The organism is Nocardia sp. NPDC056952 (assembly GCF_042674185.1).
Classification (GTDB): domain Bacteria; phylum Actinomycetota; class Actinomycetes; order Mycobacteriales; family Mycobacteriaceae; genus Nocardia.
In genome coordinates, this window is sequence record NZ_JBHURA010000001.1 from 519,459 (window position 1) to 577,129 (window position 57,671).

The following is a 57,671-nucleotide window of genomic DNA, read 5'->3' on the forward strand; positions in this document are numbered from 1 at the left end:
CGGCGCGCACGTCGCGCCGATGTTCTTCTGGTTGTGTGGTCGGTATCGGAGTGAACCTCCAGTTCGGCCAGCGCCGCGTCGATGACTCGGTCCACGTCGTTGACGACCAAGCTTGCTTCCACCGGCATCGCGTCGGGGACGTTGGTGGCGAATCGCCACAGTAGCCGCATTGCGGCCGAGGCTGGTTCGGAACCGGCGTCTCGCATCCCGCGAATGGCTTCGGCGATCCGAATCGCACCGGTCAGGAAGTTCACACGTGGCGAGAGCGGACCGACGATGCGTTGTTCGAGTGACCATGTGCTGATCGTGAGCAATGCCCTGGCCGGCGCCAGGTGGTCGTGGTTGAGCGCGGGGCATATGTAGTACGGACGGGCGCCCGGCGCCGAGCGATAAGACCGCTCCTCGTCGCGGCGGAGGCTCGACAGCTTGGCGGCCGTCAAGTCACCCGGGAAGAATGCGTCGTGCACATCGATGATCAACTTCGGCGCGGCGGGCGTCTGGAGCAGGACTAGCGCCCGCTGAACGTGCTCGCGCGCAGGCAGCGTCATCGATGTGGGCTCGGTGGCGGTCGGCAGGCCCGGCGGCACGGCCTCCGGGTCTGGTTCGTCTGTCTCGAGCAGTGCGTCCCAAGCACGTTCCGTCCGACGAAGCTGCGCCCGGAGTTCGCTGACCCGCTCCGAGTCCCCGGCGGCCGAGGCGTCGCGGATCGCACGCCGGAGCTCGGCGATGCTCTTGTCCAACTCGTCCAGGGGATTGCTCATGCCGTCAGACTACCAGAGTTCCAGAGTTATTCCTGAAAACATCCCGTGTGTGGTGTAGTGTCGATCTCGTTCGATTCCACTCGACCGCGGCGGAGCCTCAGGGCCCGCCCGCTACCTTCACCGGAGAACCCCGTGACTGCACGCGTGTTCCATACCTCCGATTGGCATCTGGGGCGTCAGATCGGACGCCATCGGCGTGACGCAGAGTTCGATGCCGTAGTGAATGAGATCGTTGACATCTCAGCTGATTTCGCTCCCGACGTGATCGTGCACAGTGGAGACCTGTTCGACCATCGACCCGGTCTGGACGACTTCACCCGTGCCGCCGTCGCGCTTCGGCGTCTCGGCGAGATCGCGCCGGTCGTGGTCGTCGCTGGCAACCATGACAACCGGAATGTGTTGTCGTTCTTGGATTTCATGATCAGGGACGTGGGTACTCGCCCAATCGCGGAATCCCGAGTGCGATTCGCGACCGACGCCCGCCCTGGGGGGTTGTCGATCACCGAATTCCCGGCACGGGGAGGATTGACGGTTCGTGTGGGCGCGCTGCCGTACCTGCACGCGAACCGGTTCGCCTATGACTTCACCGACCCGGCGATGGCCACGGCCACCTATGCCGAACGGATGCGGGCCGTGCAGGCCGACGTCTATCGAAGCCTCGCCCGTGACCGAGGGCCGCGCGACGTCCTGGTCTACGCCGCGCACCTGTTCGTCGAAGGCGCCACGCCGTCGCATTCCGAGCGGCAGATCTCCATCGAATCGGAATTCGCTTCCAGCGCAATCAGTTTGCCGGAGGTCGACTACGGGGCGCTAGGGCACATCCACAAGCCACAGGCGATCGGCGGTGTCGGCTTCACTGCTCGCTACGCCGGCAGCCCGCTGCAGATGGACTTCGGGGAGACCCGGGACACCAAGAGCGTTGTTCTCGCCGAGATCGAGCCCGGCCGGGAACCTCGAATCCAGGTCGAGCCACTGGAATCCGGGCGCCGCCTGGTGAAGCTCGTCGGTACTCTGGACCAGATCAGGGCGGATGCGAGCCGCGTCGGCAATGCGTGGGTGAAAGTCGCTGTGCATCTGGACAGTCCGGTGTACGGGCTATCGGAGACCCTGGCCGCGATGATGCCCGAGGCGACAATCGTGGACATCGACCACCGGCGGCCGGGGAACGAAAATCAGTCTCTGGACAAGATCGTGAGCGCGGACGAACTTCCGAGTGTCGAGGAGATCCTGCGCGAGTATCTCGACACCGGCAACCGCATGGCGGGCAGCACGCTGGATCACATCATGTCCACTCTCGCCGCCATTCAAGGCGACCCAGATCCTGCCGATGGCACGAGCTGCTGCGAGGCGAACCTGCTGATCGCCGCGATCGATGGCGACACCCCACAGGCCATCGACCGCGCCGGTGTGCTGACCGCCGGGCACACCACCTCTTCGGAGGAACCGCGATGAAGCCGATCACGCTGTCCATCGAAGGATTCCGCAGCTACCCGGAGCGGGTGACCGTCGACTTTCCCGAGAAGGGTTTGATCGGCACGCTCGGTGACACCGGAGCGGGAAAGAGCAGCCTGCTCGAGGGAGTGACCTTCGCGCTGTTCAACAGGAGCTCGTGGGACGGCAGCGAGAAGAAACCCCTCATCGCCGACCAGGCTGTCGTCGGCAGCGTGGATCTGACCTTCGTGCACGGCGGCGTCCGCTGGCATGTGCACCGCACGACTCATGCCACCAACCCCAATGCCGGGCGACACCATCTGAAGAACCTCGACACCGGTGACGAGGTCGACGGCGCTACCGCAGTGACGAGACGGATCGAAAACGTCTTGCAACTGAACTGCGAGACGTTCCTTCGGGTTGGCCTGTTGCCACAAGGCAAGTTCGATCAGCTCCTCACGTCGAAGGCCAGCGACCGCAAGAAACACCTTCGCCAGCTCTTCGGCGCGGAATCGCTGGACAAGATCCACGATGTTGCCCGAGACCGGGCAGCTGAGCTAGCGAACCTTCTCGCGACAGCGATTCAGAAGCGGAAGGACATGTGGCCGGATCCATCAGGGGCCGTAGCGGAATTCGGGTCGAAGGCCTCGTCCGCGGAAGCGGTTGCGACCCGGCTGGACGTTGCTATTGCCACGATCTCCGATCTGCAGGAGAAGGTCTCGACGGCTCGTGGCGCGGCAACGGCGGCGCGTGTGGCCGCCGAGACGCTCGCCGATGGTGTAGTGCCCGAAGCGATCCCGGTACTGGACAAGCTGGAGTTGGTCGCTCATCGCGTTGCGGGACAACGAGCATCGCACGCGAGTCGCCTCGCCGAGCTCGAATCTCGTCAGCACGAACTGGCCGGCGAGATCGACCAGCGCGAGCAGGAAGAACAGGGCCTCGATTCGCTGGGCAGGGCCGAGGGGATCTTGACCCGTCTCGCGGAGCGTGCCGAGGGGCACCGCCGGGAGCGGCGGAGTCTCGGTGACCGCTCGACAGCGCTGGCAGCGGAATCCGCCCGCATTTCGGCCGATGAAGTCGAATTGCGAGAGCGGAGCGATCGCGTGCAGCCGCTCATCGATTCCGCCGCCGCGGCGACCGCGGGCGGAGACGACATCCGCAGCCTGGCGAACACCCTTCGGATGAGCATCGACTCAGCGACGAAGGCAGCCCTTCGGGTCGCCGAGACGGCGACCGCCAAGCGGGAATCGGACAACGATCTTGCGGATGCCAACCGACGGTGTGCCGACGTCACGGGGCGGCTCGTACTCGCCGATCGCGCGGTCGAGGTCGCCGAGGCGCGCCAGAGCGCCCTGGAGGCGCGGGATCGGGCCGCGCTGATCGCGGCGGACGTCCATTCCGGAGAAGATTGTCCGGTCTGTGGTCAGCAGGTGCCGGACTCGTTCGACGCGGGGGGCGGCGTGACCGAGGCTGAGATTCGAACGGTCAAGACCGAACGGCGCACTGCTGGGTCCCGGCAGAAGAAGCTCATCGACGACCTGGCCGAGTCCAAGTCCTCGGTCGCGGTCGCCGAACGAGAGCTCTCGAAGATCGAGAGGAAGCAGCACGAGGCGCAACTCGACGCCCAGCGGTCCGCTGACACAGCGCGCCTATTGTTCGACGAGTTCGCTGTCGCGGCCAGCGCATACGGCGGACAGTTCGACGCTGCCGGGATCTGGGCGGCTTTCAGCCCCAAGTTGACTCTCGCCGGTCTTCCTAACGCGTCCTCGGCGGATGGGGCTCTGACAGAGGCGGTTACCGACGCGATCAGCACGTGCGAGTCGGCAGTCGCGAGCGAGGTAAATCGCCTGCGGGACAACGCCGCACATGCCCGAGCGGGCCTCGATGCGGACCGCAAGGTGCTCGTCGATCGGCAGACGACCCATGCTGCACGGGTTGTCGAAGTCGTCGCCGCGAAGGCTCGTGAGCAAGCGGCAGTTAGTCGAACGACCGCTGACATCGACAGTCTGCCAGGTCGGTTTCGCGCCATGCTGCCGGAGGCCATGCTCGAGATCGATTCCGAGTGCGTCCGTGCCGCGGCTGCGGGGGTAGAAGCATCGAAGGCCGAGATGAAGGGCTTGGCCGAGGCCCTCGAACATGCGCGCGCCGAGGCCGCCGATCTGCTCGAAGAACGACACCGACTGGACCGGGAAGTCAGCCAGACGGTGCACGAACCGCTGTCGGGACTACGCAATGCGCTCAACAACTGGACAAACGCCCTGGGTCGCGCCGTCGACAATCTCGACAGTCGGGACCCTCGCCTTCCGCGGGCTCCCCAGGAGACCGGGATCGACGAGCTGCGGAAGTTCGTGTCGGAACTCGGTGCCACAACGGCGCTGGTCGAGTCGGAGTTGACCGCCGCGCAGGCCAACCACACTCTCGCCAGTGAGAAGGCTGTCGCGGGCATCACGGCCGAGATGGAGAAAGTGGCCGGTCTGCTCGATGTCACAGAGGAGCTCGACTGGACATCGCCGCTAGCGGTGCGCCCGCTCACTGATGCGGCGGCGTACGCGCGAAAGGACGCGGAAAAGTGGCGCGATGAACAGAGCGGTGCGGCCGCACAGATTCAGCAGGCGGCCGATCTCGATTTCGCGATCGCCGCAGGCCTCGCGCGCCAAGCGGCCCTTGAGGTCCTCAAGAAGGAATTGGTCGACGCCAGGTTTCTGGGCCACCTCACGATGTTGAACACCAAGTCACTGCTCGATATCGCCAGTTCGTTGCTCCGAGAGTTGACCGACGACCAGTTCGAATTCGCTCCCAACTGCGACATCGTCAGCCGTGGAAGCGAAGTCGTGCACGGCGCCAACCGCCTGTCCGGAGGGGAGAAATTCCTGGCTTCCTTGGCGTTGGCGTTAGCGCTGGCCGAGCTCCACTCGCTCACCGGACCTCGACTCGGATCGCTGTTCCTCGACGAAGGGTTCGCGACCTTGGACACCAAAGCGCTGCATTCGGCTCTCGAAGTGCTGCGAACCCAGACCGGCGGGGACCGCATCGTGATGGTGATCAGCCATCTGCACGCGGTCGCGGAAGCCGTCGACGACGTGTTGTGGATCGAGCGGCCGACGGGTGGAAGCTCGACGGCGAGGTGGCTCTCCGTCGACGAGCGCGAAGCACTCATCAACGCTGATCTCGCCAGCGGCCTGCAATCGCTGACGTGACAATCGAAAGCCAGGCGGGAGAAACACATGGACAAGCTGAGCTGGTGGCGCAACGTGGTGCCCGGAGATTGGGCGGTGTTCGCCACCACGGAAGACCTCCATCGCGAGCGATACTCGGCGCTGTTGGCAGCGCTCGAGGAATTGAGCACTCGCGGTCCGCGGTCGACCTTCGCTGAAATCACCGAACGGCTCCGGGCGATCGGTTTTCACGATTCGATCACCGACGCCGAGCTAAGGGCGTTGCTCGACCGGCTCTCCCACTGGGGGCTGGCCGAACCCTTCCGTGACTTCGCGGCACCTATTCGCAGCTATCAGGGTGTGCTCAGCAGGCAGGAAGCATGGGCTCTGACCCGCCGAGGTCGCGCGGTGGTCGCCGCGGTGCGATCGGCGGTGACTTCAGCGGACCGGGCGTTGCAGTTGCCGGCTCGGCTCCTCGACAGTGTCGAGCAAACCGTGCGGACCCTGGTGGAGCATGTCCGTGATCCTGCATACCACGGTCTGCTCATCGCTGACTTGGCGGATATCGGAACTCGCATTGCCGAACTGCAGCGGGTCACCGCCGACTTCTACGAAGCGCTCGGCCAACTGGTGCAGGCCGACGTCACCAAGGACGAGGTCTTCGACAGCAGTAGGGACCGGGTCATCGAGGCGCTCAGGCAGTTCGCGCGGGAGTACGACCGTGGACTGGTGCGGGTCGACGCGGCATTGAAGGAGTTGGCGGCCACCGGTCACCAGCACGCCGTGGAGTGCGCTGTGGCGCACGCCGGGCTGCTGGAGCCGCAGGCACAGCAGCGGTGGGTAACCGATCGGGTGTCCCTGCTGTCCGCGCTGGCCGCCTGGTTCAGTTCGGCGGGCAGCGTGCCCAGGCTCATCGAATCGGCCTACGGTGCGGTGAACACCCTCCTCAACGCCGTGGATCGACGCTACAACGCGCGACTGCGTGGGTCGGATCTGTCGCTGGACTTCCGCATCATCGCCCAGTCGCTTCATCTGCAGGCTGACGACCAGAGCGCCCAGCGCGTGTACGCCGCCGCGTTCGGCGACTGGCCGGCCTGGCATATTGTCGCCGGACCTCGACAGGAGGATGCCGATCACGCCACCACCGCGGCGGCGGGCGCGATGCCGTTCGTAGTGGAGCTGACACTGCGCGAGCACGAGCGGCACGGTCCGGTCGGTGGTCGGCCGAGGAAGGTCGCCGACGCCAGCGCGCAACGGCAGCAGGCAGTCTCGCAGGCGCGGGCTGCGGCGCGGCACCGCCGACGCTGTGCCGATGCGCTGGTGACTCTGGGGGAGGTGGGCCTCGACCACTTCGAAGGACTGGACGGGGAGACCGCCGCGGTTCTGTTCGATGCGATTCAGTTGGCGTTGGACATGATCGACCCGGCAACCGGCGTAGGCCATGTCGAAGCGTTCGACGCCGGCGTTCTGGTCAGCGTGCGAATGGTCGAGCGCAACCAACGAATCCGCGTGCGGCTCGACGAAGGTGACCTAGAAGGACCCGAGATCCGGGTCACGGTCGAATTCGCGGGAGGGACGCCGTCGCCGAGCGTGGTTCTGCCCGAGTCGGACACCGTGGGCTCGGGTGTGGCATGAGACAGGATTCGATGCTCGACCCCGACCTCGCCGACGCTGCCCGGCGCCTGATAGCTCAAGCTCGGCTGCTGGCCGAACGGGAACCCGAACTCTATCGAGCCGCGGTCCGTGGCCGGGCGGAGCTGGCACGGTTCTTCGCTGCCGAACTCGGATGGCTGCTGGTCGTGGTCGAACCGGGTGACATGGTTCGGTTGCACAAGCGTCGGCACGACGTGCCCTGCGAACGGGCGCCGCGGGTGCGGCGGTCCGGCCGCGAACAGACCCCCGCACCCCGTCTCGTCCTGGTGATGGCGGCATTGGTCTGCGAACAACTGTGGCGCCGACCACGAATGACACTGAACGATCTGATGCAGGCCGTCGCACACGTGTGCGCGACCGACAGCGAACGTGGTGTGTTGCCGCGGTTCGTCGTGGTGGCAGGTGAGGGTGTGACGAAGCGTGAAGCACAGGCGAACCGGCACAGCCTGGTCGACGCGCTGCGGCTGTTGGAGGCTGAGGGAACGATCACCGTGGACGGGGACCTGGATCAAGCCGCGACCGGTGCTGGCGACGGAATCGTCACCGCCTCCCGGGACCGGCTCGCGGCCAAGTTCTCCTCGCTCTCGCCCTCGCTGCTCAAGCTGTCACAGCTGCCACCCGACAAGCACGCCGAAGCCTTGACCGCGGATCAGCTCGTCGAGGAGTCCGGCCCGGATGAGTCGACGAGCGAGAGCGCTGACGGTACCACGGACCCCGCTCGGCAGTCCGGTACGGATGATCGGCTGACGTCCAGTGCGCGGGGTGTCAGGGCGGACACCACACGCCGACGTCAGCGGGCGATCCGCAGACTGGTGGACGATCCGGGAACGGATCCGCGTTCGGATGAATATCTGCAGACTTCGACCGGACGTAATCGTGCACTCAATGTCTTGCACGCGCTGGGGCTGGTTGCGACCGTTCGGCGCGACTGGTGGCAGGTCACCGACCCGTCCGGTTTCGGCAGCGCACTGGACTTCCCGAACGGTCGGCGCAGTGAACGGCAGGCGGCCCTGGCGCTGCTGGGTCACCTCTGTGGACGTGACCTCGACGACGACGGGCGGGAACGTCCCGTGTCGGCCGAGGAGATCGGGCAGCTCTTCGCTCAGGTCCGTACGCGGCTGCCGCGCTGGGCCGCAGCCTATGACCAGCGACTGCCGGCATTGGCGAGCGCGGCAGCCGACGAACTGGTCGACGCCGGACTCCTGACCGAAATCCCTGCTGGCGATGAGGCTTTCGATGATCGAGCGGTGCGGTGGTGGCTGCCAACCCCGGCGGTGCGGATGTGGCGAATCAAGATCGCGGACCGGGTCCCCGAGGTAGGCGATGACCCACTCGGCAACACGGCCGACGCACCCCCGATGTCTCTGTTCGATGATGCCGAAGGAGCAATTTAGTTGTCCAAGAATACTTTTCACGACTCCGTTCAGCTCGAAGTCCGGGCCGTGGCTGAGGGTAGGGAGTCGCCGATCGACACGCCGGTGTCTCACGGTGTTCCCGGCGGCACCGGTCGCTGGCAGCCAACCCGCGCCGGGGTCGTCAATAGTTGGAAATGGACCGATGAGGAGTTCCGGTTCGCGGACGGCTGGCTCGCATTCGTCGGCCGCAACGGGTCGGGAAAATCCTTGACGGCCTCTCAGTTGATCACTGTCTTGCTCGATGGCGATACATCGCAGACGGCTCTGGGCGTCTCAGGACGTGCGTCGGGAACCCTGCTGGGTCGGCACACCGACAATCGTGACAAGGAGGACAAAACTGGAGTGTGGTGGCTGGAATTCGGTCGGACGGACCCAGTTACCGGCCGGACCGAGTTCGTGAGTGTCGGTCTATGGCTCCGATCTTCGGGTCAGTCCTTGTTGCGTGCGTTCTTCCTGGCCACCGCCAGAGTGGGTGAGGAGCTTGTTCTGCAGACCGACCGCAATCCGGTCGACATCGGCGGTCTGGCCGAACAGCTCTCCTGTTGCGAGGGTGAACTGTTCACCGACTCACCACGTCTCAAGCCGAAGGCCGCTGCCCATCTGAACGCGATCGGCCCTGAATCTGGCTATCGTGCCGCCGTTCGCACCAGGTTGTTCGCCCCGCTTGACGAACTGCAGTACGACGCATTACTCAGCGTCCTGCGGACGTTGCGTAGTGTTCGGACTGCGGAGAAGATCTCCGCCCGTGACATGCTTGAGGTGCTCACGGGCGCGATGCCTGCCCTCGACCAGGCGAAACTGAGCGATATCGCCTCGGCCATGCAGCGGATCGCGACGCTGGAACGCGAACTCGCCGATACCAGGGAACAGTCGAAGAAGCTTGAGGCGACCGACCGGGTGTACGAGTTGTACCGGCGTGCGGTCACCTTGACAACGGCCGCAGAGCTGCGGGCTGCGAATGCCGAGTTGGAGCGCCTCAGCCGCCTGCAGAAGTCAGCGGAGAGCGAACTCGACGAATCGCGGTCGATCACCACGACACAGCGGGAGGCATTGGCGCAGGCCAGAATCGAAGTCTCCCAGCTCGAGGGCAAAGTACTCGGCGCCGAGGCAGCGCTACGCGACCATGCCGGTGCCGAACTACCACTGCATGAAAAGCGCGCCGAGGACCTCAAGGCGACAGCCGAATCGGAGGAGGAGCACGCCGCGGAAGGACTGAGGGACGCGGCGGCTGCACGAACCGCCGCCGAGACCGCGGAATCGGCGGCGATCGAGGCACAACAGAGCCTGGCGAACGCCGTGCGGGAGCTCTCTCGGACCGGCGCGAGCGTCGATGCCGACGGCGTTCTGACGAAGCTGGCCTCCACAGCCGTGGCAGTGACCCGTCAGGATCAGCTGCATCCCGACGCCAGCCCGCTCGATCTCGACATCGATGAGCTCGCCGCCACTCCGCACGCGTGGGTGGAAATGCGCCGGCACAACGTCAGTGACGCGCAGATCGCTCTAGCCGGCATGGATGCCGCGAATCAAGCGGCGATCGGCGCGGCAGCCGAACACCGCGCCGCAGTCGAGGAGGCCGAGCGTCGCGCGGCAGCATTGACTGACAGCGCGTCCGCGCGCAGCTCTGTCGAGCAGCAGCTGGAGGCCGCGATCATCGAGTGGCAGAAGCTGTCGGAGTTCTTCGCACCGGTTCCGGAAGCTGTTCTTGAGGCTGATCAGATCGACGGCAGAGTCGACCCACAACGAATCAGCCGATGGCTCGACCAGGAGGTCGCCGCGATTCGGGATCGTCTCGATGTACCTGGGCTCCGGATACGAAGGGAGTCGGCCGATTCCGCAGCGAACCAGGCCACCGCATTCGCCGCAGAGCAGCGGGAGGCTGCTGTCGATGCGGCGACAGAGGCGGAGCGGGTACAAGGTCGATACGACGAGCAGTGCCAGCGCGACGCGATCAAGGACGCCGAGGACGCGGACATCGAACGCGCAGCCGAAAACGAACACGATCGGCTGGTCGATACCGCACACGAGCAACGAAACCTAGCCCTGTCCGATCAGCTCGACCGCACCGAGGCAGCACTGCGAGCCATCGACCGCTGGACGGATGGCATCCGGCACTGGCGGTCCGGCCTGCACCATCTCGATGGCACCGGAATCGTCGCACCACAGCTGTCCAACGGTGGAGCGCAACAGCTGATTTCCACCTTGTCCGCCGCCCGCGCGGCGGCCGGAGGCGGCCGGTTGGATCGCACCACCCCCGCGGTCACCGTCGCGGATCAGTTGCTCGCAACTCTTGCCGGCTATGACCCCGAGCCCCTACGAAGTGCTCTGGCCACGGAATCTCAGCGTACTCTCGCCCGGCTGGACCGCAACATTGTCGAGGCCGAAAGGACTGCTGCCGAGAGTCGCAAGCGCGTCGAGAAGACAGTCGCCGAACTCGCCGAAGCCAGGCGAGCGCCGCTGCCGCCGCAACAACCGGATTGGCGGACCCGCACGGACGGTAGTCCTCTGTGGTCGCTGGTCGATTTCCGTGAGGATGTGCCCGCAGACACTCGGAATCGCTGTGAGGGTGCCCTTTTGGTCGCCGGGATTCTGGATGCGGTTGTCACAGCGGACGGGCGCGCGCGTGTCGGTGACACTGTACTGACCGGAACGGTAGCGGCTAACGGCCCGAGTGCGGCCGATCTCCTGACCGTCGAGCCGGACAGCCCGATAGGCGCTGCGCGAACACTGGCACTGCTGCGCAGCATCTCCGTTGAGGACTCCCCGAGCGGCACCACCGTTCGGACCGGCGTACTGACCGCCACCGCGCCGGCGGACTACGTCTGCCGCTACATCGGTACGACGGCGCGGGAGCGAGACCGCGCCGAGCGAGTAGCGCTACTGGCAGCCCAGCTCGAACAGGACAATGCCGAGCTGAACGCTGCCGAACTCGACCTAAATCAGCGGACGACGGCGCTGGCCGAGGCGACCGCCGAGGTGGACGCGGTGCCCTCACCCGGACTCTGGCAAGCGGCGCGCGCGGAAGCACACGCTGCGCAGCGTGCTGCGCAGGACGCCGATCGTATGGCAACGCAACGTCAGGCGAACGCGGCTGCCGAGCTGCGGTCGGTCCGCGATCGCCTCGCGGCAGCTCGGCAGGCTCGAGCAACCGCACTGGCGGAGATCGACAGCGAGCTGAACAAGACCAGGGCGTTGGCTCGACAGGCTGAGGCCGCCGCGGCCGCGGCAACGGACAAGGCCGAGGAGGCCGCCAACACAGCGGTTCTCGTTGCGGCCCGCTTGGAGACGGCGATCGCGGCACAATCCCGCGCCGACCACGAGCGGCAGAAATTCCCCTCGCTGGAAGCCCTGTTCGCCGCCATTGCGGAAGAAGACGACGCAACCCAGCTCTCCACGGCCGCCGGTGCGGAGGTCGTGAAGACCGCCGAAGACGTGCGCAAGGCACAGGGCACATCCGAGCGAGCGCTCGATGCTCTGAACCGAGCGGTGAATCTAGGCAACGGACGGACTCTGCCGACGGAGCCTACTGCTCTGCGGAGCTTCTCCGGTTCACTCGATCAGCTTCTCGACCAGGTGCACTCGTGGAAGCGAAGCATGGACCGCGCCGTCGATCTGTGCGCCGGCGCTCGTTCTACTACCGCCATCTCGATCGAACGGCACAAGCGCGCGGAACGCTTGGTGCAGCAAGCGGACGCGGCCCGAGCAGACGCAATCACGGCAGCCGAACACGTCAGGGAGCAGCGTGAACTCTACGGCGTCGAATACGCGAACCTCATGGAGAGAAAGACACAGGCAGCGAACGATCTCGCGGCTGTGAAAGGGAACGCCGAGGACATCCGCAGTCGGATCCAGCAAGCGGAGATCGTAGCGGCAGGCGCTCGTAGCACCCTGGCGAACATCGCGCCGCAACGCGAACAAGCCGAGTCGGGACGTGAGCGGTGTGTTCGGCAGATGAGCCGTCTCGTTGACGAGTCGATCGCAGTTGTCGACAACGGCATCGTGGTGGACGAGGCCGGGCGGCCGGCCAATCTCACTGCGGCGCTGACCTGGAGTGCCCGCATACTCGCGACCGAAGGACGCAGCTACCAGCGTGAGGAGTTGGCCAAGCTACTTGAGACGCGGCGCAGTCGCCTCGAAGCCGAGGCGAAGAAGACCAGCTCCGAGCTCGTCCGATTCGATCGGCAGATCACACTGCAGACCATCCACGGAACCGATTGGCGTCGAGCCGTCGTCGCTGCTCCCGAAGCCCTACTCGGTGAGGATCTGCACGAAACAGTGACCGAACTGCGGCAGACCGCTGAACAGCTTGAACGAGATCTTCGCGATGATGTGAAGGAAACGCTGAAGACCAGCATGTTCACCGCGCTCCGTCGGGAGATCGCCACTCGTCGAGAGGCCGCGCGGGAGCTGGTCCGACAGATTCGCGCGACTCTGGGAGGCGTGCGAACAGGTGTGGCGAGGGTCGGTGTGGAAGTCGACTGGAAGGTCAAGCGTGATCCCGACGCGCAGAAGATGATCGAGCTGGTCAGCGCGTTGCCGTCCGACGAGACCTTCCAACAGATGTACGACGTGCTCCACCAACGGCTCGAAGAAGCGACCGGCGACACCTGGGAGGCCAGGGTCGCGCACACCTTCGACTACCGCGCCTGGCACGAATGGGATATCAAAGTTACCCACGCTTCCTTCGGTGACGGCACCACCGAGGTATTCCGGCCTCTGACAACGCGATCGAACCCACTTGCTTCTTTCAGCACGGGCGAAATGCGTCTGGCGACAATGCTTCCCCTGCTCGCTGCCGCCTGGTCGATGTACGAAACGCCTGGGTATCACGGTCCGCGGCTGTTGTTCGTGGACGAGGTGAATGCCGCCTTCGATCCGCAGAACGTTCGCAAATTGCTTGCGCTGCTGCGTACGTGGCGCTTCGATGTACTGTCCACAGCCCCGGAGATGAGCGCGATGCTCAAGGCCGAAGCGGAGCGGGTGATGATCGTTCAGGTCACCCAATCCGGTGACGTGGGGGTCGCGGTGTCATGGTTGTGGACCGGATCCGGGCAACCTGTGCTTCTCATGGACGGCGCTGGACGAGGGGCGGGTGCAGCGTGACGGAATCCGCTGCCGCCGAGACCATTCGGGCGCTCGCGACGGACACGGACTTGCTGGCAGTGTGGCAAGCTGTTCACGAACGCCTGTGCGCCGGAATAGAACCTGCTCGCCTCGCGACAGTGACCGTGGCCGATCTGCCAGCTGGGGGCATTGCGGTCTTGAGGTCTTGGCTGGATACGAGTACGCGCCGGCGGCGCGGCGGGTCGGCGGTATCGGTCGCCGGTGTACGGACGCGAGTGCCGTTGCGGGAATTGCTGATCCATCACGGCCTGGCGCCGGAGCGGCTTACCGAGATCGCTGAGCTGGCCGTGGGAAAGCCGCTCGAAAATCGGGCCCGAGCCAGGGAAGTGGGTACCGCTGCGCGAGAGAAGCTCTGGGCTGAGGTGGCATCCGAGCTGACTGCCGTTCCGCTTCTGGCACGCCGGATCAGCGCGAACGGCGTCAGCGAGTCCGACATCGGGGCGATCGCGCTGCAAGCCCACCAACTCGGCTCTGCGTTGACAACGATCAAGAGGTGGTGCGAGGAGGGCGGTCCGCCAGTGACGTTGGCGAAGCTCGCGCACGACTGCGCGCGCGATCCGCACGCCTTCGACCTGGATACTCTCACCGGACGCCGCTTGGCGGAGGGGATCGCGGAGCTTCTCGGTGAGCCACTTCCGGCCCGACCCGATCTGGTGCGTGCACTGCTAGCCAGAGCGGGTGTTCTCGCGGATAGGCTCTCCTCCGCTGTGGTGGTGCTCAATGTCGAGGCGTCTGGGAGCGGAGCTGTCGACCAACGGCTGCGGCTGGGCGGCGGGCCGATGCCGTTGACGCTCTATGACCTCACGGTGCATCCGCCGACCCTTCGAGCTTCTTCGCTACTCGTGGTGGAAAATCCTTCGGTGCTTGAGGCGGCAATGGCGGCTGGATTCAGTGGTTCGCTAGCATGTACCAGTGGGCACTTGCGGGCGGTGGATCACGCATTCTTGCAGCGCGCAGTTGACTGTGGGGTCCAGCTGTCGTACGCGGGCGACCTGGACCGGGACGGACTGATCATCGCGCACCAGGTTCGAGATCTCTACGGAGTCCGTATCGTCGGTATGAACAGTGAGGTCGTCCGCCGAAGCGGAATCCGGCCGTCGGCGGTACCGCTGGGTGTGTTGCCGGAGACAACGTCCGCCGATCTGGCAACGGCGTTGTCCGAGGCCGGGGCTGTTGTCTTTCAGGAGAATGACGCGGTCCTGAACGTGTTGTTCAGTTGATGGGCGGCTGCGGCATGATCGACCTGTGACTTCAGCACGCTCTGCGCCTACACGATTCGCGAACTCGGCAAATTCGAGGGCGGCCTGAACCGACCCGGTGAGTCCGGAGACTTGGCTGAGCTATGACTCGCTCGGTGCTGAGTCGCGGGCCTGGCATGCCCGGTCGCAGAGACGCGGTGCCGATCGACGTATCGAAACGTGCTGTGTCCGTGCGGATTGGCTCTGATCCCGCGGTGATGAGCACAATGTGCCGAGCGTGAGTCGACAGCGATGGCGTGAGAAACTCAGGGGGTGATCGAGCCCCTCCCGAAGTGCCTGTACTCCGATCGTGTCTGTGCTCCTGAGATCCCGAGTATCGGGTGTGCGGGCTTGTTCGGCGCTGCCGAGTGCCGACCTGGCCGTGCCGCAGCCTCTGATCGCGCCAATGAGTTTCGAAGCAGGTTCCTGGGCGGCGGTGACAACGGGTTGCTCTCGCTGACGCAGTTGGCTGCTGGAGCCGGGAGGTATCAGGCGGCGAGGATGGCGGAAGACCCGAATGCGGCGTTCTATGTTGCTGGAACCCACATTGATCCTGACGTCGCGGTGGGGCTCAGGGAGGCTGTCGACGGGGCGAACGACGAACGACCGGTTCAGTCGTTCCTGGAAGACCACCCGCAGATTCTGGCGAGGTTGCTCACTGGCGGGCATGGCCGATGGGTCATACCTCAGAAGCGACTGTCGGGGGAGTACATCCCCGACTTTGTCATCGGCGAGCGATCGAGCATCGGATTCGAGTGGCACATGATCGAGCTGGAGAGTCCGGCCGCACCGATCTTCACCAAGTCGTACGGCCAAAGTCAGCAGCTGCGGAAAGGTATTGACCAGGTTCGGGATTGGCGCCGGTGGATCAGTAACAACCAAGACAAAGCACGACGGCCGCGAGCTGAGCACGGCGAAGGACTGACCGACATCAACGGCAACGTGCCTGCTTTCGTCTTCATCGGGCGCGACACTGATCGCACCGACGAAGCCAGCCAACGCCTGCGCCAAATCATGGATGAGCTCAGAGTCCAGATCAGGAGCTACGACTGGCTGATCCGGATGTCGAGTTCGGCCGCTGGCTTGCCGGCGTACCGGCGAAGTGAGCTCGACTGAGCCAATTCCACCAATCTGGATGAGGGAAGGACCATCGGGACGTGGTTGATCCTGTGGAGTTGATGCTGGCCGACCTTGCGGACGCATACGCGAAAGAACCTGCGTCGACTGCCTTTATGCGTCTGTATGCAGATGACGAGCGTTTCGGGCACGTGTTCGCGAGCTTGCACGAGCAGCTGAATGAGCACTTCACGGCGATCAATGACAGAGCGAGGTCCACTCGCCATTACTGGGCCGACAACAGTCGTGCGCTGATCGCGCTCCTCAACGAACTCGGTGAGACGATGGGCACACTGCGCCGAGCCGGGCTCGACGTGCTCTTGCTCGACGACTACACCACAGCGGTAGGACGATGCCAGCCATGGCTCTCGTCGGGCGGGGGCAGCCAAGTGCCCGAGGACTTCGAGCCGATTGAGATCGTCAAGTATGAGCCGGTATTCTTGCGATCCGATACAACGGTGAGACTTCCGAAGCAGAGTGCGGTAGCGAAGCTTCAGTTGATCGGCGAAGGGTCCTACGCCCATGTCTTCTCGTACGTCGATCCCGAATACGGCATTAAAATAGCGGTCAAGCGAGCGAAGAAGGGGCTCGATGAGCGGGAGCTACACCGATTCAGAGAAGAATTCAACGTCTTGAAACGCCTTAGCTACCCGTACGTGGTTCAGGTTTTCCGGTATGGTGAAGATCGCGATGAGTACCGGATGGAATTCTGCGAAGAGACATTGCGGAACTACATCGGCAGGCGAAATAAGAAGCTGAAACTCGCTACCCGGAAGCGGATTGCGCTGCAATTTCTCTACGGGATGAGCTACATTCACAGCCAGAACTTGCTACACCGCGATGTCAGTCTTCAGAACGTTCTTCTGAAGGTTTACGAGAGCAATGCCGTCCAAGTTAAACTCTCGGATTTCGGGCTGGTTAAAGATAGCGCATCGGAATTTACGCGAACGCATACGGAGATGCGTGGAACGATACGCGATCCCTGGCTAACGAGTTTCAAGGAATATAAACTTGAAAATGAAGTGTACTCGATCGGCTGGGTATTGGCATACATCTTCAGCGGCAGGGAGTCGCTCCCGAAACCTGGCGACGCCGTGAGCAAGATCGTGCTGAGGTGCATGTCCAATGATCTCAGTCGGCGGTACCGTGATGTCGGAGCGATCATCGCCGACGTTGAACGGCTCGATCTCCTCCCCGGCGACGCCAAACTTTGATTCCACCGGCTTCGTCTCGCGATCAGGGCGGCACCGACATTCATAGCAAGAACCACCCGCTGTTTTCACGCAGAGTAGGTCGCGAGTCGTACTAGACGGAGGAGGAATATGTCGCATCCCGACGAACTCGCTCAGGCAATCCAATCGCTTCACTCCCGGCAGTTGCGTGACTTCGGGCCACCCGCCGCTGAGTCGGAAGCTTTGCTTGGCGAGTTGACCCATCGGCTAGCAACTACTTACGCAGTTATGGGCGATCTGCTTTACCTGGCGTTAGTTAGTCGAGGCGCGATCGATATGCCGGTGCTCGAGAAGGAATTTTGGGAACTAGAATTTTGCTACAAGACATTCCCGTGCCAGCTGCGTCATGCCCGAACCGGGGTCAAGCTGTCGATATTTCTGGAGCGAGATATGCTCGCTGGCCCCCTACCGTACGCTCTCGCCAAGGAAATCGAGACCAAGCTTGGTAGCGCGGTGAAGTACCTCCAAATCAAAGTTGTCGAACCGGGAATCGCCAGGAAAAAGGCAGACAATAATGTTCGGATAGTGAATCAGCACGATCGCTATACTGGCTACGTCTCCTACTTCAGAGTAAAGCTCGACCAGGCGCTATGCGCGATCGATCATCTAGCTGAAGTTTCGCCGACAACGAGTGCTCAAGGGGTTGAATCCAATCTTAAAGATGACTTGATGGGGGTAGCGGGCCTCGTTGGGTCTGAGCCTGATCGGCGGCACGAAGTTGCCTATCTCGCTACCGCGTTGCTCGCGGGCTACTTTTCGTTAGTGCACCATCGACTGGTGCTGCTCACTGGGTTCTCGCCAGAAGCTATTGCGAGCGACTTTTCAGTCGAGGAACTTGTCAGGAAAGAATGGTGGAAGCAGTTCGAGCTGGCGACATCTGGGAGGCGGGAACCGCGAGACCAGACTGCGCTCAGCGACCTGCACTACCTTGCCAAGGAGTACCGCAATACCTTGCTTCATGGCGGTGGCGGCCGACTGGCCGACGGAATGTTCGTCGAATGGGCGAATGACTACCACTCGATCGAGACCGAGCGAGGTGTGTTTACTGATCAATTTATGCTCTGGCAGCCCGCCCTGACTGCTGATGAAGCACGGGACATTACGGCGAAGATGGACCGGATCGACGCTTGGTTCCGATCTCTGCCATATTTTCCTTGGGTTGAAGCGGGCTTGCCAGTGAGCTTTGCGCGGAGCGCGGTCGAACTCGCGTTGGAGCACCTGAGTAGCGGAACAGTCGCGGAATACATAGAGCGAGAAGACATCAGGTTCGAGATGGGCATAAACGGTGAAATCTAGCGAGCGCGCTCGACAGGCCCGCCGGGATTTGATGGCCGTCGCGATCGCTATTGCCTGCCCGCTCCGCGCGGTGCATCGATGCTCGGCAACTTCAGCCGACGAACTGGCGTATATCGGCGTGATCGCGTGACGTAATACGTTGTATCCCAACATATTCCGACGGATCGACCACATCGCTGCGTTAATGTCTTCGATTGCCTTCCGGATCTGCTCTCGGAACTCTCCGTTGAGGCCAGCCGCGAGAACTCAACGACCGCGGAGGGCAGGTAGACGTAGCCAGCTCTCGTGCCACGCTTCTGGCGGTTGCGGCGCTCTTAGCCTGGGCGGAGTCGCGGCCGTGCGTTCGCCGGCCACCACCGTCGGGAATGCACCCGACCTTCTTCACGACGACATGGAACATGTATCCAGGCCTCTGGGCCACGACCTGGCGTGGTGTCGATTGTTCCCACCGGTCGGGTCGATGAACCGGCGTCGGTTCAGGCCCAGGTTCTGCAACTGCCTGTCACAGTCCTGACCGCGGTATCGGCACTGTCGCAACATAGTTCGTTTGTGGTTCGTCTGAAAGACCATTCTTGTGCCGGCGCATCTACTCGATCTGTTTGGTCACCTCGCCTGATGGGGCCCTCGGTTGATGACGCGACGTGCTAGAACGGTCGGCCAGGCTCAGCTCGCCGAACCGGCGATGCCGGTTGACCCAATTCGAGGCGCATGACGTGAAATACCCATCTCGGCAGCGACGTGAGCGATCGGACGGGTCTGGCAGCGCTGCACCAGGCGGCGCTGACTTTCGATGGAAAGCGGGGCCTTACCGTGTGGGTCAGAGACGGGTCTTCCCGGTCGAGTGGACGGAGGATATGGTGTTTTCATTCTGCCGCCGGGAGGACCGTCGCCTCAGCGCACCCCTGCCCAGGCGTCAGCAACCTCATGACTCACAACATCCGGGGATTAGGAGTGGCCTCGCCGTTGATGCGAACTGGCCGAATCACTTCGGGACATTCCAGGGGCCACAACGAACCAGTTCCTCTGTCTTCAAGTCATAGCCGGTGAAGACCGTCGTGCTGATGAGGTCGGAGGACTGTGTGCCATCGGTGATGCCGAGGATCAGGGGCATCGCGCGGTATAGGACCTGGGGTGCCTTTCGAAGATATGGTGCAGTGCGAGGGTTTTCGCGCCCCTTGACCAGGAACAGTCCGGCCATCCTGACTGTTCCTGCGCGGAAGTCTGCGATGGCGGTCGAGGTGCTGATGAATTGTGGGTCGATCGGCATGATGACCCCGACGCGGTCTTTCTGAAACCATACAAACGGGTCGACATTCAGGTCGCCGGTCAGGGGCGGTGCGAACTCCCGTGCTGCCGGCCCGTTCCGGGTGTGGACTTTGCGGTCGAAGAGAACCAGTTCGCTCTCGCGCAGTGACCTCATCTGGAACCCCGAGGTCAGTCGCCGTGGACTCAGGTCGCTGCGCCGCAGTGCCTGCAGGAAGGCAGTTTCCGCATACGCTTGTTCTAACATTGGAAGGCCAACGAGCTGGTTGGGTATTGCGGAGACGTCGATGCCATGCTCGGCGAGGAGAAGAGTCAAGCGATCGAGCTTGGCGTAATGCAACGCGGCCAGCTTCGGGAGCCATGGTTGGGGGCTGGGTCCTGTTGGAAGCTGTGATCTGGCGGACGCGGCGGTCTCAGGGCGTTTCGCAGCGCGGATGGTCTGACGTCGGCCACGGTTCGTGTGAGCCTGCTGACGTGCCATGTCGTACAACCTGGTCAGCTCTGGAGTCGGTGGTTTTCCGGTCATGGTGCTCACCAGCCACTGGAACTTGAGAGGATCGGCGGGAACCACCCTTCCTGTGCACCAGTCGCCCAGCGTCGAGGTGCTGATCTTTCCGATGCGCGAACCTATTGACCGGCGCGAGATCGTGTCGAAGGTCCAGCCGCCAGCGATGCGCAGCTGAGACAGCTCTTCGCCGAGCCGCTTCTTCACCGAATCCGTCTCGCTCATTTGTATCGCCGGACGTCGGGCTCTTGAACGCGCATCCGACTATCGGATTTCCCGGGAACCGGTCCTGACCTCGCCATGAACGCACTTTAGCGGTCGGCAACCTCGCCGGATACCCTCCGGACGGGGCACAACTGTCGGGTCAAGTTCCCGCAGCGAAGGAGCGATCCACAGTGCTTCAATCACTTCTCGACCTAGGACTTTCTGCGACGACCGGGGTGGTCCTGCACCGTCTGACGCTTGCGTCGGTCAGCTGGATTGCCGTCTACGGTCCGACCGACCGACACCGACGCGCTGCGCTTCGGGTTCTGAGAGTGCTGGCGGGGCGTTGAGATGGACAGGGAGGTGGTTGGCGGCGGGACTCCATCGGTCGACTCGAAGTCCTATGGGGCGTAGTCTGGGGTGCTCATCAACACCTGCATCGCTTTCGGTAACAAGGAAGTGTCGTCTCCGTGCCCTGGTGGAACGAACACGCCTGATACTGCTCGCATATCGATCGTCCCTCGGCTGAGGGTTGGGATCGGTTGGGGGAGAGGGTGAATCAGGTCGAAACCGACGGTCGCGGCTGCCAGGTCGAGCCTTGCCTTGTGTCGCGGTCCAGAGTTGAAAGTCTTGGGCAGCACCAGTAGCGCAAAATTGCCGAGTCCGATCGCCTCGGTGGCGGTGACCGGTCCACTGCTAATGCTGAACCCGATCGGGGCCTTCGCGTGGTCGAGGATCACGTTGTCGCTCTTCTCGACAGCAACCTGGTGTGCGATGAAGTCGGTACCGCTCACGTAGGTGGCGATCCGCGCGGCATACACACGAATGCCGGGCGGCAAGCCTCCTGCTGCTTTCCCGTTGAACCGGTGAAGCAGCAGCTCGCGACTCACATCGACAGGGACCGCGCCGCGCTCGGTGTGAAGACTCATCAGGAGGGTGACCCACACGGCCCAGTCTCCGAGGTCGGTTAGAGATTTGCGGGTGATCGGCTGGCCGCTGTCAACCAGGTCGAGGAGGTTCGGCCTGCTGTGCAATGTCGATGTCGCACGTTGGTGCGCTTCGCAAAGCCAAGTTCGGTATCGTTCAAGGTCTGGACTGTTTGGATTGAGCCCGAATCGCTTCCAGAGTGCCTGCGGGATAATGTGCTCGACTGTTGGGTCTGGGTGTGCGCCGCAAATGAGACAGACCTTGGCAAGGTGCATGGGACCAGGCTACGAGCAACGATGACTTAAGGCCCGGGATCTCACGAACGTCGGGAGCCACGCAGCCACCGAGGCTCGGCTGGGTGAGGCAAGCGACGCGTCTTCATTGAGGTCCACACCTATGTAAGTGATCGTCGCAGTAAGCGATGTGTTCACCGGCGAAATAGTGGCGTGCTGGTTCCACAATCAGCCCGTTTCCATTTTCGTGGCTACTTGGCGCCAGTGTGTACGACGACCGCAACCGAGCGCCACAGACAGCCCACCCCAACGATGATGCGGGCCCGCGACAGTGGGCGAACGTCATCGTCGAAGCCGCTACCGTCAGCCTTGGACGCGGAGCACTTCCTCCGGTCTACGACGGAAGGTCAACCTCGTCCGCGAACACCGCTACCAAGGGGCTGGCGTCATCTACGGCATTCTCGGGCCGTATGACCACAATGGACATATTGACTGGCATGTCCTGGCCTATGCCACCTGTCAGCATCATCCGACGCTGACCTCCGAAGGCTACAAGTCCATGCGCGTCAAGTTCTTTCAGGTTGTCACGGAGTGAGCGTTGCGCGTCCATCACCGCGGTGAAGCCATTGTCAGTGACCGTTTCGGACAGGTCCGCCCAGTCTCGTAGGTTGGTCAGAAACTCGGCCGCTACGTCGCCCGCTTCGTCTGATATCTCGTCCTCGTCGGGCGCTTCATAGAAATAGAACCCGCACCCAGCAGCGACGTTCCACGCTTCCCTGCCGGTACGTATGACGGTTAAGCTCATCGGTTCGCCCCGACGCGGTTTGATGGCCTTAAGCCTGATGGGCGCCGGTTCGTCGCTGATCTTCTGGAGGCGACTGCTGACCCATTGCTCGTGTGCTGATTTGATCTCGTGCAGCTTCTTGACGGTGAACTTCGCCGTCTGTTCGTCGACGACGCGGTGATGCACCCTGCACAGGAGAATGAGATTGTCGTATCCGTCGAGGTCGAATGGCTCGGCACCGGTGTACGGTCGTGGTCCGTCAGGCGACTGGGCGTGGATGTGAGCTTCTTCTCCAGTGAGCGCCTCGCGGTCCTGTGGTACTACTGCTTCATGGAATAGCTTCTGCTGACAGACCGCGCACGTGCCTGCTGCACACCCCCACAGTCTCTTCCGGTCCCGGTCTGTGATCGCCATGCTGGTATCCGACCACATTGGTCTGACAGCACGAAGGCAGTTCAGGCCCGCGACGTCAAGCAGTAGGTCAGGCCCAACCGGGTTGCGTCGCCGACGATTCTGCTTGCCTCAGAAGTGCCGTGTCGCTTGAGGTTGTCGCGGTAGGAAGGCAAGTTCACCTGCGCTCTGTTGGATTGGCCGTCGGCTCTTCCCTGCCCAGGGCAGAGGCAGCACGACGGGGCTCGGCTACTGACGGAGCTGTCGAGAAACGATGGCGCGCTCAAACAGTCAGTGCATCAACGCTGTTCAGATGCTCAGTGTAGACCTCTGCGGGACTGCGGTAGCCGTGGATCTTGCGGGGTCGGTGGTTGAGCTCGTCCGCGATGGCATCGAGGTCGGCTTGGCTGAATCGGCGTAGGTCGGCGTTCTTCGGCAGGTATTGACGCAGTAAGCGATTGGTGTTCTCGTTCGTGCCTCGTTGCCAAGGGCTGCGGGGTTTGCAGAGGTAGATCGGCATATTCGTGGCTGCGGTGATGGCTTTGTGGCCGGCGATTTCCCGGCCACGATCCCAGGTCAGAGTGCGGCGCATCGGCACCGGGAGGCTGAGGAGATACCTGGTCAGATGTGGGGTCACCTTATCGGCTTTGATGCCGTCGGGCAGTGCCACCAGCGTGGTGAATGGGCTGGTTCGCTCGACCAGCGTCGCGATGGCTGACGGGCGGGTCCCCATTACTAGATCTCCCTCCCAGTGCCCGGCGATCTTTCGGGTTTCGACCTCCACCGGACGTTCGCTGATCGGCACCAGATCGCTGATCACGCCTGCCCCTGTCGGGCGGCGAGCCCGCTTCGGATGCCGCATCGGCCACCTGGTGCGCAACTTGCAGGTCAGGGTCCGGTTGATCGCCTTGCGGCGTGGGTCGAATAACGTCAGGTAGATCGCTTCGTGGGAGACCCGCATCGACTCCTCGCCGGGGAACTGTCGACGCTGCCAACCGGCGATCTGCTCGGGCGACCAGCAGATCGTGAGTTTATCCTCGACCAGCGCACGAAGCCTCGCATTCCTCGCCAGTTTGGCCGGTTTGGGCCGACGCGCTCGCTGAAACGCCCGGTGATCGGCCGCGGCGGCACGATAGGCCGCGCGCCCGCCGTTGCGGACGATCTCCCGCGCGATCGTCGACGACGAACGCCCCAGGCACACGGCGATCGTCCGCGCCGAGCAGCCCGCTGCCAAGCCACGGGATATCTCCTCGCGCTCGGCCATCGTCAAGTGCTGGCTGCGCCGCCGTGGCGGCGGCCGGTGAACTCCTCCGGTCTGAGCGAGAAACCTCCGCACATGCTGCAACGGCAGCCCGAGCGACCGGGCAATCGCGCTGAATGACTCACCAGCCCGCCACCGGCTCCACACCTCGTCCTGACGAGCAGCAGACATCCCGTAATCTCGCACCCAAACCTCCACGCCGACATGATCATCCACGCGGTGATGCAGTGATCCCTGAGCCCAAGACCAGTTCTCGACATCCATACCTTGGTGGTCGACTGGATTGGTACAGATGTCGATACCCGTGTGGTGGCACCCCCGGATTCAGCGAGCAGGTCACACAGCCGTGACTAGTGCCTTGATCTGGTCGATTGTCGCGCGGAGTGATTCCAGCTCGTCCGCCTGGTCGGTGGTGGTGTCCGTGGCTGCGGCAGCAGCGACCGCTTCGAACAGATCCACATCGGAGTGCTCGCTGCCACCTCGGGCGGCGGCTATGACGCGGCCGATCGGCGAGGATATGCGGTAGACCAGTGTCCAGTTCCATTGTGAGGTAGTGAGTTCGGCCGAGCCCAGACCCGCTTGCTCGAGATTGTGCTCGATCTGCGACAGCGGCCTTCGGTCGAGCCGCCCTGCCTGCACAAGGTCCCGGAGCTCGCCCATGTACACCGACATCGCGCCCCCGGCCTCGTCTACGCGGCTGGCCAGGTCCTCGAAGTTCCTCCGGATCTCAAGAGCAGACATCTACCTTCCAATCTTCTTGGGGAACAAATATGGTGACAAAAATATTCGACCATATTTGATGCCAGAGATTCCCCGTTTTGCCAAGGCGCCTTCGTCACTCGCCGGGCGATTGTTGCCCGATAACTGTGGTCATCGGGCAACATCTCGGCGGTATGCATGCTGGCCTTGCAGGGGTAGAGCGGACAGCTCGTGCGCCGGTTATCGCGCGACTCGTGGACTGCGCGATGCGTGCCGCCGCGGAGGGAGACAGTATCGGTCGGGTGATTACACCGGAGATGGAGGCAGTCTTCGCGGCCCTCCTCAGACCGCCTGCTCAAACGCGGATCTCAGAGCGTGCCACACGCGCCTCCGAGTCCCGTCAGTGGGCGGTGACGTTGACAAAGCCTCCTCAAGGAGGCTCGTCGCAGCTCGACGATGGCGGTTCCTGCCAGAAATTGGGACGGCTAACCCGGTAGCTCGGTATGCCAGGTCCCCGGTCTCAGCAGCGTCTGAGCGCCAGGCAGCGATCGGGGTGCTCGTTTCGGATTCGTTCAACGGCGCCGGTCCTGCCGCCAGCGATGTCGAGGTCCTGGCCGTCCTCGGTGCTGGTGATGTGCTGACGGAGCTCGCCGAGTTCAGTGAGCGCCATCACCTTCAAGGATCGAGTTCCATGCCCATCGGGTGATGGGATTCCCGTCGAGGTCTCGGCCTCGCACGGATTCGTTCGGGAGGGGGAGCAGGCCCGCGCGCTGGAACCGTTTCCTCAAGGTATCGGCTGAGCCCGGGTGTCCCGCAGCACGAATGACTGCGAGTATGTGTTCTGCTCCTGGTTGGGTCGCCGCATCGGCCTCAGCGGCCGCACGCTCGCAGAAGCGGTGCGCAGCGTCGTAATGTCCAGTCCTACAAAGAACGTCGAGTGTTTGTTCAGCGGGGAAAGTTTCCCACTCGACAGGGTCTTGGAGGATGATCGGGCCCTCTGCAGCTAGACGATCAGCGATCAGCGCCGCAGCGGTTTTCGAGGAGGCGGCAAGCGTCTGGTCAGGAGGCTGGGAGCCGATCAATGAGGTATCGCTGGCGTGCGGTACGGCTTGGTGTAACGCCACGAGCACCGTTCGGAGGCCTAGTTGGAGATCTTCGGTACTTCCGACTCGTTCTGGATGCTCAGCGATCCGGTTTAGCAGAATCGTTCTCGCGTTCGGGTACGGCTTCACACTCGGCAGGGCATCCGCCGCCGCGCCCAGATCTGTTGCGCGGGCGATCTGGTCGGCGAGTTGGCTTGCCAAATCACTGAAATCGAGTGATTGCAGAGCCGCCAGCAGTTTCAGCGTCCCCGGCCCGGGTGGAGCTGTCTCGTGACTGACTGCTCGCCGTGCCGTTTCGGCGGTCGTCTCGATCAGGTGGGCTTCGGCCAGGATCGTCAGTACCTCGGCGCTCGCGTGAGAATGGTTGACCGAGTTGGCAATCCGCTCACCGAGTCGCATTGCAGCCTCTGGCCCGGCAGTCAGCGCGACTTCTGTCAGCAGCATGCTTGTATCTGCCGATCTCCGGTCTTCCGCAGCGAAGTTGGGGTCGTCGTCGCCGTATCCGGCAACCCTAGCAGCGTACTCAGCGAGTTCTTGAGCAGCTGAAAGCAGTCCGTGTTTGCGGAGCTCTTTCAACAGCAGCGCCGCGCCGAGGTGATCTGCCAAATTCACCGTGTGGGGTGCGGCACACACTCGATTGAGCAGGGTCGGCCACGCCTCAGCCTCGGGTCGTGGCTCGGAAATAACCTCTGCCAGAATGGCATCGGCCCGGTCGGCCAACGCTGGGAAGTCCTTGTCCTGGTATGCATCCTGGAAGATCGGATCCTGCTCAAGGGTCAGCCACGTCTGCATCGACCAACCGTTTTCGTCGTCTTCCTCGTCGTATTCGAAAGGGTCATCGTGATCCTTCAACAAATACGTCGCGAGCCCCGCGATGCCCAGATCCGCGCTGCCTGCGAGGTGGCACACCAGCTTCAAGACGAACCCGTCGAGGGCGGCCACCGCCTCTGTTGCTTCAACGACCGTCGCACGGTATTGATGCTCGCTCGCGGGGATTCGGAATTGTTCCCACGCGCTTAGAACCGCGAGGCAGCGGGCCCGCGACAGTTCATCATGGCGCGCCCGCCTGAGCTCGGCGTGCAATGCCCAGGGATGGTCGTGGTTGATAAGCCCTGCGACGATCCTGGTCGCGAGGGCCTGGCCTGCAGCGACGTCAGCGCATCTGGTCACCGCAACAAACAACTCAACCAACATCTGGCAGTAGTCGAGCACATGGTCGAACTCCACGCGATCGAAGGATGGTACGAAAGTGCAGGCGGCATGACGGGCAACTCGTGCGGCGGTGTCAGCGTCTCCGCCGCCGTATAGGGCGAGCACCACTTTCGTGACAGACCCGGGTTCGTCAAGGGTGAGGTCGTGTATCCGGTCCACCACTCTTTGCGCCAGTGTTGTGTGGCCGTCAACGTCTCGACCGGCGTGCTGAAGCCACGCGAACAGTGCAGCGACCTTCCTGGTGTCGGAAGTGTCGACAGTTTGCACCGCATCGATGGTGTCTCTTGCGCCGTAGCTCCCGTACTCCCTCATCACCGTCTGATACATCGGATCAGTGGTCCGGACGACCCGACGCACTGTTAGTCCCTGCAATCCGGTCTCGATGTCACAGTCCCGTACCCGCTGCATGAATCGTGTCAGTGCATGGTCCTCATGTGCTTCGGCCAGTAGGTCACACACCTGTCGCACGGTCTGCAGGTCCGAGACCGCCGTGTGTTCGGCGATCCAGAGCGCTCCACGGTAATCCCGATCGTGCGGTGGGTGCCCGCTGACCAACAACATGCCCCGTGCCGCAGTGGGATGCCCACGCTCGATTGCCTTGCGCCACAGGCGCGCGGCATGTTGAAAGTGCTTGTGGCTGTAGGCGGAGTACCCGAGATCGTGCAGGGATGTGAAATTTTCGGTGTGTCGCAGCACTGCCTGCCATACAGCGGCAGATGCGGTCTTCCGAAACGGTCCACGACCGTGTTGAAGCAGGTAGTCGGCCACCTCCCAGCCAGCCAATACTCCTGGTGCGTCGTGTACTGGGTACATCGCGGTGAGAGCGTGGCGGATATCGGTGCGCGTGCCATCGGTGCGTTGTCCGGTCGATAGTGCGACCAGGGTCTGCTCAGCCCAGTCCGTTTCGCCCGGGCGATCGCGATCGGCAAGGGTGTTCCAGGCGGCTTCGGCGAGCAGTGCGGTCGTGAGTGGTTCGCTATGCCCTAGCCGTCGTGCTTCAAGTGCGGCGGTGAGCACGGCATACTCACAGACGGTGAAGTGGGTGCCGGGGCCTTGACGGTAGGCGGCTAGCAACTCCGGTCCAACGCTGACGTGCTGCACGATCTTGCCGTCGCTGCCGGCCGCGTATGCGACTCGCAACCGCGCATCGCGCTGCGCGCAGATTTCCCACCGTTGCCGTTCCCGATCGAGGAGTTTGCTCGGTACTGGAATACGCTTCGTCGTCGATTGACGAGTGAGGAGGTCTCGTAGATTAGCCCGTGGATCATCTGAAAGCCCTTGTTGCGTAAAGGGGTTCCAGTATTCGCGGGTCCATAACGTGCCGACCGCTACGACACCTAGAGTCGACTTGAGAAGATCGTCAAGTTTCTTCGCGGCCACCTCGGAGGTGGCGAGGCGGTCGTCGCGGAAAACGCGCTGAGCCTCGTTCAGCCACAACACGCAGCCGCTCCTCAGCGAACCGATCGCTTCGACGGATGCGACGAGTTCGGACGCACTTGTGGGGGCAAGCAATCGCCATGTGTCCGGAACCTTCTCGCGCAAGGCCTCATAGAGTGAGCGGGTTTTTCCAGTGGATGAGTCCCCAGTCAGCATCACAAGGACCGACCGACCACCGTCGACTACTCCCTTCACCTTTGCGCGGAGTTTGGCGTCGTGCTCACGTTCGACATACGGTGTCAGGCCGAGATCGCTATCGACGCTTGCGTCGAGTGCTGGGGCAGGTTGGATTCCCAAGTCTCGCAGCGGGTCGCACTCGCCGAGCCTTGGGTACACCGCCGTGCTCTGCGTGACAACAGGACCGACCTCACGAGATCGCTTACCAGCATTTCGCCGCAAAGTCTGCCAGTTGCGCAGGGCCCCCACGTCCAACGATCGCCCCGCGGGGACCTTGCCGGACTTTGCGTGCAGGTACAGCAGAACAGTCTCGAAATTGCGCTCGTCCGTCGTGATCACCACATTGGCATCATCTGCGAACCAGCCTGCCAATGTGCTGTACGGAACCTTGGTCTCGCGAGCGATGGCGGTGACCTGAGGCTCGCCAGCCGCGATGTACAACGCCCGCCACTTCGCCAGGAACTTCTCCCGAGCCGGATTCATGCCACCACTCATTACGTCTTGTACCTCGACCGTCGACTCAGCACGACCCGTGCCGGGCCGTAAACCCAGAAAATCCCCTCCGACGTGCGCACATCCGCACATTAGCCGCTTCGTTGACTGGTTGGCGGTCGAACGGATCGGGCTGACTTTAGGCGACCGACTCACTACGGACAGAACGGAACCTTATGTCGCACAACATGAAAGCCCTGTTGCTCGTCGCCGCTACCTTGACCTCTGTCATCGGGGGAATCGCCGGTGCCCTGCTCGTGAGGGCCGACGGGGCTACTGTGGCCTCCACGATTCGTGCGGGAGGAATTACGTTCGGTGGCACGCTCACTCTGCTCATGCTCGCCATGACCACTTACATCGTCCTCTGAACCGGGACGTCGAAGACCGGCTTCAGGAGTTGACCAGCACCGGTAGAGGTTGCGAGTTTGGGCGTGGTAGGCAGTCTCGTGCTCGGCCGGGCCAACCAGGGTCGCGTCGCTGGCGGTCCTGATTGGCATCGGCTATGACTGCTGTGGTTGGTGGGATCTGCGCGTGGGTCTGTTGGAGGGGTCCGTCGGCGTGCAATATACGTGCAATAGCGCAGCCCAAAGTTGCTCGTCGGTGCATACTTCTGCTTGTCGGCTGTGGTGGGAAAAGCGCCGGTCAAGTGCCCATTGTTCGAGGTAGAGACCGGTTTTGGCGCGATGGCATCTGCTGGTTCGAAACCAGCTGGGACCACACATAATGGCTGGCCAGGCATGTTTTTATGTCGGCTGGCCATTTTTTTGTGCCACGTGCAGAAGGGCTGCCTAGCTCACTGGCTTCTGTGGCTTCCTCTTCTTGGATCGTGAGTTCTCGGCCGTTGGCGGCGGCTCGCCTCGGCTCGCGACGCTACCTCCACCGTTCGGCAACGGATCCCATCGGTGGAAAAAATCTGTCGTGTCGGGTGTAGACATTCTCGGTTTCGAGGGTATATAGTCGCTCTCGTTCCTGTTAAGAAATCAGATGGCCGGGCAGGTGAACTGCCCGGGATGGCAAGTTCGGCCGTCCCCTCAGGCGGAGAAGAGAATCCGGTGCAGTCGGCTGGACCGCCGAGGGGACGAAGAAGCAAGGCAAGTGAAGTACCGCAGGTAGAACCGACGATTCAGGAGGTGGTGGCCACTGATCAGCCATTTAGATGTCCCGCATCCCGGGAGTTGTCGGATGCGGTGTCTGAGATCGGCCCCTGCGGCCGGTGAAGGCAAGTGAAATCAATCCCTCAGTCGTAAATCACGGCCCCGGCGCCCAGTGCGCCGGGGCCTTCCGGCGTTGAATCCGAGAGGCCTCGTGCAGCACCCGAACATCCATCCCGCCGACGGCGCCAGCGCCGCGGACAAGCTCGATGACGACACCTACCCCGCCTACAGCATGGGGCGCGCCGCGGAGATCCTCGGCGTCACCCAGGCGTTCTTGCGCGGCCTCGACGCCGCGCGACTACTGACCCCGCAGCGCTCGGCGGGCGGGCATCGCCGCTACTCGCGCTACCAGCTGCGCATCGCCGCGCGCGTGCGTGAACTCGTCGATGCGGGCAACGCACTCGAGTCGTCGTGCCGGATCGTGATCCTCGAAGATCAGCTCGCCGAGGCTCAGCGCATCAACGCCGACCTTCAGCGCGAACTCGACACCCGAGCCGACGGCTGACTCCGGGTTTTCGGGCACCGGTGGCCCTGGAATCGATGCTTGCGGGATTATTGCGAGACTGCGTATGAGTGACGGTACGGGTCGCCTGTCACACCGAATCCCGTGGTTGTAGGCCCAGTTTGGCCGAGGTTTGCCAGCGCCATGCCGGTGGACCGAAGTTCGGTTAGCTGGAAGTGTGCTGTGTGTATCCTTTGCGCGTCCTGGTCGACAGAGACGAGCGGGTGGCCGTTCGCCTCATGAGGGTCGGAGGTTTGTGCACACATGGTTTGGCATCGCTCGGTTCCGCGTCCGGCGGTACTCACGCCCGGCGCTGCAACATCGCATTTCCGTCCCGAGCTGCTCGATCCATCGAGCCCGGAAGGGCTGCGTGACCTCGAAGCGCTGGCAGCGTCGGGTTCTGTCAGCGCGGTGCACGACACGATCGAAGATCAGCTCGACGAACTGATCCGCTGCGAGGACCCTGCGGTCGCACAGTCGACCGGCTCGCTGGTGGCGTCCCGTCGCCGGATCTGTGACGGGACTCCGTTGTGGCAGTGGGGGACGTGGGTGTTCTATCCGTGGAACGGCCGGTTGGTACATGTGCTGCCGCGCGAGGTTTTCCAGCGGGTGCGGACAGATCGGAATCGCAACAAGATCGACCGAGTGCAGCAGCGAGTCCTGCGCGAGCGGCGGATCGGTGTGATCGGGCTGTCGGTGGGCAACAGTGCGGCTGTGACGCTGGCGATGGAAGGGGTCGGCGGATCGTTCCGATTGGCCGACTTCGACACCGTCGGGCTGTCGAATCTGAACCGGCTGCGGGCCGGGGTATTCGATCTCGGGGTCTCCAAGGCTGTGCTGGCGGCGCGTCAGATGTTCGAGATCGACCCCTATCTCGATATCGAGTTGTTCACGGACGGGTTGACCGAGGAATCGATCGGGCCGTTCTTCGACGGAGCGGAGGGCACCCGTCCGCTGGATCTGCTGGTGGAGGAATGCGACACGGTATGGGCGAAAGTCGCTGCCCGTGAGTACGCGCGGCGCCGCGAGATCCCGGTACTGATGGACGCCAACGATCGCGGCTTGCTGGATGTGGAGCGTTTCGATCGCGAACCCCATCGCCCGCTGTTCCACGGTCGCACCGGTGGGTCGACCTCGTCCGATGTCGCGGGGATGAACCGGGGTGAGCTGCTGGCGTTTCTGCTGACAGTGGTCGATGAGCCGCGGCTGAGCCCGGCGATGCGCGACGCGGTCGGTGAGATCGGCCGAAGCCTGTGCAGCTGGCCGCAGCTCGCTTCCGGGGTGATGCGCGGCGGCGCCCTGGTGGCGGACACGGCTCGCCGGATCCTGCTCGGCGAGCCGATCCCGTCGGGGCGAACCTATATCGACCTCGACGAGCTCATCCCCGCGGCGGGCCCACAGATCGCTCCGGCGTTCGTGCGGGCGATGGAGGAAGTCCGTTGACGATCGACCTGCGCAATGTGGAACTGGTCGGCCCGCGGCTGCGGTTGCGTGATCTCCGTGCCGGTGATCTGGGCGTGTATCAGCGGATCTTCACCGACCCGCACCTGACCCGATACATGGGCACCGACAGCATGGGCGTCCGGGCGGCCGCGACGTCGTTCGAGGCCGCCCTGTGCTCCCGCGGCGAGACACCGCGGCGCAAGTACACATTGGCGATCACGGCACCGGGTGAGGACACCATGGTCGGCACCATCGGCCTGCTGGTGGAGGATTTCGGCAGCAACGCGATGATCGGCGGTCTGGTCGTGGTTCCGGAAGGGGCGCTGCGCGCCGGTGGGATCGAGGCGGGGCGGCTGATGGCGGCATTCGCCTTCGGGCCGCTCGGGATTCACCGGGTATGGGCGGGGCACCGCCACGATCATCCGGTGATGGACACGGTGATGTCGGGAGTGGGCTTGACGCCGGAGGCGCGGCTGCGCCAGCTGTACCGAACCCAGGGTCGGTGGCGCGACGTGTGCATCTATGCGGCTCTGCGGCCGGAATGGGCTGCGACGGCGACGCCTGCCGAACGTCGGATCCTGGCGTTACGGCCCACCACGGCAAGGGAACACGCCACCGTGGGTCGGTGAAGTCGGTGCGGCAACCCTGCCGAATCGGGCTCCGGGCGCGCCACGGCGCGATAGCATCGCCGACTACAGGCCCCCGAATCGCCACCACCCGAATACGCGCAGCGGTCGCGATGGGAGGGACTCCGCCGCCGACGAGAATCCGAAGTAGAGATCACAAATGGCAGTGCTGATCGACTCCGACTACTTCACGCCGGCGGACCGGCGGGAGGCGGTCACCGCAATCCTGCAGGAAGCCGATATCGGGGCCACCCTGCAGATGTGGGATTCGCCTGCCGAAGTGGTCAGCCGTCACCAGGCCTGGATGCTGGGCCCGATCGCGCTCACTCGCTCCGAGGTATCCGGTCACCAGGTCTGCCGAACCAGTCGGCACGAGCGAACCACGCCCAGCGACACCCTGACGGTGACCGTGCAGAACGGGCAGGTTCGCAGGCACGAACAGTTCGGTGCGCAAACGCTGATCGAGCCCGGCGCCTGCGAAGTGATCGACCTGGCCACGACGTTCGCCTCCGGCTGGCACGGTCTCGGCGGAACGCTGTGCCTGCAGCTGTCCAGGGAGCGCCTCGGCATTTCCGCGGAGACGGTCGTCGCGGCGCACGGGCGGCTGGCGGCGTCGCCGCTGTACCCGATGGTCACGGCGCAGATTCAGCATCTCGTCGGGATCGCCGACCAGCTCGAAGCGGATCCGGCCGCTGCCTCCGTGGGTGAGTCGTGCCTGGAAATGGTTCGGGCGCTACTGATCTCGGCGGCCGGCCGCGGGCCGGGTGACGGCGCCGCCATCCCGGAGCAGCTGCTGATCGAGCAGATCCTCGGGTATGTGCGGACCCACCTGTCCGATTCGGACTTGAAGATCCCCGATATCGCCGCAGGCAACAACATCTCCGTGCGGCACCTGTACAAAGTCTGCGCGCAGTCGGGTATCAGCCTCGAGCAGTGGATCATCGAACAACGCCTGGTCCGGGCCCGTGACATGCTGATCGACAGAGGCTACGCGCACCGGTCCATCGCGTCCGTGGCCGGTGCCGTGGGTTTCCGCGACGCCGCCCACTTCGCCCGGCGATTCCGCGAGGCATTCGGGATGACGCCCCGTGACTGGCGCCGCAGCGCCACCGATGTGGGCAACCCGCCGAAGTAGCCGGGGCTCCGGGCCCGGATGCACGCACGTTTGTGCGTGCACAGTCAGTCGTCGTGCAGTCACAGCCTCCTTCGCGGGCCGATTCGCCGATACCTTTCGAATGTGGCTGCGCGAGACCGCATCAGGAGGACGAGGGTTCGCCGACGGGCACCCGCGCCGATGCGGTCCGTGCTGAGGGCATCGAGAGAAAGGGGAGACCATGTCCACGATCGGCAAAGCGATTCGGGCGGCAAGGATGGCCTCCGGGTTCACCCAGGCGGAGTTGGCCGACTGGATCGGAATCGCGGACGGAAACCAGATCAGCCGGTGGGAGCGCGATGTGGTGACACCCAGTGCCGACAGTGTCGGCGAGTTGTCGAGAGTTCTGGGGGTGCGTCTCGACAACTCGGTCGGAGATGCCGTGACGTGCTGATCTGATCTGAATGCTGGTGTGTCAGCTCGATGCAGGTCGAGCTGACACACCAGCGAATGTTTTCCCGGCTACGAAACGACCTGGGAGCTCAGGTAGTTCAGGAGGATCAGGACGTCGTCGCCGTAGTCGACGTGAGCCTCGGAGGCGTAGAAGTTGGCCATGTCCACGCCTTGGCGGGCCAGCTGGACGAGCTCGTCGATGGTGGCGGGGTCGGCGATGTCGAGCAGGGTTCGGGCGGTTGTGCGGAGGTCTGCCCGGATGCCGGCGGCGATGGGGCCGAGCACGGAACCGGTGAGGTCGGCGCCGGTGGCGACCAGGGTCGCCAGGTCGGTGGCGGCGGCGAGGGGGTCGTTGCGATCGAGGGATTCGACCGCACGCCACAGGATTTCCTGAATTCGGCCCACCCCGTCGGCGATGCTCAGAAAATCGATGGGCACGAGGGCGTCGGCGATGAGGCTGACGGCTGCGGTCCAACCCGAGGGGTCGACGGCGGCGGCCGCGCGGATGACCTGGGCGACCAGGGCTCGATCTACACCCGCGGCGGCCTGGACCAACGGGGACAGCGCAACATTCAGGGCATTCGCGGTCCGGTGCGCACCGCGAATGTCACCCGCCGCGATGAACTCCGAGAGGTGGGTGAGGTCGTCGAGAATGGTGGGCAGGTTCGCCGCGGTGGCGGTCCAGCCGGCGCCCATGGTCACAGCCTGAGCGATCAGGCTGCTGGGATCGACCGTGGCGGGGATAACATTCGCGATCGGTTCGGGATCACCGCTCAGGACCCGGCCCAACGCGGCGAGGAACGGGGAGGCGGTGGCATCGAGAGAGCAGTACAGGTCGCCGTCGGTACACAGGGTGCGAACCCGCTCGGTCAACGCACCGAAATCCCGGCTTCGCGTTCCGGCTATGCCGAGGCCGGGCTGCGGATTGCCGAGGGAGAGCGTGGTATTCGGATCGCGATGCGGATCGGCCAGTAGTCCGACACCGACCACTCGATCGGCATCGAGGGGACCGTCGCCATTGCCGATCTCGGTGGCGAGATCGCCGATGCCGTCCGCGCCCTGGCTGTAGCCGGCGAGGACGACCTGCGTCGAGCTACACAGGCCGCGCATCATCTGGTGCAGGCGGGATTCCAGCGTGCCCAGGGACTCCGCGTAGCTCAGGCCCAGGTCGAAAGCGCTTGCGGCATAGGGGACGTAGAGCACGGTGATGTCACGACCGAATTGCCGTTGCAGGCCATCGCCGACGGGCTGGAGCATCCCGACGGGCACCCGGGGATCGGCGCCCGGCGTGGTCTCCCAGGTCCCCGGCGCGAAGATTGCCGTGTACGGGGTGCAGGGCTGCGCGCTGGGCGTTTCCGCCCGCGCGACGCCGGCCGCCGCAGTCCCGGCCGCGACGACGGCGGCAACCAGCATCGCCGCGGTGGATCTCGACAACCTGTCCATCGTCCAATTCCTCTGTTGCCGAAGGGAATTCGTGGCGTACGACAGGTGCTGAGTTGCGCCGAACCGTCCGTCGGGGCCAATTCTCGCCACTCGCCGTCGGTTTCGCCGAGGTTTTCAGACACAGTTTCATTTCAGATTAGATGCCGGGGGCCGCACGGTGTCGTGGTCGGGCCCGGCGCGCGGTTTCGGCGCTTCGCGTTTTCGGCATCATGCCCGGTCGTGGCGAGCGGGCTGCCACGCGGTGACGGCCCAGATGACCACCACGCTGATCGCGATGATCACGATGGACCACGCGGGATAGTAGGGCAGGGACAAGAAGTTCGCGATGATCACCAGTGCCGCGATGCCCACCGCCGCGTATCGCGCCCACGCGGTGCCCGACATCAAGCCGATCGAGCAGACGATGGCGATCACACCGAGGACGACATGGACCCAGCCCCAGGTGGTCGCGTCGAATTCGTAGACGTAGCTGAAGCCGGCGACATAGAACTCGTCCTCGGCGATCGCGGAGATGCCCTCGAGGATGGAGGCCGCCGCGGCGATGAACAGCATGATCGCCGCCAGTACGGAGATTCCCTCGGCGGCGGCTTGCCGCGCGAAAGGCTCTTCTTCGGGAACGGGACGATTTGCGGAAGGATTGCGCTCGGTCATGACAAGCCCCTTGCTGCGGCGAAATTCCGCCATCGCAGATCTCCGGGACTCCTGCAGGTCGCAATGACAGGCAATCGCGTACTTCGGTAGGGACGGCGGATTGCGCGGCACGCCTGTGCGCAGCGCCGACTGAAGGGTGGTGCTCGCGATCGGAGTTCGATCGCCCACGATCCGTCTAGCTCGACACGCAGCGAGTTTACCGGAGACTCTCCTCTCGATGCGGCGATGTTTCAGGTTCGCAATCCGCGCTCGCGGCCTTTCGCGAACCCCGGCTGAACGGCGTGGTGGCCACTCGTGGGCGCGGTGGGCCGCCGGATCGGCGGCTCATGTCGGCCCGAAGCGCGACGACACCCCGGCTCGACCGAGACCGCCTGCCGAACGGCTCGATTGCCGGATGATTGCCGTTGCTGGTGGGGCGGGGACAAGTCGCGTGCGCGCCGGTCGGAGAGAACTCCCGAGCCCGGAAGCAAGCGAATCATGTGCGGCCGTTTCCCGAGCATTGGAGGAGTTCACGGTATGACCTGTCCCAATTCGATTGTCCGGGTGGTGATTCCGCGGACAACAGCGTCGTCTTCGGCGCACCCGGGACTCGGACGTGGACCGCCGCGGTGGTGAAGGCAGAAATGGTCGTTGTCGACCGCTCTGCTCGCGAATTCACCCGGGGTCGCGTCGCCGCATTCAGCGCGCATCGTCCTCGGATACCGGATCGGGTGCCTCCCCGCGAGCACGGGGAGACACCCGAAAACAGCTCTGCACGGCGGTCGCCACCGCCCACAGAGCAGATGCAGACACTTGGAGAACTCTGCGATGACCACACTAGATGTACTCGTCATTCTCGCGCGCCCCTATGGCGCCCGCCGATGACCGGGCCCACGATCACCCACGAAGTAGTTGTCGTCGGGGCGGGCTTCGGTGGGCTCACCATGGCCGCGCAGCTGCGGCAGGCCGGGGTGCGCGACTTCCTGATCCTCGAAGAAGGACCCGAGGTCGGCGGGGTGTGGCGGGAGAACACCTATCCGGGCTGTTCCTGCGATGTGCCCGCGCACCTGTACTGCTTCGCCTTCGACCCTTATCGAGACGTTCGCGTGCGCTACCCGGATCAGCAGGCGATCTTGACCTACATGCGGGAGGTCACCGACCGCAACGGTTTGCGTGCGCATCTGCGCTGCGATACCGCCGTGACGGCCGCCGACTACAGCGACACCGACCGCACCTGGACCCTGACCACGACCACCGGGGAGCGGATCCGCACCGACGCGGTCGTGTGGGCGCTCGGCCAACTGCATCGACCCGCGATTCCTCGGTTGCGGGGAGCGCGCACCTTCGGTGGCCGTGCGTTCCACTCCGCACGGTGGGATCACACCGCGGATCTGCGCGGGCAGATCGCCGTCGTCGGCACCGGTTCCTCGGCGGCGCAGATGATTCCCGAGCTGGCCCGCGTCGCGGCCGGTGTCACCGTGTATCAGCGTTCCCCGTCCTGGGTGCTGCCCAAGCCCGCCGCGTCGTTCGGTCCGCTGTCGCGGTGGGCGCTGACGCATGTGCCCGGTCTGCACGACCTGTATCGGGCCGGGATCTACTACGCCGCTGATCTGGTTCTCGCGCCGATCATGCGCGCGGGGTGGTCGGCAGGACCGGCCGAACTCGTTGCGCGGGCCCACCTTCGGTGGCAGGTGCGCGATCGTGAACTGCGCGCGAAGCTCACACCGAACTACCGGATCGGGGAGAAACGGATCCTGCTCGACAGCGGATATTATCCGGCGCTGACCCAGCCACACGTCGAACTGGTCACCGACCGCATCGACCGGCTCGGCCCGGACGGGATACGCACTGTCGACGGCACCGAGCGCCGCGCCGATGTCATCGTGTGGGCTACCGGATTCCGTGCGCCGGAGTTCCTCGCCGGGGTGCGAATCCGTGGCCGTGGTGGAGTGGACCTGCACGACCGGTGGCGGCGCCGAGGACGACCGACCGCCTTCTACGGACTCGCGGTGCCCGGCTTTCCGAATCTCTACATGATCGCTGGGCCGCACTCGTTCACTCCGTCGAACAGCAACCCCTCGGTCAAGCAACACCAGGCCCGCTACATCACGCGCTGTCTGGCCCTCAGCGCGGACCGGGGTGCACCGGTGGAGGTGACCGAGCGGGCAATGGCGCGCTACCTCGACCGTCTGGATCATGCTCTCGCCCAGACGATCTGGTGTGAAGGTGCGGCGACGGCATGGTGGAAGCGCGCGGACGGCACGATCACCAATGCCTGGCCAGGAACCGTCAGCGAGTTCGAGCACGAGATCGTCGGCAGCGATCCAGCCGAGTCGTTCGCGAAGGTAGCCGCGACCACCGGAGCACGCGACGCCGATCGAGAGGTCGCGGAGCAGATCACCTGACCGCGCTACGGCGGGACCTCGGCACTGTTCGGCCGGGGCCCGCCGGGCAGCGGCACCGTTCGTTCGGCTCAGGCCACCGGCGGGTGTTTGCGGGCGCCCATCGACTCGGCCGCGAACAGCAGCACCACCGCCGCGATGACCGCGAGGACGAAGCCCCAGAAGTTGAGCTCGGTGATGGAGCCGACGCCGATGAGGCTGGCGATCACGCCCGCGATCAGCGCCGCAGCCATGCCGAGCACCAGGGTCATGCCCATGCTCATGTTCTCTTTACCCGGCTTGAGCACTCTGGCGAGCACGCCGACCACGGCGCCGATGATCAAGAATCCACAGATCTGAACAATCGCGTTCCACATCGCTCGAACCTCCACGTTGTGCCGATGGCCGGGGAGTGCCGGTTATGTTCGATCATTTCTCCCCTTCGCCCGCAGAACCAGGGTCGTGTCCTCGGCGTTGTCGAAGCGTGTCCGCGCCGACGCCGGATCACACCATCGCCGTCGATATCGCTCCGGTCGCCATGGACGGGCTCAGAACGCAGGATCCACCCGGCACTCGCTCGCGGACCGGCCCGTCGGGGCGGTGCCGTCGCCCTGATCGAACCGCCACTGTGCGATCGGGCCCGCCGGCCGCCAGCGCAGGCCGCGCCCGTCCGGCACGGCTTCGTAGACAGCTTCCCGACCGCTGACCAGCTGCTCACCCACGCAATAGTCGTGGTATCCGGTGCCCGGCTGGACCGCCCCCGCGCTGAAGCGGCCGGTGGGCTCGGCGGCGGCGCCCGGATTGGCGACCGTGCTCGTCCGATGCGTCGATGCTCCGCGATCCCAGCGTGCGTCCCCGGTCCGCGATCGGTCGCAGGTGAAGGTCCAGCCACCGGCGACGACGGTGGCTCCCTGTGAGTACGGGGTGCCCGCCCACAAACAGCTGACGGCGGTGTCCGCGGACGCGGTTCCCGTCGAGAGCCCGAGCAGGCCCGCTACCGTGACAGCCGATGCCAGCGCGGCTACACCGCGACGCCGTCGAACGGTTCCTGAAATATCCTGATTGCCAACGGTTTCCATCCTTCGATGCTCCCGTCGGGACGGGTCGGGCACATCAGGTCCCGACCCGGAGCTTCAGCTCAGGGATTCCCCTCGGTCGAGGGGGCGCAGGCTCAGCAGCACGGTCCGAGGTGCGCGCTCGGGCGCGGGGTCGTGTCGCTGTTCGGCACTGCGGCCAGGAACGCGTCGAGGTCGACCCGGCGCCCACCCACCCACGTGCCGTTGACCCGGACGGTCTCGCCCAACGTGGCCGGGTCGACCTCGTAGGGGTCACCGGACAACTCGACGAAGTCGGCCAGCTTGCCGACCGTGATGGACCCGATCAGGTGATCGCGGCGCAGGGTGCGGGCGGCGTTGATCGTCTGCGCGCGGATCGCGTCGTCGAGCGGAATCGCCTGATCGGCGCCGTGGACGGTGCCGGCGCGGGTGCGTCGGGAGGCGACGGTCTGGATGTTGACCAGCGGCGACGGTGGCGAGACCGGCCCGTCGTTGTGCAGGGACACACACGCCCCCGAGGCCAGCGCGTCGGCGGTGGGCTGCCACCGGCTGCCGTGTTCGTGATCGAAGATCGCGCCGTCGAGCAGATCGCCCCAGAAGTAGTACTGGAACGGTGACATCGACACGTGCACGCCCAGTCTGGCCGCACGATCCATCTGCGCGCGCGTCGCTCCGCCCAGGTGTTCGATCCGCCACCGGTGATCGGTGCCGGTCAGGCCGTGGCGCTGCAACGCCGCCTCGTAGGCGTCCAAGGCCAGCTCGACGGCGAGATCGCCGTTGGAATGGAACGACATCTGCCAGCCGGCGGGCGCGGCGTCGTCCAGAATCTCGTCCAGCTGCGATCGCGTGTAGTTCAGCGAACCGGTGCCGCCCGCGGTCGCCGGGTCGATACCGGCGCGCCGAGTCGCCTCGGTATCGAGGTAGGGAAACGACGTCGCCGCACTGCCCACCCAGACCGCACCGTCGGTCCAGAGCTTGACGCCGGCTTTGCGCAGCATCTCGTCGCCGGCGGCGAAGGTCTCGGGCTCGGTGTAGGTATCGGTGGTCGACATCTCCCACAGGTTGACCCGCAGCGGGCACGATATGGTGGCGGCCAGTGTCTCGTAGTCGTGTTTGGTCTGCGGGTCGTAGGCCATGTCCGAGGTCGTGGTGTACCCGGCGCGCGACATCGCCGCGAAGAACCCGGCGCCGCTGAGCAGCGGGCTGGGCATCTCGGCGATCAACGGAGTCATGACCGCGGTGAGCACCGGCACTTCGAATCCCTGACCGTCGAGCGAGCCGTCCGGATTGCGACCGTAGTGACCGCCGTCGGGGTCCGGTGGCGGGTTGCCGGACCAGCCGTACCGCTCGATGAGCGCGGTGTCGAAGTAGATGCCGTGCGCGGAGTTGTCCAGGACCACGGCCACCCGATCACCGAAGATCGCGTCCAGGTCCGATGCTGTCGGTGCCGCGTGTTCCTGGAGCAGTGCGTCGAACCCGTTGAACACCAACGGCGTCGACGGATCGGTCGCGGCGATGGCGGCTGTGAACACGGCCACCACATCGGCCCAGGTCGGGGCTACCCACGGGGTGATCTGCGCGATGGGTGGTTGGGTGAGGACCCCGCCCAGGAACGGATGCCCGTGCGGTTCGACGAACCCCGGCAGCAACGCTCGGGCGCCGGTATCGATGACCTCGGCATCCGGGGCCACCGCCGACACGCACTCGGCCAGCGACCCGACCGCGACGATGCGCGAACCCGAGACCGCGACGGCGTCAGCGCGAGGGCGGTCCTCGTCCATGGTGATCACGGTGCCTGCGGTGAGAACGAAATCCGACACAGCCAACTCCCTCGCTTGTGGTGTTCGAGGCGGAGAAGAACTCGGCCGACCGTGGACACCGATTCGGCGGCGACAAGGGCCGGACATGCTGCTGACCAGCACAGGCTATTCCGAGAGGGCTACCGGAAGAGGGGACGACACGCGTATCCGAGCGCAGATCGAGCGGCCCGGTAGACGTGGCGTCGTGGCGCGCTGAGTGGCTGCGAATGGCCGGTTCCGGACGTGCCTATTCGGCGGCGGTCTGCCCTGGCTCCGGCAGCTCGGCGTAGAACTCGCGCAGCGCGGCCGTGACGCTGACGAGCACGCGGTGGGCGGCCGTCAGGTCGCTGTCGGGCAGGGCGGACAGCGCCTCGCGGGTGCGGGAACCGAGCGGTCCGAAGAATCCGGCGGCGACCGACATGCCGTGGTCGGTATAGGTCAGGTTGACCCGCCGTCGGTCCGCCGGGTCGGGCACGCGGTCGAGGTGCCCGGATTCGATCATGCGCTCGACCAGGTAGGTGACGGCGGGCGCGGAGACGCCCATCAACTTGCTCAACTGGCCCGCGCTCACGGGTGCGCCCTCGGCGTCAGCCGTGGCGACATGCATCAGGGCGCGGAAATCGTTCGGGCGCAGGTCGTTCGATCGCGCGAAGACGTGACCGATCTGTTCGGAGATCGCGGTCAGCGCACGCAGATCCCGGGCGATGCCGGTTTCCAGCTCTGCCCGGTCGGCGGCCGGGTTCGTGTCGGCGGTGTCGTCATCCACGCGCGGCCTCCTCTCTGTCCGACAGGGAGCTTAGCCGTCGGAGCCACCGGCATTGCCAATTAGTTAAGTTTCTGAAATAGTTTCGGCGTGATGCGAGTGAGCGACGGAAACGGGTGGGACCGGTTCGCCGGGCTGGTCACCGGTCGGCGATCGTGGGCGGTACTGCTCGCTGTCGTCGCGGCCGCGATGGCGGTGATGGCGCTGGCAGGGAGCAACGACAGCGCGGGCCAGGCCCCGGTGTCGTTGCCACGATCGGCGGAATCTTCCCTGGCCGCCGAAGCGGCGGCACGGTTTCCCGATGCCGGAACCGCCGCCGCGATCATGGTGGCGACCCGCGTCGACGGCGGAGCGCTGACACCGGCCGATCTCACGGCACTGGACGCGGCGCTCACCCGCGCGGGTGGCCCGCCGACCGACGGTCCCCGGGTGATTCTCGCTCCCGACGAGCGGGCCGCGCTCGCCCAGATTCCGGTGTCCGCACAGCTCAACGGCTTCGCGCTCACCGACCGGATCGGCGAACTCCGCGCCGCCGTCACCACCGATCTGCCCGATACGCTGCGCGTGCAGATCACCGGCGGACCGGCTTTCGGCGCCGACATCGCCGACTCCTTCTCCGGTGCGAACTCGCTGCTGCTGATCGTCACCGCGATCGTGGTGATGGCCCTGCTCATCGTCACCTATCGCTCGCCGGTGTTGTGGCTGGTGCCGCTGACGGTGGTCGGGCTCGCCGACCGCGTCGCCACCAGTGTCGGCACGCTCCTGGCCGAGCTCACCGGACTCGCTTTCGACGGTTCGACGTCGGGCATCACCAGCGTGCTGGTCTTCGGGGCGGGAACGAACTACGCGCTGCTGTTGGTATCGCGGTATCGCGACGAACTGCATCGCCACACCGACCATCGAGCAGCGTTGCGCGCCGCGGTGCGTCATGCCGCGCCCGCCATCGTGGCCAGCAATGTCACCGTTGTCCTGGCTCTGCTGACGCTGTTGCTCGCGCTGCTCCCCAACACCCGCAGCCTCGGCGCGTTCGCCGCCGCGGGACTCGTGGTGGCGCTGATCTTCGTGCTCGCCGCGTTGCCGCCGGCGCTGGCACTGTGCGGCCGGCGGGTCTTCTGGCCGTTCGTGCCGAAGGCGGACGGGCGCGACGCGGCCGAGCAGGGCGTCTGGGCGGTCGTCGCGAAGCGGGTGGTGCGACGCCCTGCCGTCGTGGCCGGGGCGGCGTCGGCGGTGCTGATCGTCTTCGCGACCGGGCTCGTGACCACCGATATCGGGCTCTCGCAGACCGAGCAGTTCCGCGTCGAGGCCGAGTCCGTCGACGGGCTGGAAACGATGGCCGACCACTTCCCGTCCGGTTCGTCGGATCCCGCCGTGGTGATCGCGCGCAGCGAAACCACCACCCCGATCCAGTCGGCCCTCGATGGCGTGCGGGGCATTTCGCGCGCCACCGCTACCGGTACCTCCGCCGACGGTGCGACACGGTGGTCGGTCGTGCTGGACGCGCCGCCCGGCTCGGCGGAGGCGTTCACCACCATCGAGGCGATCAGGACGGCGGTCGGCACGGTTCCCGGCGCCGAGGCCCTCGTCGGCGGTACGGACGCCGAAGCGCTCGACATCCGCGACGCCGCCCGCCGTGACCAGGCGCTGGTCATTCCGCTGATCCTCGCCGTCGTGCTGCTGGTGTTGCTGGCACTGCTGCGCGCGGTGCCCGCCGCCGTGCTGCTCGTCGGCGTCACGGTGCTCAGCGCGCTCGCGGCGCTCGGTGCGGGCAGCTGGATCAGCGGCACGATCTTCGGCTTCCCCGCACTGGACACGAACGTGCCGCTGTTCGGTTTCCTGTTCCTGGTCGCGCTGGGTGTGGACTACACGATCTTCCTGGTCACCAGGGCCCGCGAGGAAGCGGGCGCGCACGGCACCACCCAGGGCATGGTGCGCGCGGTCGCCTCGACCGGGGCCGTGATCACCAGCGCCGGCGTGGTGCTGGCAGCGGTGTTCTGTGTGCTCGGTGTGCTGCCGTTGATCACCCTGACCCAGTTGGGCATCGTGGTCGGGATCGGCATCCTGCTGGATACGTTCGTGGTGCGCACCTTGGTTGTCCCCGCGCTGTTCGCGCTGCTGGGCGACAAGGTGTGGTGGCCGGGAGCGCTCGCGAAAGCCGAAGCGGCGCAGTCTGCGTCGACCGAGACAGTGGCGGTGAACTGAGCTCCGCGGGCGAAATCGACGGACTCCGCTGCCTCGCCGAACGTTGTTCGGAACGTGGCAGGGGCATGCGGGAGAATCGCGGGATGCGCATCCGAATCGTGGGGACACAGCTGCCGGGGTCGTTTTGTCGACCGCCCGGGATCGAGACGGCGTACTCGAACATTCATGTCGGCGTGCGGCGCAGGAACCGGCCGCAGGAGCTGCTCGACCTACAGCGTGGTGACGCGGAATCGGTCTCGTGGACGGTGGAGGGCACCGTCCACGAGACCGACGTCCGAGGTACCCACATCCAGGGCCGACCGGGGGAGCGGTTCCTCTACCTCAGCTGGGTCAGCGTCGATGATGCCGGAACGCTCACGATGTTCCGGCGCGCCAAGCTGATGCTCGCCGACGTCCCCGCCGAGACGCTGGCGGCCGCGGTCGAATCGGGCGTGCTCGAGGCTCGTCTCGGCCTCACGGACGCGACCGGAAACCCGTTGTGCGCGAGGGTGGAACCCGCGACGATCCGCTGGGCTGCCGCGACCTGACCACGGCATCGACCCGCGGCGCTGACCGGCGCCGCACGATGTCGGACCACGGTGGCAGGATGCGAAGGGTGGGTGACTACTTCGAACGGATCGTCGATCTCGATGTGGCCGTGGCGGATGCCGAGGCGTCGGCCGGGGCGACGATCGACTGGATGGTGTCGCGGGGGTGGCTGCTGTGGGAGACCTCGGCGGACGCGATGTACAGCCTCCACGCCGACGAAGGGTATGTGGCAGGGCCCGCCTGGGCGACGATCGCCCAGGATTGGGGCGCCGAGTGGATTCCCGCACCGGTAGCGGTCGTCGTCGGCCGCCACGCCCACTACGGCGGTCAGGGCGAGATCGCACCGGCCGACGCCACGTGCCCGAGCTGCCGGGCAACCACGGTGATCATCGACTACCCACAGGCCTGGGAACCTGATCCCGCAGTGTGGCAACCGTTTTCGGACGCGATCGAAGCGTGGGAACAGACGGGCGCCGGTGCGGTGGCATGCACCGCGTGCGGTACCACCAGCGCGATCACCGACTGGCAATGGCCGGGGGGCTTCGCCCTCGGCGCCCTTGCCTTCGACTTCTGGGGCTGGCCACCGCTGACCGACGAATTCATCGCCGAGTTCACCGCCCGACTCGGCCACCGCGTCGAGCACCACACCGGCAAGTTCTGAACCGTGTTCGGTGTCACGGGTCACAGTCGCCCGATCCCGGGCATTCCTCTCGGCACAGTGCGCACGATCTCACCGGTGGGGAGTGGCCCACGGTGAAAATTCCGCGCTCACTAGCATCGATGCAGCGGAAATATCGATGAACCCAGAGGACGTGTGTTGACTACCGAACAACTTGATCGCTGGAACGCTCAGGAAGCTGCGGCGGAGGCGATGATTCCCATCATCGGGACGTTGTACCGCAGCAAGGGTGTGACGATTCTGCTGCACAGCCGGTCGCTGGTGAACAAGTCGGTGATCAGCATCCTGCGGACGCATCGGTTCGCGCGGCAGATCGGCGGCGAAGAGCTGTCGGTGGACGAGACCCTGCCGTTCCTCGAGGTGATCAGCCGGCTGGATCTGGGACCGTGCAAGATCGACCTGGGACAGCTGGTGATGGCATTTCACGCCGACGAGCGGGGCCTGTCGGTCGAGGAGTTCACCACCTCGGTGCTGGCCGAGGTGAGCGACGGCAACAAGGCCGTGTCACAGGGACCGCGTGATGTGGTGCTCTACGGGTTCGGGCGGATCGGGCGGCTGGTCACCCGGCTGCTGATCGAGAAGGCCGGGTCGGGCAACGGGCTGAGCCTGCGCGCGGTGGTCGTGCGCAAGGGCGGTGACGACGACCTGGCCAAGCGAGCGTCGCTGCTGCGTCGCGACTCGGTGCACGGGCACTTCAACGGCACGATCAAGGTCGACACCGACAACGACACGATCACCGCGAACGGCAACGTCATCAAGTTCATCTACAGCGATGACCCGACGACCATCGATTACACCGCCTACGGCATCGACAACGCGATCCTGATCGACAACACCGGTCGCTGGCGTGACCGCGACGGCCTGGAGCAGCACCTGCGCCCCGGCATCGCGAAGGTCGTGCTCACCGCGCCCGGCAAGGGTGACGTGCCCAACATCGTGCACGGCGTCAACCACCGCGACCTGGACCTGTCGCAGCAGATCTTCTCCTGCGCCTCCTGCACGACCAACGCGATCGTGCCGCCGCTCAAGGCCATGGACGACGAGTTCGGCATCGTGCGCGGGCACGTGGAGACGGTGCACTCGTTCACCAACGACCAGAACCTGCTGGACAACTACCACAAGGCCGATCGTCGCGGTCGCTCCGCGCCGTTCAACCTGGTACTCACCGAGACCGGCGCCGCCTCCGCGGTGGCCAAGGCGATGCCGGACTTCAAGGCCAAGATCACCGGCAACTCGATCCGCGTGCCCACCCCGGACGTCTCCGTCGCGATCCTGAACCTGCAGCTGAAGCAGGACACGACCAAGGAAGACGTGCTCGCGTACCTGCGTCAGGTATCCCTGGCGGGCCCGTTGAGTCGCAACCTCGACTACACCGCCGCCACCGACGCGGTCTCGAGCGACTTCATCGGTTCGCGCGCGGCCTCGATCATCGACGCCAACGCCACCATCGTCGAGGGTGACACCGCCATCCTCTACGTCTGGTACGACAACGAATTCGGCTACTCGTGCCAGGTGGTGCGGACCGTGCAGTACATCTCGGGCATCGAATACCCGACCTACCCGCAGCTGGGTGCGCAGTCCGACACGCGCGAGCTCACCGACGCGCGGTAGCGACCCTCCGGCAAGGCGGGCATCTGGTCTGTGACCGGGGCCCGCCTGCCTCGTCGACTCGGTGGCAGCGCATGCGAGGCGACCACCACCGCTTGTCGGGTCGCGCGTTGTTGTGCATACTGGCGACATGACATCGAGTCGAAAGGGCGTTCTGCGCCCGGGCCGTTGAGCCCCACGCCGGTCATCGAACCGGCTTCTCTCCCGCGTGAACGCGGGGAATTCACCGAAAATCCGCAGTCTTCCCGTACGTCCTATGACGATGCGCGCCTCGACCTCTGGCTGCGTGTGCGCGAACTCGCTGTGCCGTCCGCCATGATCGAGGCCGCCACCGCACGGCGGCTCGTCGGCGACTGGTCGGGGGCCTGCGCCGCTGCGCATGTCGATCTCGATGTGGATCTGCGGGCGCTGGCGCGGACCCACGGGCGAGGACTCGCCGCTCGGGTACGGGCCGACCTGCGGTATCTGGCACCGGACCTGTTGCGCTGGCATCTTCCCAGAATCGCGCCGGACGGTCTGTTGCGACCCGGGTTGACGATGGTGCTGGCTCGCTACGAATCCGGGAGCGTCACCGGTCTCGACAGCGCGGCCGGTGACGTAACGCAGTGTGACGGTGCGGATTCCGTGTATCTGGTGGTCCGTACGCCACCGGCCTGGGCGGCTGCCGGACAGCGGATCAGCCTCGCGCTGTGGGACATGACGTGCCCCACGACCAGCGCGCGCATGCACCCACATCCCCGACCCAACAGTCGCTACCGACTCGACCTGCACCGGCACCTGTGGGATTCGCGCAGGGCAGGGGAGTTGCGACACCGTTCTGGGGCAGCACAATTCGCCGCACAGAGGCTCGCGACAGGCGGCGACGGCGATCTCGGGGATGCTGTGCCCGCAACGGTGCCGCCGGGTTGCGCCGTCGACCGGTGGGCGGAGGAAGCGGGGATTCTGTTGCGGGCCGGTGAGCGTCGATCCGGGTTGGTGCTGGTGCGGTGTGGTGCGCGGAAACGTGTCGTTCTGGACGTGCGTGCGGACGACCCACTCGCCGTGCGGATTTCGCGAGAACACCCGCGCGGCGGAATCTCCGCCCTTCCGGTGCTACCCGATGCGGCGACCTGGGTGCTCCCCGATCTGGAATTGCTGCGAGCGGGCGTGATCGGCGCCGATCGACTGCATCCGCTGGTCGCCTCGGCGCTCGGCTGTGACGGCGCGCCGACCGAGACATCCGGGACTACCGCCGCCGGTCATCGGATCGTGGAGTGCCGGGGTGAACGCCACCGGATCGGGTTGGTGAACGGCGTGCTCGCCGCCCTGGATCACGACCCCGCCGAAATCCGGCGTGAAGAACTGCTGGCGGCCCTGACCGGAACACCGATGGCCTGCCTTCAGGCCATCGACCGATCACTGCGCCAACCGGATTGGCTCGCCGGCGTCTGCGATCGCCTGGACCATGGCGATATCGACGGCGCCCTCACCATCGTCGAAGGCAAGCTCGGCGCCGACGCGGTGCTGCGCGACGGACCGCTTCGCGACGCACTCGAAGCTGCTGTGCGGCAACGGATCACCTATGGCCTGTTCCGGGCCGGCCTACCCGCACCCGGTCGCGGCCACATCCCTCCCGATCGGTACGACCGCAAGGGCCGTCGCCCCCGCCCGAGGCACCTGACCTTGCACTGAGTTGCCGTCCGGGCCATCAGGGCGCGTCTTGTCGCGCTGCTGACCTTCGTGCTGTCTCGCCCGACCCTGCGGTCGAGCTCGCTCCACCCGCTCTCGTCCATCGAATTCTTCTGAACCCAAAGGTGATTCACACATGTCTGTTCATACCCTCTGCCCGTCGCTCCCGATTCGCGCCACCGACTCCCAGCTCGACGTCGCGGGCGAACTCCTCGCCCTGCTGGGTACGGTGAAAACGGAGCCGCGCACCAACACGCAACTGGAAGCGCTCACCTTGGCCGTGGCCGCCGATCTGCCGGTGCTGCTGTGGGGTGAGCCGGGCATCGGCAAGACCGCTGCCCTGACCCAGCTCGCGCAGTCCCTTGACCTGCCGCTGACCACGGTGATCGCGAGTGTGCACGAGCCGTCGGACTTCTCCGGCCTGCCGATCATCGGCGACGACCCCGCGACCCAGGGCGTACCGATGGCGCCGCCGGACTGGGCGGTTCGACTCGTACGGGCCGGGCGCGGTCTGCTGTTCCTCGACGAACTGTCCACCGCACCGCCCGCCGTGCAGGCAGCGCTGCTGCGCGTTGTTCTCGAACGGCGGGTCGGCGCACTGGAACTGCCGCCGGGTGTGCGCATCGTCGCGGCCGCCAACCCACGCTCGTCGGCGGCCGACGGCTGGGAGCTGAGCCCGCCGCTGGCGAACCGATTCGTGCACCTGCAGTGGACTCACGAGCACGACGTCGTCGTCCGCGGCCTCGGCGGAACCTGGCCACACGCGACCTTGCCTCGGCTCGCTCCCGAAAGCCTGCCGGAGGCGGTCGCCTTCGCCCGTCGCGCGGTATGCACCTTGCTCGCGGCTCGGCCCAAGCTCGTGCACCAGATGCCCACCACCGAAACCCGGCGGGGCGGTGCCTGGGCATCACCACGGAGTTGGGAGATGACCGTGCGGCTGATCGCCTTCGCCACCGCGGCCGACGCGAGTCGTGACGTGCTGTCGCAGTTGATCCGCGGCACCGTCGGTGACGGGCCCGGTTTCGAACTGCTCACCAGCATCGACCGGATGGATCTGCCCGATCCGGAAGCACTGCTGGCCGATCCGGTCGCCGCCGAACTGCCGATCCGAGGCGACCTGCGCCAGGCCGTTCTCGACGGTGTGGTGGCGGCGGTGCGCAAACGACCGGAGCGGGCTCGATGGGACGCGGCTTGGTCGCTGCTGGTGAAAGCCGTGGAAACCGGAGCACCCGACCTGGTGGTTGTTCCCGCGACAACGCTGGCCACGCTGCGCCGCGAGAACTGGGAGGTGCCCGCGGCGATCGAACAACTCGCCGGGGTGGTGTCGGTGTCGCAGAGTGCCGATCGCGCCGCGGCCCGCGTTGCCGTGAAGGCGGGCCGATGACAGCGGATACCACCGGATTGGATTTCGGCAAGCTGTATGCCGCACGGCTGCACGCGGTTTCGGCCCGCCCCTATCTGGCGACCGCTCTGTACGCGCTGCACATCGTCGAGTCGCCGAGGGCGCCGACGATGGGCGTGGACAAACACTGGCGGTGCTACGTCTCGCCACGATTCGTCGACTGCACACCGGTGGAAGAACTGGCGTCGATCCTGGTGCACGAGGTGTCGCACCTGCTGCGAGACCATCACGCGCGCAGCGACCGCTACGCCCACGCCCACGACCTGACCGGTCCGGGGGAACGGCTGCGGATGAACATCGCCGCGGACGCCGAGATCAACGATGACGCGTTCGGTGACGGGCTGGTCTGGCCCGAGGGCGCCGTGCTGCCCAGCACATTGGGGCTGGACCCAGGGCACCTCATGGAGGACTACCTGGGTCAGTTCCGCCTCGGGCGGCTGACCGAAGACATGGCGTGGCTCGACTGCGGCAGCGGCGCGGACGGATCGGACCGCGAATGGGAGCTGGGACCCGACGGTGCGGACGGTCTCAGCGAACAGCAGCGCGACGGCGTCCGATTCCTTGTGGCACAGGGCATCGTCGGGCGTCCAGGAGACGCGCCCCAGGGGTGGCGACGCTGGGCGAAGGAGGCGTTGCATCCTTCCCAGCCGTGGCGGGACCTGCTCGGCGCGGCACTGCGCGCGGCCGCCTCGGCTCCCGGAGTCGGCGAGGACTACACCTACCGGCGTCCCGCCCGCCGCTGCACCGCACTGCCCGGCATCGTGTTGCCCAGCCTGCGTCGCACCCCACCCAAGGTCAGCGTGGTCATCGACACCTCGGGCTCGGTCAGCGACGACGAGCTGGGCAGCGCCCTGCTCGAAGTCGCCGCCATCATCCGCGCCGTCGGCGGCCGCCGCGACCTGGTCACCGTGTTCTCCTGCGACGCGGCGGCCAGAATCGCCCACCCGCTGTGCCAGGCCGAGGGCATGACGCTGATCGGCGGTGGCGGCACCGACCTGCGCACCGGTTTCACCCAAGCCTTGCGCACCCGGCCGGACGTCCTCGTCGCCCTGACCGACGGCCAAACCCCCTGGCCCTCCCACCAACCGGCCTGCCGAACCGTCGTCGGACTCTTCCGCCGAGAACGCGCGTGGCGCCACGACGACCCGGACTACGTCCCGGACAGCCCACCCGCATGGGCGCGAGTGGTCGACATCGGCTGACGGGTCATCCACTACTGGGCGCGCCGCGCCCGTACCAGCGGCGACACGAACATGAACGAGCCGGACAGGAAGAGCCCGGCGAGGGGGATCAGCGGGAGGTAGGAGATCCACACGATCGGCTCCGGTTGTGCCAGCGCGATCACCGTGGCGACAACAGTGACGACGAATACCACCGCCGACCAGCGATGCACCTGACGGCCGCGACCAGCACTGCCGCCGAACGCCGACAGCCGGTGCGGGCCGCGCAAGAGCCGTACGAACATCGACGCACCGGACAGGAACAGCCCGGCGAGCGGAATGAGCGGCAGGTAGACCACCCATTCGGGCCCGCTGAGCGACAACCCGATCACCGTGATGAGCACGGCCGCGAGGAAGGCGACGGCGAGCACGCGATGAGTTCGCCGAACCCAGCTGATGTTCATCGAAAACCCTTTCGTCGATCCATGGAAAACAATGCTGACACGGCGCCGACCTGGAAACTTCTCGATTCCTGATCGTTTCTCCCGCCGACCACCGATAGTCGATCGACCCCATTTCAATCCGGCAATTCGTTGAAAGTATCAATCCCCGCGGGCCGCCGAACCCCTGCGAGACTCGTCGTGTGATCAGCGCGATTGTGCGAATTCGGTCCATCACCTACGAATCAGAGGGCGTGCTGTCCTTTGTGCTCACCGACCCCGGCGGCGCGCCACTGCCGCCGTGGGCGCCGGGTGCGCACGTGGACGTCGTCCTGCCCGACGGCGTCGTTCGCCAGTACTCGCTGTGTGGCGATCCCGCGAATCGGGACAGTTATCGCATCGCGGTGCTGCTCGAGGAGCAGGGCCGCGGCGGGTCGGCGTGGATGCACGAGAACGTGCGGCCGGGCACGCTGTTGGAGATCCGGGAGCCACGCAACAATTTCCCGCTCACGCAGGCGGCGAGCTACCTCCTGATCGCCGGCGGCATCGGGATCACGCCGCTGTTGCCGATGATCCGCGAACTGGAACAGCGCGGCGCCGACTGGCAACTGCACTATGGCGGCCGCACCGGCGCGCGGATGGCGTTCGCCGGCGAGCTGTCCGTCTACGGTGCGAGGGTTCGTCGCTACGCGCAGGACGAAGTCGGGCTGATGCCACTGGCCGAGATTCTCGAGCCGGTGACCTCAGGCACGCTCGTGTACTGCTGTGGTCCCGAGCCGCTGTTGGCCGCGGTCGAGCAGCACTGTGTCGCGGATGCCCTGCGGGTCGAGCGTTTTCATCCCAAGGAGATCGTGGCCACCGGACCCGACCGGCCGACCACCGTCGTGCTCAACCGTTCCGGCCGGACCATCGAAGTACCGGCCGGGTCGTCGGTCCTGGACGCACTCGAACGGGCCGGCTCCGACGTGCTGTGGTCGTGCCGCGAAGGAACGTGCGCGACCTGCGAGACCACCGTGCTCGAAGGCGAAGTCGAGCACCGTGATTCGGTGCTCACCCCGGCCGAACAAGAGTCGGGCAAAACCATGATGATCTGCGTTTCCCGAGCGCGCACGGACCGTCTCGTGCTCGATGCCTGAAAGGTCGAAAACTGTGCACGATGTCATTGTTGTCGGCGCGCGCTGCGCCGGCGCCACGGTCGCGATGCTGCTCGCGCGGCGTGGCTACCGGGTGCTCTGCGTCGACCAGGCGCTGTTTCCCAAGGATGCCGTGTCGACCCACATGCTGCGGCAGAGTGGTCTGGCGCGACTGCGGGATTGGGGCCTGCTCGATCGGCTGAAAGCCACCGGCTGCACGCCCATCCACTCGATCACCATGTCCTACGCCGATGCCCACTTCTCCGGCTTCTCCGACCCGATCGACGGTATCGCCGAGACCTACGCGCCGCGGCGCATCGTGCTCGACAAGCTGCTGCAGGATGCCGCCCGCGAGGCCGGGGTCGATCTGCGCGAAGGCGTCACCGTGACAGATCTGGTGCGCGACGGTGAGTTCGTCACCGGCATCGTCGGTCGCGACCGCGACGGCGAAACGGTGACCGAACACGCTCGCCTCGTCATCGGCGCCGACGGATACGCGTCCACCGTCGCCCAGCTCACCGGGGCCCAGAAATACGACGTGATCCCGGGGGAGACCTTCACCGCCTACTCCTACTGGTCCGGCCTGACCATGCAGAGCCAGTTGCGGATCGGCGACAAGCAGGCGGTCGGCGGCTGGCCGACCAACGACGGCAAGACGCTGATCTGGTGTGTGCAATACGTCGACCGGTTCGCGCCGTTCCGCACCGATGTCGAGGCCAACTTCTCGTTGGCGTTCAAGGAAACCGCGCCCGACCTCGCCGAACTGCTCGACACCGGCGAACGCGACGAACGGTTCTACATCGCCCGCTACCCGGAGAACTTCTACCGCGAATCGCACGGCCCCGGGTGGGCGCTGGTCGGCGACGCCGGATATCACAAGGACCCCTTCACCGGGCTCGGGATCAGTGACGCGTTCACCTACGCCGACCTGCTCGCCGAGCGGGCGCACGAGGGGCTGTCGGCGGCGCGGCCACTCGACGAAGCGCTCGCCGAGTATCAGGCGCAGCGGGATCGGTCGAGCAAGCCGATGTACCGGTTCACCTGTGAGTCCTCGCGACTGGTGCTGCCGGACAAGCACGTCGAGGTGATGCGCGCGTTGCCGAGCAGTGCGAAGCACACGCAGCAGTGGTTCCGGATGATGGCGGGCGGGCTCAGCGGCCGGGACTTCTTCGCCGAGGACAACCTCGCCGCGCTGCTGGACCCGCAGGGTGCGCGATGACCGTGCAACCGTTCGAGACCGCCGGCATCTTTCGCGACGAGCACGGTGTCGCGCACTACGCCGACCTGCCCGATTCCCTGGTGGACATGCTGCGCCGAACCGTGAAGACGTGGCCCGAGCAGGAAGCCGTCGTCGAGATCGGTGGCGAGCGACTCTCGTACCGGCGATTGTGGGACCGGGCTGCCGAGGTCTCCGGTGGGCTGCGGGACAAGGGAATTCTGCCGGGCGACCGTGTCGCCATCTTGTTGAACGCCGGAACGGAGTGGGTGGTCGGCTTTCTCGGGATCGTGCTCGCGGGTGCGGTTGCCGTGCCGGTCAACACCCGATTCGCGGACCCCGAAATCGATTATGTCCTGACCGATTCCGATGCCGCGTTCAGTCTGCGGCCGAACGAAGCACTGCCCCAGGGCGATCCCTACGTCCACGAGGGCGCGGGCCCCACGGACCTGGCCGCGATCTTCTACACCAGCGGGACGACCGGACGACCCAAGGGGGCGATGACCACGCATCGCAACCTGCTGTCCACCGTGGAGAACGTGCGCCGGCTCGCCCACATCGCCGCCGACGAAGGCCCGACCCTGCGCAACCTGGTCTCCGTGCCGTTGTTCCACGTCACCGCCTGCAACAGTCAGCTGATTCCCCAGCTGGCCATCGGCGGCAGCACGATCATCCTGCCGCAGTTCAAGATTCAGGCTTTCCTGCGGGCGATCGTCGACGAGCGGATCACCTCGCTCACCAATACTCCCGCCATCTACTACCTCGCGTTCCGGCAACCCGACTTCGCCGACTTCGATCTGAGCGCGGTGAACCGGGTCGCCTACGGCGGCGCGCCGGTCACTCCCGCGCTGGTCGCCGAGATCGCCCGGCACTTTCCGAACGCGCGGCTGGCCAACGGGTTCGGTCTGACCGAGACCTCGTCCATCGCGACCTACCTGCCCCACGAATGGGCCACCGAACACGCGGAATCGGTGGGGTTCGCCGCGCCGATCATCGACCTGGCCATCGACGCGCCCGATCCGGTCAGCGGAGTCGGCGAACTGCTCATCCGCGGTGCCACTGTCGTCGCCGGATACTGGAACAACCCCGCCGCCACCGCCGCGACCTTCGTCGACGGCTGGCTGCGCACCGGTGACCTCGCCCGCATCGACGAGCGGGGACTGGTGTCGATCGCCGATCGGGCCAAGGACATGATCAACCGCGGCGGCGAGAACGTCTACTGCGTCGAGGTGGAGAACGCCCTCGCCGGGGCCCCGGGCATCGGCGAATCCGCGGTGGTCGGGGTGCCCGACGACATGATGGGCGAGAAGGTCGGCGCGGTGGTGGTGCCGGTCGAGGGTGTCGAGTTCGACGAAGCCGCCGTGCTCGACTACCTGCGCGAGCGGCTCGCCGATTTCAAAGTGCCCCAGTACTTCTCGGTGCGTACGGCGCCGTTGCCGCGCAACCCCGGCGGGAAGGTCGTGAAGACCGCGTTGCGGTCCGAACCGTTCAAGCCCGCCGGACGAGGGTGATGCTGGTCCGCCGCTGTTCGGCGAAGGCGTGGATGTCGTCGTCGGGCGCCAGATCCTCGGCACGGTAACCGATCGTGCTGAGGATGGCGCCCTGGGCGATGTCGAAGACATCGGTGTAGTACAGCGCGCGGCTGACCCTGGTGTAGGCCGGATCCGCGCCCCGGTCGGTGCCGGACAGGTTGACGTTCGCGGTGAACCAGCCTGCCCGCGCTGTGAGCAGCGTGGTGAGTACCCCGGCTGTCGCCTTGGGGACCCAGCTCCAATCCCAATCGTGCGGCGCGTTCCACGGACCACCGAACTCGCGCGAGAGCGCGATGCCGGGCACCCCGCGCGCTCCCGCCTCCTGGACGGCACCGTAGGTGCCGCTGACATTGAGTGTGGCGCCGATGTTCTCGCCCGCGTTCACCCCGCTCAGGCACAGATCCACCGGCGCGATGACCCCGGAGGTCAGCGCGAAGACCACGCAGGCCGCCGGGGTCGACCCCACGTGAATCGTGGGGATTCCGGCGGTCGGCGCCGCCCACTCCCACTCCACCGCGACGCCACTGCGCCGGGACTGGCTCGCGCCCGACATCGGACCGCTCGGTGCTACCACCGTCGCGTCGATGCCGAGCGCCCGCACGGCTTCCGCTAACGCCAGGAGCCCCGGCGCGCGGTATCCGTCATCGTTGGTGATCAGCAGGTGCATCGAATTCCGTTATCCGGGAGCCGGTGTCGGGGTCGAACAGGTGCAGCCGGTGGGCAGGGACGAACACCTGGATCCGTGCGCCGACGGCCGGGGCCGGATCGTTGGCGGGCAGCGTCACGGCCCAGCGGCCCGATTCGCCGGTGCACTGCGCGATCTTGGAGTCGCCGGTGAACTCGACCAGCTCCACCACACCGTGCACGAGCAAGCCCGGCCCGTCGTGGTCACGGAGCGTGCCGTCAGCGGGCCGCCAGCCCAGTTTCAGTTCGGCGGGAACACCGGGGACAGCCTGGGGGAGCAGTACTTCCAGTCCGCGCCCGGTCATCTCGTCCCCGGCTTCGTTCATCGTCACCGTCGCCAGGTTCATCGGCGGGCTACCCAGGAACGTCGCGACGAACAGATCGACCGGTCGCCGGTACACCTGCGCCGGACTACCGACCTGCAACACCCGCGAGTTGTTCATCACCACCAGGTGGGTGGCCATCGACAATGCCTCGAGCTGGTCATGGGTGACGAGCACGACGGTATTGCCGAGCTCGCGATGCAGCCGTACCAGCTCGACCCGGGCCTGCTGGCGCAGCTGCGCGTCGAGCGCGGACAGCGGTTCGTCGAGCAGCAGCACCTTGGGCTGCCGAACGATCGCCCTGGCCAGCCCGACCCGCTGACGCTGACCGCCCGAGAGCTGAGCGGGCTTGCGGTGGCGCAGTTCGCTCAGTCCGAGGCTGTCGCACGCGCCGGCCACCCGTCGCTCGATCTCGGTGCGGTCCAGCCCGGACTTGCGGTTGTGCTTGCCCTCGAGCCGAAGGCCGAAGGAGATATTGCGCTCGACGGTCATGTGCGGGTACAGCGCGAAATCCTGGAACACCATCGAGACTCCGCGTCGTCCCGGCGCCACCTCGGTGACGTCGGCGCCGTCGATGAGCACTCGCCCCGCGGTGGGGGTGATCAGGCCCGACACCACGCCGAGCGCGGTCGACTTGCCGCAGCCGGACGGG

42 protein-coding genes (2 of these 42 cut by a window edge) are annotated in these 57,671 nt (G+C 65.4%); 26 read left to right on the top strand and 16 right to left on the bottom strand.

What is annotated here, in order from left to right; translation table 11 throughout:
- A protein-coding gene (locus tag ACFTS5_RS02270) for a hypothetical protein (RefSeq protein ID WP_378626773.1) crosses the window boundary here: on the bottom strand, positions 1–761 show its 5' portion. Its footprint begins 73 nt before the window's first position; 761 of the gene's 834 nt are visible here — the first part of the coding sequence; its start codon is at positions 759–761; its stop codon lies beyond the left edge, outside the window.
- A 144-nt stretch (positions 762–905) separates the two neighbouring features.
- On the opposite strand from ACFTS5_RS02270, the gene ACFTS5_RS02275 reads away from it, so the two are divergent.
- The 9 genes from ACFTS5_RS02275 (at position 906) to ACFTS5_RS02315 (ending at position 18,418) form a co-directional block, all read left to right on the top strand.
- Positions 906–2,213 carry an exonuclease SbcCD subunit D gene (locus ACFTS5_RS02275; protein ID WP_378628289.1) on the top strand — a complete coding sequence of 436 codons (1,308 nt, stop codon included), beginning with the start codon at positions 906–908 and terminating at the stop codon, positions 2,211–2,213.
- Positions 2,210–5,389, top strand: coding sequence for an AAA family ATPase (locus ACFTS5_RS02280; RefSeq protein WP_378628291.1), 3,180 nt, complete (start codon positions 2,210–2,212; stop codon positions 5,387–5,389). Before ACFTS5_RS02275 ends, ACFTS5_RS02280 begins: the two co-directional genes overlap by 4 nt.
- A gap of 27 nt (positions 5,390–5,416) precedes the next feature.
- Complete coding sequence (locus ACFTS5_RS02285; protein ID WP_378626774.1) at positions 5,417–6,982, top strand: DUF2397 family protein; 1,566 nt, start codon at positions 5,417–5,419, stop codon at positions 6,980–6,982.
- Entirely contained in the window at positions 6,979–8,394 is a 1,416-nt protein-coding gene (locus ACFTS5_RS02290) for a DUF2398 family protein (RefSeq protein WP_378626776.1), read from the top strand. The genes ACFTS5_RS02285 and ACFTS5_RS02290 overlap by 4 nt, the downstream gene beginning before the upstream one ends.
- Positions 8,395–13,515 (top strand): SbcC/MukB-like Walker B domain-containing protein, encoded by a 5,121-nt coding sequence (locus ACFTS5_RS02295; protein WP_378626777.1) that lies wholly within the window; start codon positions 8,395–8,397, stop codon positions 13,513–13,515.
- A complete protein-coding gene (locus ACFTS5_RS02300) occupies positions 13,512–14,756 on the top strand; it encodes a TIGR02679 domain-containing protein (RefSeq protein WP_378626778.1) in 1,245 nt (414 codons plus the stop codon). Before ACFTS5_RS02295 ends, ACFTS5_RS02300 begins: the two co-directional genes overlap by 4 nt.
- A 519-nt stretch (positions 14,757–15,275) precedes the next feature.
- Positions 15,276–15,890 (top strand): Shedu anti-phage system protein SduA domain-containing protein, encoded by a 615-nt coding sequence (locus tag ACFTS5_RS02305; RefSeq protein ID WP_378626779.1) that lies wholly within the window; start codon positions 15,276–15,278, stop codon positions 15,888–15,890.
- A gap of 41 nt (positions 15,891–15,931) precedes the next feature.
- Positions 15,932–17,104, top strand: a complete 1,173-nt coding sequence (locus ACFTS5_RS02310; RefSeq protein ID WP_378626780.1) for a protein kinase family protein — start codon at positions 15,932–15,934, stop codon at positions 17,102–17,104.
- 108 nt (positions 17,105–17,212) lie between these two features.
- Positions 17,213–18,418 (top strand): hypothetical protein, encoded by a 1,206-nt coding sequence (locus ACFTS5_RS02315; protein ID WP_378626781.1) that lies wholly within the window; start codon positions 17,213–17,215, stop codon positions 18,416–18,418.
- A gap of 982 nt (positions 18,419–19,400) precedes the next feature.
- Here ACFTS5_RS02315 and ACFTS5_RS02320 read toward each other — a convergent pair.
- The 6 genes from ACFTS5_RS02320 to ACFTS5_RS02345 all read right to left on the bottom strand — a co-directional run bounded on the left by ACFTS5_RS02320 (position 19,401) and on the right by ACFTS5_RS02345 (position 29,096).
- Entirely contained in the window at positions 19,401–20,411 is a 1,011-nt protein-coding gene (locus ACFTS5_RS02320; RefSeq protein WP_378626783.1) for a hypothetical protein, read from the bottom strand.
- Positions 20,412–20,791: 380 nt separating this feature from the next.
- Complete coding sequence (locus ACFTS5_RS02325) at positions 20,792–21,592, bottom strand: hypothetical protein (RefSeq protein WP_378626785.1); 801 nt, start codon at positions 21,590–21,592, stop codon at positions 20,792–20,794.
- A gap of 352 nt (positions 21,593–21,944) precedes the next feature.
- Positions 21,945–22,748, bottom strand: coding sequence for a hypothetical protein (locus tag ACFTS5_RS02330; protein ID WP_378626786.1), 804 nt, complete (start codon positions 22,746–22,748; stop codon positions 21,945–21,947).
- A 259-nt stretch (positions 22,749–23,007) separates the two neighbouring features.
- Entirely contained in the window at positions 23,008–23,988 is a 981-nt protein-coding gene (locus tag ACFTS5_RS02335; protein ID WP_378628293.1) for an IS30 family transposase, read from the bottom strand.
- Between the two features lie 333 nt (positions 23,989–24,321).
- Complete coding sequence (locus ACFTS5_RS02340) at positions 24,322–24,657, bottom strand: hypothetical protein (RefSeq protein ID WP_378626787.1); 336 nt, start codon at positions 24,655–24,657, stop codon at positions 24,322–24,324.
- Positions 24,658–25,340: 683 nt separating this feature from the next.
- On the bottom strand, positions 25,341–29,096 hold the full coding sequence (locus ACFTS5_RS02345) for a hypothetical protein (protein WP_378626788.1): 3,756 nt from the start codon (positions 29,094–29,096) through the stop codon (positions 25,341–25,343).
- A gap of 185 nt (positions 29,097–29,281) precedes the next feature.
- Between ACFTS5_RS02345 and ACFTS5_RS02350 the strand changes: the two genes are divergently transcribed.
- The 6 genes from ACFTS5_RS02350 (at position 29,282) to ACFTS5_RS02375 (ending at position 34,377) form a co-directional block, all read left to right on the top strand.
- Positions 29,282–29,473 (top strand): hypothetical protein, encoded by a 192-nt coding sequence (locus tag ACFTS5_RS02350; RefSeq protein WP_378626789.1) that lies wholly within the window; start codon positions 29,282–29,284, stop codon positions 29,471–29,473.
- A 937-nt stretch (positions 29,474–30,410) separates the two neighbouring features.
- On the top strand, positions 30,411–30,764 hold the full coding sequence (locus ACFTS5_RS02355) for a MerR family transcriptional regulator (protein ID WP_378626791.1): 354 nt from the start codon (positions 30,411–30,413) through the stop codon (positions 30,762–30,764).
- Between the two features lie 261 nt (positions 30,765–31,025).
- Positions 31,026–32,204, top strand: coding sequence for a ThiF family adenylyltransferase (locus ACFTS5_RS02360; RefSeq protein ID WP_378626792.1), 1,179 nt, complete (start codon positions 31,026–31,028; stop codon positions 32,202–32,204).
- Positions 32,201–32,833 carry a GNAT family N-acetyltransferase gene (locus ACFTS5_RS02365; RefSeq protein WP_378626793.1) on the top strand — a complete coding sequence of 211 codons (633 nt, stop codon included), beginning with the start codon at positions 32,201–32,203 and terminating at the stop codon, positions 32,831–32,833. Before ACFTS5_RS02360 ends, ACFTS5_RS02365 begins: the two co-directional genes overlap by 4 nt.
- A gap of 157 nt (positions 32,834–32,990) precedes the next feature.
- Positions 32,991–33,965 carry a helix-turn-helix domain-containing protein gene (locus tag ACFTS5_RS02370; protein ID WP_378626794.1) on the top strand — a complete coding sequence of 325 codons (975 nt, stop codon included), beginning with the start codon at positions 32,991–32,993 and terminating at the stop codon, positions 33,963–33,965.
- Positions 33,966–34,164: 199 nt separating this feature from the next.
- Entirely contained in the window at positions 34,165–34,377 is a 213-nt protein-coding gene (locus ACFTS5_RS02375; protein WP_378626795.1) for a multiprotein-bridging factor 1 family protein, read from the top strand.
- Positions 34,378–34,445: 68 nt separating this feature from the next.
- On the opposite strand, the gene ACFTS5_RS02380 is transcribed toward ACFTS5_RS02375, so the two are convergent.
- Both ACFTS5_RS02380 and ACFTS5_RS02385 read right to left on the bottom strand, forming a co-directional pair.
- Positions 34,446–35,819, bottom strand: coding sequence for a cutinase family protein (locus ACFTS5_RS02380; protein WP_378626796.1), 1,374 nt, complete (start codon positions 35,817–35,819; stop codon positions 34,446–34,448).
- Between the two features lie 207 nt (positions 35,820–36,026).
- Positions 36,027–36,470, bottom strand: coding sequence for an acetyltransferase (locus ACFTS5_RS02385; RefSeq protein WP_378626797.1), 444 nt, complete (start codon positions 36,468–36,470; stop codon positions 36,027–36,029).
- 860 nt (positions 36,471–37,330) lie between these two features.
- On the opposite strand from ACFTS5_RS02385, the gene ACFTS5_RS02390 reads away from it, so the two are divergent.
- The gene (locus tag ACFTS5_RS02390) at positions 37,331–38,854 is read left to right on the top strand and encodes a flavin-containing monooxygenase (RefSeq protein WP_378626798.1); all 1,524 of its coding nucleotides are present in this window, start codon (positions 37,331–37,333) and stop codon (positions 38,852–38,854) included.
- 68 nt (positions 38,855–38,922) lie between these two features.
- Here ACFTS5_RS02390 and ACFTS5_RS02395 read toward each other — a convergent pair whose 3' ends face one another.
- From ACFTS5_RS02395 to ACFTS5_RS02410, 4 genes are all read right to left on the bottom strand, one after another.
- Positions 38,923–39,207 (bottom strand): GlsB/YeaQ/YmgE family stress response membrane protein, encoded by a 285-nt coding sequence (locus ACFTS5_RS02395; protein WP_378626799.1) that lies wholly within the window; start codon positions 39,205–39,207, stop codon positions 38,923–38,925.
- Between the two features lie 171 nt (positions 39,208–39,378).
- Positions 39,379–39,909 carry a hypothetical protein gene (locus tag ACFTS5_RS02400; protein ID WP_378626800.1) on the bottom strand — a complete coding sequence of 177 codons (531 nt, stop codon included), beginning with the start codon at positions 39,907–39,909 and terminating at the stop codon, positions 39,379–39,381.
- Between the two features lie 92 nt (positions 39,910–40,001).
- Positions 40,002–41,705, bottom strand: coding sequence for an amidohydrolase (locus tag ACFTS5_RS02405; protein ID WP_378626802.1), 1,704 nt, complete (start codon positions 41,703–41,705; stop codon positions 40,002–40,004).
- Between the two features lie 226 nt (positions 41,706–41,931).
- Positions 41,932–42,450, bottom strand: a complete 519-nt coding sequence (locus ACFTS5_RS02410; RefSeq protein ID WP_378626804.1) for a MarR family winged helix-turn-helix transcriptional regulator — start codon at positions 42,448–42,450, stop codon at positions 41,932–41,934.
- A gap of 90 nt (positions 42,451–42,540) precedes the next feature.
- On the opposite strand from ACFTS5_RS02410, the gene ACFTS5_RS02415 reads away from it, so the two are divergent.
- From ACFTS5_RS02415 to ACFTS5_RS02445, 7 genes are all read left to right on the top strand, one after another.
- Entirely contained in the window at positions 42,541–44,646 is a 2,106-nt protein-coding gene (locus tag ACFTS5_RS02415) for an MMPL family transporter (protein WP_378628296.1), read from the top strand.
- 83 nt (positions 44,647–44,729) lie between these two features.
- Positions 44,730–45,173, top strand: coding sequence for a DUF5990 family protein (locus tag ACFTS5_RS02420; protein WP_378626805.1), 444 nt, complete (start codon positions 44,730–44,732; stop codon positions 45,171–45,173).
- Positions 45,174–45,232: 59 nt separating this feature from the next.
- Entirely contained in the window at positions 45,233–45,835 is a 603-nt protein-coding gene (locus tag ACFTS5_RS02425; RefSeq protein WP_378626807.1) for a hypothetical protein, read from the top strand.
- A 210-nt stretch (positions 45,836–46,045) separates the two neighbouring features.
- The gene (locus ACFTS5_RS02430) at positions 46,046–47,464 is read left to right on the top strand and encodes a glyceraldehyde-3-phosphate dehydrogenase (protein WP_378628298.1); all 1,419 of its coding nucleotides are present in this window, start codon (positions 46,046–46,048) and stop codon (positions 47,462–47,464) included.
- A gap of 285 nt (positions 47,465–47,749) precedes the next feature.
- On the top strand, positions 47,750–49,132 hold the full coding sequence (locus ACFTS5_RS02435) for a hypothetical protein (RefSeq protein ID WP_378626808.1): 1,383 nt from the start codon (positions 47,750–47,752) through the stop codon (positions 49,130–49,132).
- A gap of 133 nt (positions 49,133–49,265) precedes the next feature.
- Positions 49,266–50,513 (top strand): AAA family ATPase, encoded by a 1,248-nt coding sequence (locus tag ACFTS5_RS02440; protein ID WP_378626809.1) that lies wholly within the window; start codon positions 49,266–49,268, stop codon positions 50,511–50,513.
- Complete coding sequence (locus ACFTS5_RS02445) at positions 50,510–51,733, top strand: VWA-like domain-containing protein (protein ID WP_378626811.1); 1,224 nt, start codon at positions 50,510–50,512, stop codon at positions 51,731–51,733. The genes ACFTS5_RS02440 and ACFTS5_RS02445 overlap by 4 nt, the downstream gene beginning before the upstream one ends.
- An 11-nt stretch (positions 51,734–51,744) precedes the next feature.
- Here ACFTS5_RS02445 and ACFTS5_RS02450 read toward each other — a convergent pair whose 3' ends face one another.
- Positions 51,745–52,155: a hypothetical protein gene (locus tag ACFTS5_RS02450; RefSeq protein WP_378626813.1), complete on the bottom strand. Its 411-nt coding sequence runs from the start codon at positions 52,153–52,155 to the stop codon at positions 51,745–51,747.
- Positions 52,156–52,334: 179 nt separating this feature from the next.
- Here ACFTS5_RS02450 and ACFTS5_RS02455 point away from each other — a divergent pair, with 179 nt between their 5' ends.
- Genes ACFTS5_RS02455 through ACFTS5_RS02465 form a run of 3 tightly spaced genes read left to right on the top strand, consistent with a single transcriptional unit; the run spans position 52,335 to position 55,991 of the window.
- Positions 52,335–53,267, top strand: coding sequence for a PDR/VanB family oxidoreductase (locus ACFTS5_RS02455; protein WP_378626815.1), 933 nt, complete (start codon positions 52,335–52,337; stop codon positions 53,265–53,267).
- 13 nt (positions 53,268–53,280) lie between these two features.
- Positions 53,281–54,483 (top strand): FAD-dependent oxidoreductase, encoded by a 1,203-nt coding sequence (locus ACFTS5_RS02460; protein ID WP_378626816.1) that lies wholly within the window; start codon positions 53,281–53,283, stop codon positions 54,481–54,483.
- On the top strand, positions 54,480–55,991 hold the full coding sequence (locus tag ACFTS5_RS02465; protein WP_378626818.1) for a class I adenylate-forming enzyme family protein: 1,512 nt from the start codon (positions 54,480–54,482) through the stop codon (positions 55,989–55,991). Before ACFTS5_RS02460 ends, ACFTS5_RS02465 begins: the two co-directional genes overlap by 4 nt.
- Here ACFTS5_RS02465 and ACFTS5_RS02470 read toward each other — a convergent pair.
- Complete coding sequence (locus ACFTS5_RS02470) at positions 55,969–56,679, bottom strand: 5'/3'-nucleotidase SurE (protein ID WP_378626820.1); 711 nt, start codon at positions 56,677–56,679, stop codon at positions 55,969–55,971. The two genes, ACFTS5_RS02465 and ACFTS5_RS02470, sit on opposite strands and share 23 nt — an antisense overlap.
- Positions 56,654–57,671: the 3' portion of an ABC transporter ATP-binding protein gene (locus tag ACFTS5_RS02475; RefSeq protein ID WP_378626821.1), read on the bottom strand. The gene runs 164 nt beyond the window's last position; only the last 1,018 of its 1,182 coding nucleotides appear in the window; its start codon lies beyond the right edge, outside the window — the gene reads right to left on this strand; its stop codon occupies positions 56,654–56,656. Before ACFTS5_RS02475 ends, ACFTS5_RS02470 begins: the two co-directional genes overlap by 26 nt.

Coding starts and splice junctions, on each gene's coding strand:
- ACFTS5_RS02425 (WP_378626807.1), top strand. CDS start 45,233: ATGCGAAGGGTGGGTGACTACTTCGAACGGATCGTCGATCTCGATGTG.
- ACFTS5_RS02415 (WP_378628296.1), top strand. CDS start 42,541: ATGCGAGTGAGCGACGGAAACGGGTGGGACCGGTTCGCCGGGCTGGTC.
- ACFTS5_RS02450 (WP_378626813.1), bottom strand. CDS start 52,155: ATGAACATCAGCTGGGTTCGGCGAACTCATCGCGTGCTCGCCGTCGCC.
- ACFTS5_RS02470 (WP_378626820.1), bottom strand. CDS start 56,679: ATGCACCTGCTGATCACCAACGATGACGGATACCGCGCGCCGGGGCTC.
- ACFTS5_RS02375 (WP_378626795.1), top strand. CDS start 34,165: ATGTCCACGATCGGCAAAGCGATTCGGGCGGCAAGGATGGCCTCCGGG.
- ACFTS5_RS02385 (WP_378626797.1), bottom strand. CDS start 36,470: ATGACCGAGCGCAATCCTTCCGCAAATCGTCCCGTTCCCGAAGAAGAG.
- ACFTS5_RS02335 (WP_378628293.1), bottom strand. CDS start 23,988: ATGGCCGAGCGCGAGGAGATATCCCGTGGCTTGGCAGCGGGCTGCTCG.
- ACFTS5_RS02430 (WP_378628298.1), top strand. CDS start 46,046: ATGATTCCCATCATCGGGACGTTGTACCGCAGCAAGGGTGTGACGATT.
- ACFTS5_RS02465 (WP_378626818.1), top strand. CDS start 54,480: ATGACCGTGCAACCGTTCGAGACCGCCGGCATCTTTCGCGACGAGCAC.
- ACFTS5_RS02315 (WP_378626781.1), top strand. CDS start 17,213: ATGTCGCATCCCGACGAACTCGCTCAGGCAATCCAATCGCTTCACTCC.
- ACFTS5_RS02280 (WP_378628291.1), top strand. CDS start 2,210: ATGAAGCCGATCACGCTGTCCATCGAAGGATTCCGCAGCTACCCGGAG.
- ACFTS5_RS02340 (WP_378626787.1), bottom strand. CDS start 24,657: ATGTCGGTGTACATGGGCGAGCTCCGGGACCTTGTGCAGGCAGGGCGG.
- ACFTS5_RS02330 (WP_378626786.1), bottom strand. CDS start 22,748: ATGGCGATCACAGACCGGGACCGGAAGAGACTGTGGGGGTGTGCAGCA.
- ACFTS5_RS02370 (WP_378626794.1), top strand. CDS start 32,991: ATGGCAGTGCTGATCGACTCCGACTACTTCACGCCGGCGGACCGGCGG.
- ACFTS5_RS02420 (WP_378626805.1), top strand. CDS start 44,730: ATGCGCATCCGAATCGTGGGGACACAGCTGCCGGGGTCGTTTTGTCGA.
- ACFTS5_RS02445 (WP_378626811.1), top strand. CDS start 50,510: ATGACAGCGGATACCACCGGATTGGATTTCGGCAAGCTGTATGCCGCA.
- ACFTS5_RS02360 (WP_378626792.1), top strand. CDS start 31,026: ATGGTTTGGCATCGCTCGGTTCCGCGTCCGGCGGTACTCACGCCCGGC.
- ACFTS5_RS02305 (WP_378626779.1), top strand. CDS start 15,276: ATGGCGGAAGACCCGAATGCGGCGTTCTATGTTGCTGGAACCCACATT.
- ACFTS5_RS02400 (WP_378626800.1), bottom strand. CDS start 39,909: ATGGAAACCGTTGGCAATCAGGATATTTCAGGAACCGTTCGACGGCGT.
- ACFTS5_RS02285 (WP_378626774.1), top strand. CDS start 5,417: ATGGACAAGCTGAGCTGGTGGCGCAACGTGGTGCCCGGAGATTGGGCG.
- ACFTS5_RS02290 (WP_378626776.1), top strand. CDS start 6,979: ATGAGACAGGATTCGATGCTCGACCCCGACCTCGCCGACGCTGCCCGG.
- ACFTS5_RS02350 (WP_378626789.1), top strand. CDS start 29,282: ATGTCGCACAACATGAAAGCCCTGTTGCTCGTCGCCGCTACCTTGACC.
- ACFTS5_RS02390 (WP_378626798.1), top strand. CDS start 37,331: ATGACCGGGCCCACGATCACCCACGAAGTAGTTGTCGTCGGGGCGGGC.
- ACFTS5_RS02395 (WP_378626799.1), bottom strand. CDS start 39,207: ATGTGGAACGCGATTGTTCAGATCTGTGGATTCTTGATCATCGGCGCC.
- ACFTS5_RS02325 (WP_378626785.1), bottom strand. CDS start 21,592: ATGCACCTTGCCAAGGTCTGTCTCATTTGCGGCGCACACCCAGACCCA.
- ACFTS5_RS02345 (WP_378626788.1), bottom strand. CDS start 29,096: ATGAATCCGGCTCGGGAGAAGTTCCTGGCGAAGTGGCGGGCGTTGTAC.
- ACFTS5_RS02320 (WP_378626783.1), bottom strand. CDS start 20,411: ATGAGCGAGACGGATTCGGTGAAGAAGCGGCTCGGCGAAGAGCTGTCT.
- ACFTS5_RS02440 (WP_378626809.1), top strand. CDS start 49,266: ATGTCTGTTCATACCCTCTGCCCGTCGCTCCCGATTCGCGCCACCGAC.
- ACFTS5_RS02380 (WP_378626796.1), bottom strand. CDS start 35,819: ATGGACAGGTTGTCGAGATCCACCGCGGCGATGCTGGTTGCCGCCGTC.